A 57,671-nucleotide genomic window follows, 5' to 3' on the forward strand; every position below is an offset into this window, starting at 1 on the left:
TTCAAATGCTTTACAAAAATCATCTACATGGCAAAACAAAGCATCTAAACTAAACATAGGGCAGGTTGCTGGATTTAACGCTATTTTCAGCTTACTACCTGTCCCTTTCCTTATCCCGAACTCAGGTATGGTTAGCTTCTCCATTTGTGCATATTGATGATGAATTGGGAGTATCACTTCTGTTTAGAGTGAATCATTTCAGGGATGATCTCAAAGAAAAACGCGGTGAATATCATCGTTTTGCTGCGGAATTGGAACCTGTTCGAGAACAACTAATTCCACAAGATACTATTCAGGCATGGATTCCAGCGAAAATACCTTCCTCTACTACAGAATTATTGGATGGTAACTGTGTAGGGGAGGCTGTTAACGATCCTGCTGAAGTAAAAGAAGAACTACAAGAGGAGTTAAAAGATAAAACGCCCTATGAATTAAGGAGTGCAGCAGTAGAAGCTTTTTGGAAAAGAGATTATCTGCGGGCAATGACAATATTTGATGAACTAGCAAAAATTCATAACTCCAATGAATACAACCATGTCGCAATGTACCAGCATGGTGTTGCGATGTGGAATACATCTGAACAGCTCGGAGCCGAAGGCCACATATATGATTTGCATCAGCGAATTAGTTGGCTTAAAAATGCTGTCGAGTTACTCAAAGAAGCTTCACAGCACCGAAACTCCGATTACTCGGCTAAGGCACTCTACGAAAGATCAAAAGCATTATGTCGTCTATCACACCTTGTTACAGATGATAATGCCTTCTTCACGCAAGCTTGTGAGGATGCGGAAAAAGCAGCGAACTCTGTTTATGAGCGAGCTTACATAAGTTGGTATCAGCGATTGGTAGAGCGTGGTTGCTAGATTCTATTTTTATAGGATGCTCCTGTATTGAAGGGGAGAAGCAATCCTGCTTCTCCCTTCCACTTGTTCAACCACTGTAACAACTCTGACTTTGAAGGATGCAATCGCTCTTATGGTAACGGTAAAAGGGCGATCGCTATGGTTTACTAGTAATTTTTCTATCAAAGGTGTTTACAACCTCTAAATCATGAGGCTATCTGGTAAATGGCAGGTCGATATCTCGGTTCAGGAATTGGTTTTTCCTCCATTTTGGCAGCTTCTAACCATGCTTCTTTTGCTTTTAAAACTTCACGAAGTGCTTCTTCTTCAGTTGTACCAAATGCTGAACAGTATTTCAGATCAGGAATATCAGCAATGTAGCCATTATCTTCTTCACTGTAGAAGATATTAATGTGATATTGTTTCACACTTAATCCTCCAAAGTGAGTGCATATTTTGCAATCAAAATTAAAAATTGACGAACTTGATAGGGAACAACTTCGCCTTTTCGATTTTGCAAGTTAACAAGGTCAGGAATATCTTGGTGAGTAAAGATGTGGTGACTACCATTAACGCGTGATAGGAAAATCCAAATGCATCAACCAGTAACCAGTTCATTAAATTGAATATTCTTGGAACCAGAAAGAACTTTCTCTAGCAATTTACGCTTTTTCGACATTTTTACACCCTATCTTCGCCAAACTAGAAGCGTGTAGACGCAGAGTGGCTTGTCGTCAGACATCGCACCCTTCGCTACCTACTTAACAACCTCCGCCGCAAATTATCCAAAGCTGCATTTGCACTTACATGACGAATTAGAGCACGTCCCCGCGCTACACCAAACTGATATTCAAAACTTGCCACTTCATCCTTTGGCCCAGCTAAACCGATATAAACTAAACCTACTGGTTTAGTATCCGTTCCCCCACTTGGGCCAGCAATACCAGTGATACTTAATCCCCAAGTGGTAAAAAGACGAGTTTTCACCCCAAGTGCCATTTGCTTTGCAACAGTAGCACTGACCGCCCCAAATTTATCTAAGTCTTCCTGTTCAACCCCCAGTAGTCTAACTTTCACCGAATTGTCATAAGAAATTACTCCACCCCAAAAGTAATCAGAACTACCAGAAATCTCTGTTAACATTTGCCCCAGTCCACCGCCAGTGCAGGATTCTGCTACAGAAAGAGTTTCCCCCGATGCACGCAATAACTGCCCAACTACTGAAGCAAGTGTGGCATCATTAGCACCGTAGTAATCCAATCCGGCAATTTCTTTGATTTGTTTCTCAATAGGCGCGATAAAAGCTTCTGCCGCCGCTTCTGAAGTTGCTTTTGCAGAAACTCGTAGTCTTACTTCTCCCTTACCTGCATAAGGAGCTACTGTCGGGTTTGGCAAGTTCAAATAAGAAGCAACCTTTTCTGCTAAAACTGATTCACCAATGCCCCAAAACTTTAAACTTCGGCTGTAAATAATTTCCGTACCCCAACCTTGGCTTTTCAGAAAAGGGATAGCCGTTTCTTGCCACATGCAATGCATTTCACTGGGAACACCAGGAAAAGTAAAAATCGTTACATTAGGACGGGGTTGCCAGATGATACCGGGTGCTGTTCCAGTGGGGTTAGGTAAAATTTCTGCACCTTGGGGAATTAATGCTTGCTTGCGGTTGCTAGGAGACATAACCCTACCGCGTTGAGCAAATTTCTGAGTTATATCTTCGATAATTTCCGGGCGTTCTACCAAGGGAGCATTAAAGAAATCGGCAATGGTTTCACAGGTGAGGTCGTCAGGTGTCGGGCCAAGACCACCAGTGAAAATGAGAATTTGCGCTCTTGAGATAGCAACTTCCATAACTTGCTTGAGTCGCTCTGGATTATCTCCAACTACAGTTTGATAATAGTGGGGAATACCTAGCTGCGCTAATTGTTGCGCCAAAAATTGAGCATTGCTGTTGAGGATATCTCCCAGCAGCATTTCAGTACCAACACAAATAATTTCTGCACTCATGGAATTGGCGATTGGTGATTAGGTATTAGGAAACTCGTGGCCCTTCTGAGAATCAGAGGTAATGGGAATTATAGGATTAGGTATTGTGGATTAGAGGAATTCTTTGCTACTACCTAGTACCCAATCCCCAGTCCCCAGCCGCCAATCCTTAAGATTGTCGAGACAATTTCCAAACACGCCAAATAGCATAACTTAGCAGCGTGGTTGCACCCCAGGCGTAAGCAATGCCACTAGGTATACCAGCAATAGCTAATGCTAAACTCCCAACCCACAGCGTTAAAGAGTAAATGAATAAAACTGTCAGTCTGTGGGATAAACCAGCATTTAGCAGTCGGTGGTGCAAATGACGTTTATCTGCCACCCAAGGCGATTTACCACGGCGGAGTCGCGCCAAAATGACTGCTGACATATCGACAATTGGCACTGCCAAAATCAGATAAGGCAATAACACTGCGGTGAAAGCAGGAATTTTCACTAGACCAATTACACCCACAGCCGCTAGAGTGAATCCCATAAAATAAGCCCCGCCATCTCCCATAAAGATTTGTGCGGGGTTGAAATTATAGCGGAGAAATCCTAGCGCTGCACCAGCCAAAGCTGCGGCGATTAAAGCTGCTGCTGGTTGTCGCATAAACAGTGATACAACCAACATAACCACAGCTGCAATTCCAGACACACCAGCAGCTAATCCATCTAAACCATCAATCCAGTTAATAGCGTTGACCATCCCCACTAGCCAAATTACTGTGATCGGCAAACTTAGCCAATCCAAGTCAACTATCCCGACTGTGGGAATACTAATAAAATCTATACTTACGCCTGCTTTCCATGCACCGGATGCTACAACAACTTGCATCAGCAGGCGTGTCAAGGGGGACAGGTTTAATAAATCGTCGGCTAAACCGATGAGAAAGAAGCCAAGACCACCTAAAGTAACACCCCAAATTTGCCATTCTTTTTCAGCTGGCAGATTTCCAAATCCACCCAACCACCAAATCAGTACTAGGGAGGTTATCGTACCTGCGAAGATAGAAACTCCTCCCAGGCGTACCATTGGACGCTGATGGACTTTGCGATCGCCAGGTTGATCTACGCGCCCACTTTTTATGCCTATGTTTTTAACATCAGGCGTAGTCCAGAGAACGACTACTGCGGCAACAAGGAAGGCAATCAGATGATAAATCTGAGGAGTCATCAGTATCTTCAAATAAGTAGCTTGTAAGACAAAAATGTGCCGAGGAATATATCTACCTATATCTACTACATTTCAGACACTTTTCAGCATGAGAATTTTAGATTAGGGGCTGGGGACTGGAGGACAAGGTGAATAAATAATCAATACCCAATCCCCAATACCCTATGCTAGGGCTGGTACAGAAATTTGCTGATGAGGATATAAAGGGAAGCGATCGCACAATGTTGCTACTCTTTGCCGACAATCTTGGGCAATTACCTCCGAATCTGGGGAAAGCAGGCGATCGGCAATAATATTTCCAATTTCAGTAAATTCCTCTACTCCTAAGCCTCTAGTTGTCATTGCGGGAGAACCTAACCTCAGACCGCTAGTCACAAATGGCGACTGCGGATCAAAAGGAACTGTATTCTTATTAGCAGTAATATTCACGCCACTTACCAGCTGATCCGCTTGCTTACCTGTCAGACTGATAGACTGTAGATCAACTAGCATTAAATGATTATCAGTACCATTTGACACCAATTTTAAGCCCCGTTTTTGCAGTTGATCTGCCAAAGCACTAGCATTTTCTATCACTTGAGACGAATAGGCTTTAAACTCTGGCTTCAAGGCTTCTCCAAAAGCTACTGCCTTACCAGCAATCACGTGTTCTAATGGCCCACCCTGACTACCAGGGAAAACAGATTTATCTAGTTTTTTACCTAGTTCTGCGTCGCGGGTCAAGATTAAACCACCTCTGGGGCCGCGTAGAGTTTTATGGGTAGTTGTGGTGACAACATCACAATAAGGAATAGGGTCAGGGTGAAGACCACTAGCAACCAAACCAGCGATGTGGGCAATATCCGCCAGTAAGTAAGCACCGACTTCATCAGCAATGCTGCGAAACTTTTCAAAGTCAATGACACGGGGATAAGCTGAATAACCACAAATCAAAAGCTTAGGACGCTCCTTCAGCGCCAGTTCCCGAATTTGGTCATAGTCAAGTTGTTCTGTTTGTTGGCTAACACCATAATGGCGAACTTGGAACCATTTACCCGAAACATTCACAGGCGAACCGTGGGTAAGATGTCCTCCATGAGATAAATCCATCCCCATAATTATGTCTCCTGGTTCCAGTAAGGTCAGAAAGACTGCAAAATTAGCCTGTGCACCGGAATGGGGTTGTACATTCGCATGAGCAGCACCAAACAAGCTTTTAGCACGGTCGATCGCTAGCTGCTCGATTTTGTCTATAAACTCGCAACCGCCATAGTAGCGTTTCCCAGGCAATCCTTCAGCATATTTATTTGTCAGTACAGAACCTTGAGCCGCCAGTACAGCAGGGGAGGTAAAGTTTTCACTAGCAATCAACTCTAGGTGATCGCGTTGACGTTGTAGTTCTTGGTTAATTAGCTCCGCAATCGTAGGATCGGCGGAGGCAAGAAAGTCTGAGTTAGTCCTAGTCACTTCAAATATCCTTATGGAAAATTGCACAACAGTTAATTTTGGTCAAGCACAGCAGCTAAGTAACAGTCCACAGTCAAGGGTCTTATAGTTTAATATTTTTTGACTACTGTACAAACGCCATAAATCGCTTCTGTACTATTGACGTTTATTTAGTGCCCACTTATTTATTATTAGATACCAGCCCAATTAATGTGTTAATTATCATAAAACTCACTGGAGTGTAGAAATCTCGAAGTAGGATTCATAGGGATGCAATCGACACACTGACTGGTTTTTATAATATTTATGTATCATTTTTTCTGAAAATCTTAATCTTTAACACACACAACATACAATAAGTTAAGGTTCGCTTAGCAATTTTTTCTTAACTATCCACATTTTTGCTAAAAAGAGTGCATTAGGTTGCTCTTATGTGTCCTCTGCCATCGAAAATCCACTATACGACGACGCGCTCAACCAGCCTGAACCTGCTCTCTGGATTGCTACAAAGGGGGTTATTCCCGGAGGGAAATGTGGGTAACAATGAGGATTTACAGGAGGGATTCGATGCTAGTCATCTTAATGGAAGATCAGATCCTTGCCCCTGAAAAGGTTTGTCAGTCTTGTTTACTCGCCGATGGAAGTGGGCAACCTCGCTGGGGTGGGGGTCAACTGCGTTGCGGTCAAGCCATTCGCAAACTTATGGAACAGCAACCTGACCAGTATGAGTGTATGATGGGTTTCCGCATTGCGTATATAGAATAATCGCATTTGCCAGCAAGACTTAGTAACTGCGTTATCCTAGGCTCAAGTAACTGTTGAAATTTAACCACAGGAGAACGCATAATGTCTTGGCGCGGGTCTACAACGGTTTCAGATCGGATTTTTGCTTGCTTACCTTATTTGCTTCCCCTAATAGAAGTTTTTGTATTCGGGAGATTTTTGCTAGCAGAGTTCCCACCTCTGCAACTGCTTTTTCTGCCGCTTCTGCCGTTGCTAAGAATTTACTACGGCGTCCGCTACGCAGGATTGATTATTTTCTTTGCTTTATGGCTGTTGGTAGTAAGAAACGAAAAAATTAGCCATTTTATTCGTTTTAACACCATGCAAGCAATCCTTTTGGATATTATTATCTTTTTGTTTAGCATCTTGACTGATCTTGTCGGACTGGTTCCTAGCAGTGGTTTTGCTATCCAAACCCTCTACACAACTATTTTTATCGGCGTAGTGGCAGCGGTTGCATATTCTGTTATCCAGTCTCTAATCGGGCGTTATGCGGAAATTCCGGCTGTTTCTGATGCGGTTTATATGCAAGTGCGGTAGTTATTAACGGGCAGCCACAATGTTTTCTAGGCGACCAATACCTTCAATTTCTATGCGGACGCGATCGCCTACAAGCAACGGGCCCACCCCAAATGGCGTACCCGTTAATACCAAATCCCCTGGGAGCAGCGTCATTACCTGACTGATATAAGACACCAGAAAATCGGGGGGAAACACCATCTGATCAATACAAGCAGATTGTACTGGATTTGGCTCGTCATTCAAGAAAGTCTGCAATCTGGCTCCTGGATTTAATTCTCGTACAATCCAAGGGCCCAACGGACAAAATGTATCAAAACCTTTGGCTCGTGTCCATTGACCATCCCGTTTTTGTAAATCCCGCGCTGTCACATCATTGGCAATGGTATAACCCCAAATTTTGGTTTGGGCTTCCTCTGGAGTACAGTCAAAAGTGCGATCGCCAATCACCACTGCTAATTCTCCTTCGTAATCTACTCGTTGCGAATGAGGAGGACATTTAATTTCTGTCTCAGACGGAATAATAGAAGTAGGCGGTTTGAGAAAGATTAATGGCTCAGAAGGCACAGGAGTTCCCATCTCTGCCGCATGGTCTGCATAATTCTTGCCCACCGCCACAATTTTTGAAGGAGCACAGGGGGCCATAATTTGGTAATTTTCCGGTGTTAAAGTTAAATCAGTGGGTTGCCCTTGCAACCAGGGCGGAGCATCTAACACCTGCACATTCAGGGATAGTTGTAGTAACCCGTAGTAAATCTGTCCTTCTTGATTTTGAACTCGCACATAGCGCTGCGCCATAACCTTGATCAATATCCTTTTGTCTGCAATTAAAAGCTGTGAGCGATTACAATCCTCGGTTAGCTTTTTGATAAATCAGTTGAGCCGATAGTCAGCGATAGAGCCTTAAGCCTGAAACTGATTGTTATAGATGCTATTGGCTAAACTAATAGTCTGAGCAATTTGCTGCTGATCACCAAAAGCTAAATTCTTACTTAACTCAAGAAATTTGAGGGTCGGCTTGCAACCTATTTTTTATTAGAGATCCAAACTTCAGCGATTTGAGTTAATGATTCAAATTTAAAACTGGTAAGATTATAGTTCCTTGTTGCTTCAGATGTTGATTAATGCTCGTATTGACGATCACAGCCAATGTATAAATTAACGTCAGCAGCCATTTTGCCCATAAGGAGACTGAAAATTATGACAACCGTTTATGAAACAATGTACATCCTACGTCCTGACCTAGGAGAAGAACAGGTAGAGCAAGCAATTACGAAATACCAGAACTTGCTCCGCGAACAAGGGGCCGAGGATATCCAAATTCAAAATCGTGGGAAGCGTCGTCTCGCTTATGAAATCAAAAAGCACCGCGACGGCATCTACATTCAGTTCAACTACATAGCACCTGCAACTGTAGTGGCGCCCTTAGAACGTGCCATGCGTTTAAGTGAAGAAGTGATTCGCTACATGACAATTAAGCAGGAAGTTCAAGAAGCAAAACCCGCTAAAGTGGGAGCTGCAACTGAGTAAGTATGAGTGGCTAGGGATTGGGAAACCCCGAAATCCTTGAAATAGAAGGGGTAATCGGGAATAAAAACTAAATTCTTCCCGATACCCAATTCCTCATAACCAGCCGCTAATTCCAAGTAAACTAAAAAATTTTTTGCCTTTATACTTTTTCGTGACTCATCTGGGAATGCTAAATTAACAAATACTTGCCAAAGGCAGTACTACCGCAGTTATACCTAAAAGTGGACAAGATTCTGAATGGGAGCTGTAAGCCACTGTGAGTCAATCTGATACACCCAACATCCAAGCTCTCTCTACGGAAGCATCGCAGCTGCGCCAAGAGTTGCAACTTCGCGATCAGTTAGTACAACAGCTATCTCAAGAACTCTTCCGGCTGGTAAAGGGTAATACTAATTTTATGCCCCAGCGGACTGAGCCTGAGCGTGATCTGGCTCAGTTACAAGCTTTGCGAGAACAACTACAAGCTGTTGAGCAGCAGGTTGCGTTCTATCAAGAGCAAATTACATCTCGTGATGTCGAAATTTACCAATTGCGGCAATCAGTTCAAGAACTCACTGATCGCAGTCGGATGTTGGAGCAAGTAGTTCAGGAGTTGCCTCAAATTTATCGTCGTAAGTTTGAGGAGCGCATGACTCCAGTGAGAGAAAAGGTGGCAATGTTACAACGGGAAAACCGCCAACTTCAAGCAGAACTGCAAAGTGTGAGTTACCGTTTAGCACTCAAAACCCGCAATGCTAGTCATAGCGGCATTGATTTGCCGAATTTTCCCCGCCCAACATCGGGACAAAGTAACATTTCCACTCCCCAGAATGCTTAAAGTTTTGTTGGTAATGGGATAGAGAAGGCTATTTTATTTTTTCAAAGCTCCGCAGGCTGGAAGATTTTCCAGCATTTAGTCCGTGCACAGAGAAGTCTGAGCGGACTTGGTTTGCATAGGCGTACCCTTTAGGGTGTGGGGTTTATAGTAGAATGAAACAGCCCTGGTGAGACATGATTTCAATTCGTAATGGACTATGCCCCCTACGTTTCGCTAGGTTTATTCGGCGAAGTCTCTTGAAATTATCTAAGTAGTTCTGTTAGATGCAAAGTAAATAGTTCCGGGCAATCTGAAAAGGTTTTCCCTAAAAAGGTGGAGAGTGTCGCAAAGTATTGAATTTGATTTGACTTACTTGCTTTACTTCCCGCTTTACGTGCTTGATCTGGCATCAAAATCCAAAAGCAAAAGTCAGATTAATTCATCCGCCGTTAATAGCACCAAGTTACAAAGCCATTAGTTTATATCAACATTCTGCTCTAAATCAAGAGAAAATCAGACTGCTAGCACCAGACTATTATCTCCAAAAATAGTGAGAATGTATTTGTAAACATTACAAATTACAAACATTGCTTGACTCCGCCATCCATCTTTAGGTAGATTTTTAAGTTAGTCTGCTAGCACCAGACTTTTATCTTTGACGTTAGTGAGAATGTCGTCGTAAGCGTTGAAAATTTCAAACACTGAATCCAACTGGGTGAGTTCCAAAATCAATCGTACGGGGGCTTGCACATTACAAAGAACCAAACGACAACCACTTTGACGTGCAGCTTTGAGTCCTTGTACCAATGGGACTAACCCGGAACTATCCATGAAATCTACTTCCGCTAAGTCAATAACCCATAGTTGATCTGGCTGAGGAACTACTCTAGCCATCTGTTCACTTAAAGCCATCCCACCTTGCAAATCTATGCTTTGTTGGGGCTTGAATAAAATCACCTGAAGTTCTTGTGTGAGAGTCATAAATTTAACTGGAATGTAACTGGGTAGTTGAAACACTTTACAAGCAATCGAAAAGTGACATCAATACTGCTTCTGTCTCAACAGCAAAATGACTGTCTTGCCCATATGTCTGGGAACTTACAGCAATGCAGTTGAGTTGGTTTTTCAGTATTCATGCCGTATAATTTGTCTTAACTCTCCTCAATATAGGCATAAGCGCCTATGAATTTCAGTAGCAACCGTATCTTTTACGATATTTTTATAATTTACATGCATATTTATAAATTTTTTATAAATACTATACTACTTTTTATTAGTAAAGTATGTAGTTGTGATAATCGATGCTAAAAAGTCAATAGTCAATATTCAAAATCTAATAGTTACCATAGATTAGAAACTATGGACAATTAACTCATAGAGTATGAAATTAATAAATCTATGTAGCGGCTTGATTGACACCCTACCTCAAAACAAGCAAAGATATAGAGTAAAAGTAAAAATTTGTAAAGGTGGCGGTGCGGGATGTCTTTAGAGCTGATTTCACTAGAAAACATCCAAGAAGTTGCCCACAGGTATGGCTATTTAGCAATTTTTTTAGGAATTTTGCTAGAAAATTTAGGTATTCCACTTCCAGGTGAAACCGTGACTTTAGTGGGCGGATTTTTAGCTGGTAGTGACGAACTAAATTTCTGGCTGGTTCTCGGTGATGCAATTATGGGTGCTGTAATTGGCGGCACTTGTGGTTATTGGATTGGTAGAGTTAGCGGTTGGCCTTTTTTGGTACAAGTTGGTAAGATATTTCGGATTTCAGAAGTACGACTGCTGAACATTAAAGAACAATTTAGTCAAAATGCTGCTAAAGCTGTATTTTTTGGGCGTTTTTTCGCACTACTGCGAGTTTTTGCAGCGCCGCTAGCTGGTATAGCTGAAATGTCTTTCGGTAAGTTCTTTTTATACAACTTGTTAGGGGCAGTTACTTGGGCTAGCCTGATGGTGACATTAGCTTTCTTTGCTGGCAAAATTATTTCTTTAGAGCAATTGGTTGCCTGGGTGGGTCAATTCGCGATCGCAGCGTTACTAATCATGGTGGCGGTGATCGTTGTGCCCCTGTGGTTGGAATCTCGCCAAGTCAAGGAAGTTAGTGGTGAGAAGTAAGGAGTCAGGAGTTAGGAGTAAAGTAACAACTAATTTATTTTTAACTTTTAACTCCTAACTCCCAATTGTTAACTTCTAATTTGCTGTGACCAAATGCGAGTTGGTAGCCCCCAAACGTAGATGAAGCCTTCAGCGGCTTTGTGGTCAAATTGGTCTTCAGCGCCGTAAGTTGCTAAATCAGGACTATAAAGAGAATTATCACTCCAACGCCCGACTATCGTGGCGTTGCCCTTAAAAAACTTCACTCGCACAGTTCCCAATACTTGCTCTTGTGTTTTTTGAATAAAGGCATCTAGTGCGGCTTTGAGTGGACTGTACCATAGACCGTTGTAAACGATTTGGCTGTAAGTTTCTTCAATGCCACGCTTGTAATGGGTGACATCTGCTGTTAGTGTCAAGCTTTCTAAATCCCTATGTGCTTGAATTAGCACCAACATAGCGGGTGATTCGTAGATTTCCCGCGATTTGATGCCTACTAGGCGATTTTCGATCATATCGATCCGCCCAATGCCGTGATTTCCAGCCATCTGATTGAGTTGTTCAATTAGCTCAACTGGCTTTGTGGGTGTACCGTTGAGAGTTATGGGAATACCTTTGTTGAAACCAATTTCAATGTACTCTGGTTCGTTCGGGGTATTGGCTATCGCTTTAGTCATCTCATAAACTTCTTCTGGTGGTTCAACTGCTGGATCTTCCAACACACCAGTTTCAATACTACGACCGAGCAAATTCTTGTCAATGCTGTAAGGTGAAGATTTTTTAACTGGTGAGGGGATGCCAAATTTTTCACCATAGGCAATTGTTTCCTCACGGCTCATCCCCCATTCTCTTGCTGGTGCAAGTATCTTCAGATTAGGATTAAGGGCAGCAATCGAGATATCAAAGCGAACTTGATCATTACCCTTACCAGTGCAACCGTGAGCGATCGCATCAGCACCATATTTTTGGGCTGCTTCTACTAATATCTTGGCAATTAGTGGGCGAGCAAGAGCAGTTCCTAGGGGATAGCGATTTTCATAAAGGGCGTTGGCTTGAATCGCTCCAAAGGCGTAATCTTCAACAAAGCTGTCTTTGACATCCGCCACTAGGGATTCACTTGCACCCGATTTCAAAGCTTTTTCTCGGATTGGCTCTAATTCATCTCCCTGGCCTAAATCTGCTGCTAGCGTAATTACCTCTTCTACACCCCACTCCTGTTTAAGGTAAGGGATGCAAACTGATGTATCCACTCCCCCAGAATATGCCAGGACAACCTTTTTGGCGCGACCCATTGATTTCTCCAACTAGGAAAACAAAGAATGAGTCATTATTATATCTAACTAATCCATGTATATTTTATGCTTGAATAAACCTATTTGGAAATTCTCCTCAAACTCATACAGCACTATCCCTTTGAATGAATTTTTTGATGCTTTTAATCGTAAATTATTAGTATTTGTCAAATTTTGAACACAGGCGATCGCTTTTATTCATATAAAGCTTTTTTATATGGCTTTGAAAATATCAATGTTCAGCAGGCTGAATCCTAGCCGTTATACGCATTAGTTTTAAATGCTAGATATTGGTTGCAGGGTGGATAATTCCACCCTGTTTTAAGTAGATGCAAATCAATTGCCTAAAACTTTATTCTTGATAACCTAGTTCAAGCTTTTGTGCTTTATGGTCTAGAAGATGCTATTTTTTTACGCAGCAACAAACCTAACCCAAACATACACGATCCAAGCATAAAAGTTGGCTCAGGAACACTGGTATAAGTGACGAATTGAACACCCGTATCAGTCAGATCATTCCGATCAATAAAATTTTCACGGTAGACTTCAAAAGTGCCAGGTGTAAATTGCAATCCCAATCCTCCTTGGTTCCTAATTTTTCCTGAGAAGTCAGTTAAAACCGACGCTAAAGAATCATCCGCTTCAGTGTATGACTGGCCACCGTAGGTAGCAGAAAGCTTTAAGCCTTCTGAAATTGTTACTTCCTGATCGTCTGCTGCTGCTTGGTCGAATGAAAAAGTGCCTTTAAGACTTTTACTGGTATTAGAAAAATCATAAATGAGGATTGCAGCTTGGGCAGGCATAATTTCCCCTACCGCAAAAATCAGAGCAGTTCCGACCGTTGCAGCTGCTAATTTTTTGAAGATGGAGTCAGTCATTTTTTTCCTTTGATAAATAAACAGGTGCAAAAAAACCGAAATGGTTTGATGAGACAGAGACGTAGTAACACACGTCTCTGCAACACGAAGCTTTTCAGTCAGTGTTAAATGAAGCGGTGTATGAAGCTCACGGACTTGTGAGCGCAGTTTTCATAGCCTGAAAGATGTGACTCTGATCAACCACTCCTCGAACACCGGGCGCACTATATGTACCAGAGCTATCTGTGAACTTGACATCTTGCCCTAAGAATCGAGTCAGAGTTGATGAGTAAGCACCTTGATAGTAAACAGGTACAATCCGTCGGCTGTGACTACCCCAGAGGTACTTGTAATTTGGATCTGATCCCCAAAAGTGACCAGCATCTTTAGGATTGTGTTTGTTGAAGGTGATGTCTTTAGCGTTATATTTCAAACCTCTGGCTTGACTTGGCTCAGGATTAGCAGTCAGCTTCGAGGCAAAGTCATTATTGAGAGTCAGGTAGTGGTCATGGTCAGCAGTAACCAGTAGTAGGTTCTTACTCCAACCACCATGATTCTCGATCCAGGTCATAACTTCTTGAACTGATTTGTCAAAATCATTCATGGTACCAATTAGGTTATCCATGTTGTTATCATGAGCAGCCCAGTCGATGTCACCTCCTTCAACCATCAACCAGAAGCCATCTTTGTCCTTACCTAGAACGCTTAGAGCGGCTTTAGTCAAGTCAGCTAGAGTCGGATTTTCGTTAATTTCTCTAGCAATAAAGCTGGCGTCTGTTTCACCAGGCGCTAGAGGGCGGACAGTATCAGGTGTTGGCCCAGAGATCGGGTTCCCTGTTGCATCAATGACAGGAACACAATCTCCAGCTGTACCAGGAATTATCTGACTTGATGCACAAGGATTTTCTGGAGTTCCACTTCTGACAACGGAGCTATAGACTGAAAAGTTATCCAGACCTGTCAAGCTGTAGTCTCCCTTAGAAGAACTAGTAGGAATATTGCCATTTTGTCCACGAGCGCCGTATAGACCAAATAATTTTCCTCCCTTATTCGGGTCGATTTTAGCAGCCGTGTTTAGCAGTGTCTTTGTTGCATTAGAACCACGTTCCAAAAAGGTATAGCCGTAACGATTGGACGTAGGGTTATTCTTCAGATGCTCGTAAGTGTCTTGTGTGATGTACGTATATTTCTCGACTGGGCCCGTACTTTCTCTATTTTCAAAGTCCAGGGGATGACCGCCACCCAACAAAACATTAGGCTGAAAGTTTAGCAATGTCTGTTGCAAAATACTGTCTTGGTTGGACTTGGTGGGGTCGTAAACACTGTCGTACTTGCTACGACGATTTACGAAAGAAGCCGCAGCACCAGGTGTTGCGTGGCTCACAGGTACAGAAGTAACCAAACCTGTAGACTTACCTTTTTCTTTGGCAATTTCTAGGACGGTTTTTAACCTCTTCTCGTAAATATCTACGCCCATCGCGTTGTTAAAGCTCTTTACGCCCGTATAAAGAGTTGTGGCGGTGTTAGCAGAGTCGGGATAACTGTACTTGATATACTCTTTGTCGTATTTACCAGAAGTAGCAGGGGTCAGAGGAATCCAGGGAACAGGGCCGCCTTTACTTGCGTCATAGCCTGCCAAGTTACCATCTGCCAAGCTATTGCCATCAGTGCGATCGCCTGGATTAAATGGAGTAGGTCGGAATGTGAAGTTAGGACGAACAGGACTTACACCGGTGAGTATATTAGACCCATCCAAGGCAGAGTTACCTGTTAAGTGAGGCTGATCTGTTGGTGTTTCTGGTGTATTTCCCTGAATTGTTGTGCCGTAAGTTGTTACTAGTCCATATCCAGTCAGATTTTGAAAGCTTAGACCAGAGCCTTTCCCACTGGTGTAAAAGGGAGCACCTTTGGCAAGAGCAGCAGCCCGCGCCATCTCCCAACCCATACCATCGCCAATCATGATAATCACGTTAATCCCATTACCCGCGGCCAGGGTCGGCTGAAAAATAGAATTACCAAATATCAGCAGAACTGTACAGAGAAGGCTAGCCATAGCAAAGGCCAGCCATCGCCTGTACTTTCCTAAAAATGAAATCATTACGGTACGCCTTCTAGTTAATTGAGTAATTTTCAGCGGCTAACTATTGATAAAAGTTGGATTCAAGATGACTAGCAGCAAAATCTGGATACGCAGCGTTCGCCCTTGGTTGAGTCGAGTTCTTAACAATAGTTGGGTTATAAGCAGCAGCAGGTTGTTGATTTGTTGTGCCTAATGACAGCAGAACTGCAAGAACTAAACTGGATATGAACCAAGCCAATGAGCGTTTGTATTGTTTGAGTAATAGAATCATTTGGGATTTTTTAAGTAAAGCTATCATCAAGAAACCTCCTAATAAGTAAATGAGTGATACTCGGCGGGCAATAACTATGCTTGGACAAGTAAGAGAATGCCAATAAGCATCATTTTTAAACTTTAAATATAAGTAAGCAGCAAAATTAATCTTGCCGATAAACGTTTAGACGTTGCTCTTGCTTTAATGTGATTTTGTGGACAATATTAAAGCTATATCCTGGTTAAATAAAGGATGAATAGGCATTTTTGAAGGTTTTTTACAGCTTGTTATTTGCAAAGTTACTTCAGTAATATTGAAAGTTTCTTGCAAATGATTTTGTAATTTAATGAGTAAGCGATCGCGTTCCCAAATCGTTGCACATTCAACTGTTAAATTAGCGCAAAGCATTATCTTACTTGAGCTAATTGTCCAGATATGAAGTTTCTCTACTTGAATAACATCAGGAAATGATTTGAGAGATATTTCTACCTCAACTGGGTCAATTAATTCCGGTGCATACTCTAAAAAAATCTTCATACTTTCCTGGACTAAAGGCAAGGCACTCAAACCAGTAAAAGTTGCTACTACTAAACTGATTGCGATATCTGCCCACCACCAATCCCAAAAATGAATTGCTACAGCGGCAACTATTACACCAAGAGAACTAGCTGTATCTGCGATGACATGCAGCAAAGCCCCGCGTAAGTTTAAGTTGTTGTCAGTGTAAGGATGAAGCAAAGTAATGTTGAACAGATTCACGATTAAACCCAACACCGCGATTCCTAACATTGGTAAGCCCAAAATTGTTGCTGGATTTTGCCAGCGTTGAACAGCTTCCCAAGCAATAAAAGTTGCGATCGCAATCAAAATTAATCCATTTAACAAAGCTGCTAAAACTTCGATACGTTGATGTCCAAAGGTTGCCTTGTTCTTTGCTGGACGCTGTGCTAAAAAACTAGCAAATAGCGATATTGCTAAAGCACTTATATCCGATAAAATGTGCTCTGCATCAGCTTGCAAAGATAAACTTTTACTCCATAAACCTACACTCCATTCAGCAATAAAGAAACTAGTAAGTAAGGTTACTATTATCAACAGAATTTTTGTACTTAGCTGATTTTTAATTACTTTGTTGGAACTATTTGCACAAGCACATTCACACCATTGAAGTGAGAGCATTAATCAAAAACCTTTGTAAGCTATAGTATTGATTTAGTCTAAAAAATTTCCACTATTTGTCCTATAATCTTATTTTTTTAAGACTATTTAGTGACAAGTTAGGTTGGATACTTTATTTATGCTACATTTTTGATGTAATTGCTCACCAATTGATTTGGTATAAAGTTGTTAATACAGTATTTTTTAAACTTTAGAATATATATCAAGACTATATAAAACTTATATCGCTTAGTTTAAGACATGGTAATGCTTCTATTAAAAATAATAAATTAAAGCAGATTAACACTCATTATTGATGGCAGGTGAAGCAGCAAAAATTATATTAATATTTATCTTTGATTTAACTTGAGCAGAATAGTCAGTGCTGCTACTTTTACCAGTCGTTGGTAAGGCAGTAAACACTTCTTTGCTGTGTCGATGCACCTATCTAAATGTATTTAGTTAACAATAATAATCCTTCTCATTTAATTGAGAATAAGAATCTTTTTTAACAAATTTCATAATAGTCGAATCAAATATTAAAGGCCGTAAACTTGCGATTTATATACTAGCTTGCTCCACAATCTTGAACATGGAAATAACGTTGCGCGCATGAAAACATTGCTAGCTTAGGTAAAATTATTATCCACAAGTAATTTTCTAGCAGTTCTGAACAAAAGTTAAGGCACTAACCTGCTGGAAGCCACTACGTGCCTATGTACTGGATGCAAGGAAGCCAGCACAAAATAAATTTACACAAACTTTATATAAGATTGATAATTTTAAATATTTGATGAAAATAATGTTTTGTTTGATATTTCTTAACCTGCATACACAGTTTTAAAGCTTATTTAAGTGAAATTACAGAACTATTCATTTTTTAGCTTTGGAGTATTTTCTGATGAAATTAGCCAAAAATTTTGGCGTTGCGAGTGTTGCAATTGTCATGTCTGTTACTGCTGTTGGCAATAAACCGACACATGCTGCTGTGATTGAATACGATTTCACCGTGAATGCTATATCTGGCAACAATCCGGGTCAGTATTACGGTTCTTTTGAATATGATGACTCGTCCCTAACCGGCACGGGTCTTGAAAACTTGGGTGTTGGAAATGGATTAGCAGTTACATTCAATTACTTAAATACTATCTATACAGAGAAAAATGATGAACTTTATGACTCTTTTCCTGTAGTCAGCTTTAACAATGGCAAGCTTTCGGGATTAAGCTATTTTGTTGCAGATAAGTTTTTCATCGGCAGCGAGGTAGATACTCCACAAATAGGAGGTAACAAATTTTATAGCATATTGAGTGGAGAATCTTTAGCAGCAGCAGAAATAGGTACAGTTAGTTATTCCAAAGTACCGGAACCTTTTACTCTTGGTGGTACAGCGATCGCTGGTGCTATGGGATTGTGGATTAAACGCAAGAATAAAGCATCAAAAGTGGCAGACTAACTAATAGTAAATATCCACTAAAAAATCTTGAATAAAAAATCCCTACTTCGCAAGTGGGGATTTTATTTTTTTGTAAAACTTACACCGACGCAATTAAGAAAATCGCCTTATCCCTGCCTATATCTTAATTTAAGGATTAAGGCGATTAATTATTTTTAACCAATAAAAGTCTTTAAGATACTTTACTGGTGGAGGTGCGATCGCTAAATAAATCTGCTCCTATCTTCTGTAAAGAAGAACACCTTGGAATTAACCTTTCAGCTTTTAGAGTCCACCGATGATGCCGCCGTCATTGCGTGTAATCACCACTGTTGAAGAACGTGGACGTCCAGATGGGCCATAACCTTGACTGTGCGGCCAGTTACTAAATTCTGTAGGATTTGAAGGTTGCGATCCATCACCTGGGTGCTGGATATTGATAAACATCGCTTTGCCGTCAGGTGTGGTGACTACGCCAGTTACCTCACAGTTTGTTGGGCTGGTCAAGAAGCGCCTAATCTGTTTGGTATTGGGGTCGGCACACATCATCACGTTACTACCGATGTTTACCCAGTCACCTAGACCATCGCCAGCCTGATCAGTCTGAATCCAGAGGCGACCGAAGTCGTCGAACCAAAGACCATCCGGTGCTCCGAAGTCGTCGCCTTTAATGTTGCCGACAAGATTTGGTTCGGAGTTAGATTTATCGCCGCACTCAACGAAAATATCCCATCTGAAGGTAGTAGCTTTGACGCTGCGTCCATCCTCACGCCAGCGAACAATGTGACCATAACGGTTATCAGGACGTGGGTTAGCAGCATCGACAGGAGGACGCGCACTACCTGCGCCTGTTGTGCCGTCTGGCTCGTTCGAGGAAACTGGCTCTGTTCCACGGCGGCTATTATTTGTCAATGTGCAGTAAACCTCAATCTCCTTAAATCCGCCAATCCGAGGACGCACAGCAGTCCACTCTGGGCGATCCATCATCGTCGCACCAACTCGATCCGCAGCCTGTCGTGTCTTGACAAGCACTTCAGCTTGGCTTCTGAAACCGTTTTCAGGTGTTAGACCGCGTTGTCCGTAGACTAAAGGAAGCCACTCGCCAGTACCGTTGTCCTTGAACTTAGCGACATAAAGAATACCGTTGTCAAGCAAGTCGCGGTTAGCATCACGATTTTGCGGATTTAGGGGTTTGGCGCAAACGAACTTGTAGATGTACTCGTTGCGCTCGTCATCGCCCATGTAGAAAGCAACATAGTAGTTGTCATCAACCACGTACTGAGCGCTCTCATGCTTGAATCTGCCCAGTGCAGTGCGCTTTACTGGTTTACTTTGCGGATTGTATGGATCGATTTCAACCACCCAGCCGAACAAATGGGGTTCGAGCGGATTTGTGCTGGCATCAAAACGTGGATCAACCTCATGCCAGCGATAGCCAAACCCTGATGTTGAAACGCCGTAACGATTCTGTCCTGCCAAGATATCGGACTTTTCGATCCCTGGAATTGAAACTACATCTTCCGTAGGGTTGGCAAAGTAGCCGTTCCAGTTCTCCTCACAGGTCAAGTAAGTGCCCCAAGGTGTATGACCGTTGGCGCAGTTATTGAGCGTACCGTATGCAGTATGGCCATCGTTAAGCGTCCCGCTGTCAACCGAGCCATTCGGCGTAATTGAAAACTTCTTCGACTTCAAAAGCGCGCTGCCTGCCGCAGGCCCCGAAATCCGTATCTCGGTATTGCCAGTAATGCGACGACCATAAGATGAATTGCGATTGAAACTCCATTTATTGCCGTTCTTGAATATCTCTACAACAGAAACGCCGTGAGCAGCTTGAGACTTCCGTACCTTTTCAATCGTGACTTGTGAGCCTGGCTGTCCAACTGCGGGTGTAGTTTCTGTTGCTGGAGTGAAGGTCAGACCGTCAGGATGAAGAATCTCTTCTTGGGTATACTCATGGTTCACACACAGCAGCCCGCGATTGAGTGGCTGGTTTAAAAAACTCCTTGCTGACCTTCTTAATGAACTTAAGGTCTGGCCGATAAAACGCTCTTGTGGGAGAGGGAAGTAGTACATACCATCCGCGTGCATACCAAACTGCTTTTCCTGCGCCGCAGCATTCTGCGAGGCATTTGATAGCCAGTCTGGCGCACCAGGCATGATCGGATCACCCCAAGCAACAAGTACTTCGGCCTTATAACCAGCAGGAACACTGACAAGATCCTTTTCGAGGAGTCCTGTCGCTGGGTTGTTCAAATTTGGTGGGATGCTCTTGAAACCAATACCACCAAATCCGGTTCCTTCTGGAATCGGAGTTGCCTCGACACTTTGAAGAAAACCACTGATGGAAACATCGCCTAGAACGGTAAGCACTGACGTACCTACGGCAGTCAGTATAAAGCGCCGACGCTTCATGCTAACGCGCTCAATCACATCACGAATTGACTCGTTACCGGATGGGTTGATCGTCTGATTGTTCTTGGGGTGAAGCGAACCTTTCATTCTGTGCTCTCCGTTTAAGAGTTATAAAATTGCTATTCAGATCATTTCTTGATGACATGAGCAATTCAGTAAAGAAAAACTCTCTAGATTTACATAAATCGCTCAAATATTTATTGAGTTTTCCTTCACTTTTAACAGCCACTAACCCGCAGTTAATATCAAGTTAAAACTGGCTGATGCTGCTCATACGTATAAAAATGATCAATTTTGTATTAATTTAGGTAAAAACCATTAACATCAGGTTATGTATTGATTAATTGGAATTTATTAACATTTATTTTTTAATAAAGAATATTTTCTTTGCAGTACAAATACTGCTTTTATCTTGAATATATATCTATATGTTTAAGACATAATTTCAGCAAATTTTGTGGTATCTCCGAGCGTGCCACATCTATAAACAGAGTCAGGCAAGGAACAGCGTCGGTGTCGCAGCTGTCCTATCCTGGAGATGGATAACAGTGTTTTGTGGGTGAGACTGTGTTTTTCAGCGTTGTGATACCGACTTACAATCGCCAACCGATTTTGTCAAAGTGTCTTCGCGCCTTGGAGGTGCAGGAGTTGAGTGCTGTAAGTTCAGTTACTAATTACGAAATTGTCTTAGTAGATGATGGTTCTACTGATGGCACATTAGAGTGGTTGGCAGCACATAAAGAAGAATTTCCGCATGTACGATGGTTTGAGCAAGACCACGCCGGGCCAGCTGCGGCTCGAAATTTAGGGGTAAAACAAGCGCTGGGAGACATAATTATCTTTATTGATAGTGATTTAGTAGTGCTGTCGAATTTCCTGCAAGCTCATGCAGATGCACTAGTGCAAGGAAAGGAGAAATTAAGAAGCGATCGCTTTTTCACTTATGGTGCAGTTATTAATACTTGCAATTTCGACAACCCAACTGCTGAACCCTATAAAATCACAGATTTTTCCGCAGCTTTTTTTGCTACAGGAAATGTAGCAATTCCTAAACATTGGCTAGAAAAAGCTGGACTTTTTGATACCAGATTTCAACTCTACGGCTGGGAAGATTTAGAATTAGGTGTAAGGCTTAAAGAACTAGGTTTAATACTAATGAAATGTCCAGCAGCCGTTGGCTATCACTGGCATCCACCATTTAATTTAGAGCAAATTCCCCGTTTGATTGACCAAGAAATTCAGCGCGGACGCATGGGAGTTTTATTTTATCAAAAGCATCCTACTTGGGAAGTACGGATGATGATTCAGATGACTTGGTTGCATCGTCTACTTTGGGGCATTCTGTCACTCAATGGCGTACTCAATGAAAGGACGATGGCTCCATTTTTGCGATGGCTAATTAATTTAGGTAAACCCCAATTAGCTTTAGAAATTGCCAGAGTTTTCCTCAACTGGTATAACGTTAAGGGCGTGTATGAAGCTTATGCACAGATGAAGTGAGGAGATAGGAGTTGGCAGATAGGAGTTGGGAGATGGCAGACAAGGGGGTAGGGGAGCAGGGGAGTAGAGAGGCAGGGAAGCAGGAGAGCAGGGGAGTAGAAGTGCAGGAGGGCAGGAGGGCACAAAAGCAATAAATATTGACTTAGGACTCAAGACTCAGGACTCAGGACTCAGGACTCAAGACTCAGGACTCAGGACTCAGGACTCAGGACTCAGGACTCAGGACTCAGAACTCAGGACTCAGGACTCAGGACTCAGAACTCAGGACTCATTACTCAGGAATCAGGACTCAGGAGTTAAAGCTCTGGCAAATATGCTAGCCTAGTATGGTTAACTAATCTCGCACATCCAGGAATTCGGGTGTTTCCTAGTTGGGAACTACGCCTGGGTGGAGGTTTAACCCGAATAGGAGTTCAAAAATACATGCCAGTCGTTTCATTGGCTCAAATGATGGAGTCTGGGGTTCACTTTGGGCATCAAACCCGCCGTTGGAACCCGAAAATGTCTCCTTACATTTACACCTCCCGCAATGGTGTACACATCATCGATTTGGTGCAGACAGCCCAGTTGATGGACAATGCCTATAACTACATGCGATCGCACGCTGAGCAAGGAAAGAAATTTCTTTTTGTCGGCACTAAGCGACAAGCAGCCGGAATTATCGCTCAAGAAGCCAGTCGTTGTGGTTCGCATTACATTAACCAGCGTTGGTTAGGTGGAATGCTGACCAACTGGGCAACCATTAAAACGCGGGTTGACCGCTTGAAAGATTTGGAACGCCGGGAAGAAACCGGGGCACTAGATCTGTTGCCGAAAAAAGAAGCTTCTATGCTGCGTCGAGAAATGGCGAAGCTTCAGAAATACTTGGGCGGTATTAAAACCATGCGGAAAGTGCCCGATATTGTCGTGATTGTAGACCAACGGCGGGAGTATAACGCAGTTCAGGAATGCCAAAAACTGAATATTCCTATTGTTTCTATGTTGGATACAAACTGTGACCCGGATGTAGTAGATATACCCATTCCGGCAAACGACGACGCCATTAGGTCGATTAAGCTGATAGTAGGAAAATTGGCGGACGCTATTTATGAAGGTCGTCACGGTCAGCTGGATGCAGAAGAGGATTACGAAGATTACGACGGTGGCGAGTATGACGAAGACTACGACGAAACCGAGTATACTGACACCGTGATTCCCGACGAAGAGGAAGAATAATAATAGTGCTGAGTGGAGACGCGATTAATCGCGTCTCCACAAGTGGGTGCTGAGTGCTGAGTAAGATAGATATACTCAGCAGTTTAGATAGTTCTTAGTCCTGATTTCTCAGTTGCAAGTTATGAGGTTTGAATCAAGAATTTTCTTCAAATCAAAACTGATAACTGAACACTCAAAACTCAGGACTCAGGACTCAGGACTGATTAACTTTATATTTGTTTGTGAGTGATTACAACTCAAGTTCAAGTTAGGAATTGAGGCAACATGGCGGAAATATCTGCAAAACTCGTCCAAGAGCTACGCCAAAAAACTGGTGCAGGCATGATGGACTGCAAGAAAGCGCTGAAAGAAACTGATGGCGACATAGAACAAGCCGCAGACTGGTTAAGAAAAAAGGGCATCGCTTCAGCGGGGAAAAAAAGCGATCGCATTGCAGCAGAAGGTTTAGTAGACACTTATATTCAGCCTGGTGGCCGGGTGGGTGTACTCATAGAAGTCAACTGCCAAACTGATTTTGTTGCCCGTAACGAAGCTTTTAAAGCTCTAGTTAAGAATCTAGCAAAGCAAGCAGCAACCGTTGATAGCGTTGAATCTTTATTGACTCAACCCTATATTGAAGATGAAAATGTGACTGTAGAGGAATTCATTAAGCAAACCATCGCTACGCTGGGTGAAAATATCCAAGTGCGTCGCTTTATTAATTATGCTCTACCAGAAGGTACACAAGGTAGAGTAGACAGCTACATTCACACTGGCGGTAGAGTTGGTGTTTTGGTTGAACTGAACTCCCAAACTGAGTCCGTGGCCAGTAAAGAAGAGTTCCAAGCCTTGGCACGAAATACCGCTATGCAAGTTGCGGCTTGCCCGAATGTCGAGTTTGTGAACGTAGACCAAATCCCCGCCGAAATTGCCCAAAGAGAGAAAGACATTGAAATGGGGCGGGATGATTTGGCGAACAAGCCACAGAACATCAAAGAAAAGATTGTTCAAGGACGGATTGAAAAACGCCTGAAAGAATTGACTTTGCTGGATCAGCCTTACATTCGCGATCAAAGTATTTCTGTAGAAGACTTAGTGAAGCAAGTGAAGGCTCAATTAGGCGAAGACATCCAAGTGCATCGCTTTGTCCGTTACATTCTAGGCGAAGGCATCGAAAAGCAAGAAAGTAACTTTGCTGAGGAAGTTGCTGCACAAATGGGTAGTAAGTAATTTTGGTCATTAGTGATTAGTCATTAGTCATTTGTTCTTAGTTCAAATGACTAATGACTTTTTTAAGCACAGGTCAAGCAAATTATGCTGACCTGTATTTTATGATTTTGTATCTAAGCTCGACTTGATCCAAAATGAATAACTCGGCTTTTCTTATCCGGCAAAAACTCTGGTTTTTTGGCAAATACTTTTCCCATATTCTTGATTCACGATCAAGTATAAAAACTCAAACTACACTCCCGCGATGCTTTCAGCGTCGAGTTTTGGGTTTCGTAAAAATGGATAAAGTCGAGCTTAGAGGGTGTTTGAAAAGTGTTTCGCTGTGACTTTAGGCACTTTTAGATCCCCCCTAACCCACGCCAGTCGCTCATGGGGAGCCACCCCCTTGCGGAGGTTCCCGACGCTCGTTCGCGTAGCGTGTCGCAGACAAGACTCGCTCTAAGCGAAGCCATGCCGAAGGCTTTACGCTGCGCTATCCGTTGTGGGGAGTGGCGTGGAAACCCCCTTGGCGCAGCCTCAAAGTAGAGAAGACCGCGCTGGCTCCCCTTAAAAAGGGGGAACCGGAATCAAAGTCCCCCTTGTCAAGGGGAGCCACTGTGTTGGGGAGACAGCGCCGTGGGCGGGTTTCCCGACTTGAGGCGACTGTCGTCGGGTTTCCCGACTTGTAGCAAGTGGCGTGGATTTAGAGGGATCTAGAACTTTTGATACCGACAAGATGACTTTTCAAACATCCTCTAAAATCTAAAAACCTCTGGATGATTACTTTGTAATAAATTTGTACATTTGTACCATGTAATGGTTCATCTGGACAAGAACGAGAAGATATGGCAAGAGCGATTGAGCGAATTGAGCAGGATATTGCAGGGTTGAAAGAGGCGATCAGCGCGATCGCAGTAGAACTACAAAACGCTTATGCTAGTTATTTAACGACTTTGGGGCAAGCTGTACGGCAACAGCTAATTCTGGCCATTTATCACCTCTGTACTCAAGGGTATCCTGAAAACTTCCTAAGTTTATCATTAAGTCAGCGGCAACAATTACAACAAGTTATACGCAAATTGAGTCAACAGGCGGCTGAGCAGTTACTCGCTTATATTAAGAGTGAGGGAAATGAGAGAGATGAGGGAGCAGGGGAAGTAGGAGAAGTAGGGGAAGCAGACGAAAGTAATTCTTTGCCACCTTCATTCCATCCCCCCTTATCCTCCTCTGCTCCTGACCTTTCTAACCCTGTAGAACTGGCAGAATGGCAACAGAATTTAGAGGAAGCTACGCAAGAGATACTGAAAAATCTTTCGCATAATGCTAACCTTTTATTACAAAAAGCTGAGATACTACCTAAAAAATTACCGGAACCAATTTTAGCAGCTGCGGCTGCTGCTGCATCAGAAGCATCTGCCGAGGTCATGCCAGGGCCGCCCAACCTATTAAATTTAGTAATTGAAATTGAAAATGAGCAGCAATCAGAAGACTCTAGCCTGACACAGATAATGGCTATTAACCTCCGGCTAGGAGAAATTGAATTTGCTGATGCGACACTCTCGTCTGAGCGCAGGCATATCCGCAATATTTTGGGTCAGCTAAACAAGCTAGGACGGGAGTATCAAAAAAGGCAGCGTGAAAAATCAGTTGCCGAAGCTGAAGCCGCATGGCGTGCTAGTTGGTTTGAAGATTAATCAATAGTCTATAGTCCATAGTCCAAATATTGACTCTTGACTCTTGACTCTTGACTCTTGACTCTTGACTCTTGACCAATGACTAATGAAAAACCAGACTGGATAAGATTGCAAAAAGCCTTGGCAATAGAGGCAGAACATGGCTTTACAGACTTGTTGGGCAAACAATACCGTTTCAGTGAATTTCTCAGCCTAACTTTTGGTAAATTTCCAATAGTCTTGGCTGCAACTGAACGTCGCCGTTGGCATGAACTAGCGGCGCAATTTGCTAATTATCCAAATCTGGGACTGGAAGATAGACAACATTTAGTAGCAGAAACTCGTAGGTATCTGTACCAACTACAGCAAGAGGAGGGGGAACAGGGGAGCAGAGGAGTAGAGGAGCAGGAGATAGTTTATAAATCCAAAATCCGTCTTGAAAAGTTTGCTACGGGGGGAAACCCTCCTTACAACTTTTCGCAAAATCCAAAATCTAAAATCATAGCCGAGGTGAGTCGGAGACTTGCCCCGAAAATAGATCAAAAACTTAGCGATTTACCAGAAATAGGCATCAGAAAAGCTGATAATTTGGCGCGTCTTGGTTTGTATACCGTGCGCGACCTGCTTTTCTACTATCCCCGCGACTACATTGACTATGCACGTCAGGTGAATATCCGCGAGTTACAGGGGGGTGAGACGGTGACAATAGTGGCTACAGTAAAGCGTTGCAACTGTTTTACTAGCCCAAAGAATAAGAAATTATCAATTTTAGAACTGATACTGAAAGATAATACTGGTCAAATTAAAATTGGTCGTTTTTACGCAGGTGCGCGCTTTAGCAGTCGTGCTTGGCAGGAAAGTTTAAAACGTCGATATCCAGTAGGTAGTATTGTAGCGGCATGTGGGTTGGTGAAAGAAAGTAAATACGGCTTGACGCTGGATAATCCAGAATTAGAAGTTTTAGCAAATCCAGGAGATACAATTGAGTCGCTAAATATTGGGCGAATAGTACCAATTTATACATTAACAGAGGGTATAGTAGCGAATATGGTGCGACAGGCGGTAATAGCCGTTTTACCCGCTGCGTCTCATCTAAAAGATCCTCTGCCAAGTGGTTTGCGACAGAAGTATGATTTGATGGAATTGAAAGATGCGATCGCTAATATCCACTTTCCCAACGATAGCGCTAGTCTGCAAGTTGCCCGTCGTCGCCTAGTCTTTGATGAATTTTTCTACCTGCAACTCGGTTTACTGCAACGTCAGCAGCAAGCAAGGGCGATCCAAACCAGTGCTATTCTCGCGCCAAAAGGTCAACTGTTAGAGAAATTTCACGAAATTCTGCCTTTTCAACTGACTGGCGCACAACAACGAGTCATCAACGACATCCTCAACGACTTACAAAAACCTGTGCCGATGAATCGTCTGGTGCAAGGCGATGTCGGTTCTGGTAAAACTGTCGTCGCCGTGCTGGCGATTTTGGCGGCGATTCAATCTGGCTACCAAGCGGCGCTAATGGCTCCTACAGAAGTTTTGGCAGAACAGCATTACCGCAAGTTAGTTAGCTGGTTTAACCTGCTGCATTTGCCAGTGGAATTACTGACAGGTTCAACAAAAACTAGCAAACGGCGACAAATTCACGCTCAGCTAGGAACAGGTGAATTACCCCTGTTAGTGGGAACTCACGCCTTGATTCAAGATCCTGTGAACTTCCACCAATTGGGTTTGGTGGTAATTGATGAGCAGCATCGCTTTGGGGTGGAACAGCGAGCGCGTTTGCAACAAAAGGGTGAGCAGCCGCATGTATTAACTATGACAGCTACGCCTATTCCCCGAACCTTGGCACTAACGATACACGGGGATTTGGATGTGAGCCAAATTGATGAGTTACCACCAGGACGGCAAAAGATTCAGACAACAGTGCTATCAGGTCAGGAACGCACCCATGCTTATGACTTGATCCGCCGGGAAATTGTCCAAGGAAGACAAGTTTATGTGATTTTACCACTGGTAGAAGAATCAGAAAAATTAGATTTGCGATCGGCAGTGGACGAGCATCAAAAGTTACAAGAAAGCATTTTTCCTGACTTTCAAGTGGGGCTGTTGCATGGTCGCATGAGTTCTGTTGAGAAGGATGATGCAATTACCAAATTCCGTGACAACCAGACGCAAATTCTGGTTTCGACTACTGTTGTTGAAGTTGGTGTAGACGTACCGAATGCAACAGTAATGCTCATTGAAAATGCGGAACGGTTTGGCTTATCGCAACTGCATCAACTACGGGGACGCGTCGGCCGTGGCGCGGCTCAGTCTTACTGTTTGCTGATGAGCAGTTCTAGAAGTCCCGATGCTCAACAAAGACTGAAGGTATTAGAGCAATCTCAAGATGGCTTTTTCATATCTGAGATGGATATGCGTTTTCGCGGCCCTGGGCAAGTGTTGGGAACTCGTCAATCGGGAGTGCCAGATTTTACCTTAGCAAGTTTAGTTGAAGATGAGGAAGTGTTACTTTTAGCGCGGCAAGCAGCAGAAAAAGTGATAGAGATAGATGCAACTTTAGAGCGTTGGTATTTGATGAAAGAAGAGTTGAAGTATCGGTATGAGCGATTGATGGGTGGGGCGATTTTGACGTGATTGATGTAAGCGATCGCTTTAACCAAACATTAGCCTTTTCAAGGTGGATAAATTTCTCGAATTTATGGCTTTTTACCTTCGTATCTTAGTGCCTTGGTGGTTCAAAAATTGACTTTTTAACCACTAAGGCACGTTCGCAAAGCGTCTCGCAGAGAAGTCACCAAGAAAAATATACTATACCTTGCAAGGGCTAGATGAAATATTTAATATCTGATTTTTGTTCAGACCGAGATTTTGAGATTAAGTGAACTCTATAGTCTCAACAAACTCTAAAATATTGTCTTTGATATTCTCAGCTTCTTCTTCAAAAGAACCGGGAGTTTCGCCGTTAAAAAAGCTGCGCTGGCTGCTAACTATGTACAAAAATTCACCACTGATAAAGGTGAGAAGCCCTCGGTATGCATCTAATCTGATTGCAGTTCCGTTATTTTCTTGCTTGGAAATTGTTGAACCTTTTGGCATATTGACCAATACATAGTAAGCTCCCTCTAAAGTGTCTTCTAGATATTCAGTAAACTCCACTTTAGCATCTGGAATATTAGCAAAAATCGCTTGAGGTACATACTTGTCTACTAAAATTGATTGGAAATATTCTTCCTGTCCAACAGATTCGATTTCCTCTATTTGATCTGGGGGAAGAGGATAATAATCGATTCTCAGCAATGTGCCAAAGTCATCGGAAAAGCCAACTACCCCTTCTTGACTTTGAATTTTACCCCCCTGATGAGAGTCAACTGGAATGGGGACTGTAAAGTTACCTAAGGGTGACTTATACGCTTGTTGGTTATAGCTTTCTACTGCTATTGTTTCATCTTCGTCATCTGCATATTCTTCATCTTCTGCTTCTTGAAAAGCTGCAATTACTTCCTTGATGATTTCCTCGGCTTCTTCATCCTCAAGTTCCAAAGCTTCTTGAAGTTTTTTGAGGTACGGTTGTTTTTGGTTAGAGATAGTGAGTTCTTCTTCGTCCAAAAGTACTATTACCCCAGCAGCAAAACCATCCAGTACTAGTTCATCTGAGAGAGATGCTTTGGCGGCATTAAACAAAGGGCCGAGTCCTTCGTCTTCTACAATGCCTATGAGCCTATCGACTATTTCTGTAGTTTCATCTTCTGAGTATTCCTCAAAGACCTCGAACTCCCAGAGGATACCTGCTAAACTTTCTGCATCTACATCTTCAATGGATGAATCAGCGATCGCGGTGACAACTGCGATCGCTGCTACTGCTTCTTCTGGACTCAGTGACTCTTGTGATGTCTTTTGTGATTTAAAAATCTTATCATATTTGGTCATAATTGCTACCTTAGCCAATGGCTTTCTAGTAATAATAAATTGAAAGTGTCAATGAGTAGTTTAGTTTAGTAATGCAGCGAAGTTCCTGTATCAGAGGTAGCGAGGCTTACTTAATATCGCACAGGTGTGAATAAACTGTGTTGAAAGTGTATCTCCAGCGTTAATTAAGCCTTGGTGTAATCTACTTGCGGTAAAAACTCCTGATTTCCCCCATCTTTATTTGAGTTATACAGGAAGCGATCGGCGATGTTTTCGTAGAAATTTGGATCGATCCAGTAACAAAGGTGTCCTTGAACACCCCAGGATGCCTGATATTTCATTTCAACGTTATCTAGGTTCTCATAGTAATCCAGATGACCGCTGATTGGGTCTTTCAAATGGTAGTAATTGACCCAACGGACTTGCTCAAGTTTGCATTCTACCGGGTTATTGGTCAAGTACAAACTTTGCAACACAAATTCTGGTTTCACGCGGAAGGAGTTGAGGTGCTCTAACATCCGCTGTCGAATATATTGTCCCTCCTGTGCTACTTCTCGGAAGAAAAAAGCGATTTTGTCTAGTGGTGAACCAAAGGTAATCAGTCCTTGAATTTTATTCAGCAAGAGACTTTTTGTCTTATCTTGGGAAAGACTGGTTTCAATACAGAGAAGGTTCAATGTATCGTATGCAATACAACTACCGAGAGAATGTCCAGTCAGTATGACTTGGTCATAATTTGCTTGCTTATCCTTGAGAATTGCTTTTAGTAATGTTAAGGATTCTGTAACTATTTGTTGGCGAATCTTTTGGTAAGGTGATTTCCGGTCAGTAATGCTGTAAATGGCTATATCACCAACCAAATTAACTAAGGGTGGGGTAACAATTTGTTTACTTAGCTTCCAGGCTGATTGCAGAAAACGACCTCTGAGAAATGGGCCTACAAATGAAAGAATTAACCAAAGTCCCAGTCGCAATCCTGGATAAACAAAATTAAATAGGCGTAGGAATATGGTGAGCCAACGTAGGCGATATGTAAATAAGCTTTTCCTATTTTTATTAGCGAGAAGCGCATTTAATAAACCTTGGTTTTCCTTCCGACTATAAAATTCAATTGTTCCATCAAGCGTCCGTTCTGCCCATTGCAACATCTCCGGTACACTAATTTTATTTTCTGTATTATGTGCCCAGTAGTACTCATGAACATCAATTAACCAGTCTTGAGCGGTATCTGTTGAACTCAATCTCACAAAGCTTTCTGTCCAAATAGAGCCATTGGATAGTCTGCGCTTAGCAATTAAGTGTTCTAGCTTGAAGGGTAAATTCTGCTTATCAAAGTATTTGAGCAAGTTCTGAGCGAAATAGTCCACAGTTTCAAAAGGATTTTGTTCGCCGACACCGTGAATCAGGAAAAATGCTGTGCGACCTTTGGGAAATCTCATAATATTTTGATTGGTCATATATGATTACCTTTTTTAGAGAAAATATCTTGGTCTTAATAGTTAACTCTGAGGTTCGAGTCGCCACTACTCTTTTTTATTCACAGCCTTTTTTAAAAAAACAAATGTTACTTGTAGTTACGCTAGTCTGAAGATCAATTACTGAATATCATAAAAAATCTGATTATAAATTGTTTTAACACTTTTATAAGTTCTCACCTGCTCCAAGGGCAAGAACATATAGTTAAAATTACTTTTTGATAAAATTTGTATCAATTAAATATTGACAATTAACCAGATTTATAGTTTTAAAATGGCTAAATAGTAAAAGTTGCGCTCGCTATAAATAATTGATCTACTTTAATTAAGACACAAGTTAGCCTCAGTATTTTCCTCATGTTACTTTGGCAAGATACTATAAATTTTTATTAAAAATCAAATTCTTCTAATATCTGCTATATTTCTCCATTTTTATCCTCTAGCTCGTGAATTATGTCTATGGACAGAACTATAAACTAGCTAGCGATAGATAGCTACACCGTGGGAAGGATGGCATAATACCGAAGTTTGTAGTTACACAAACTCGAAAACGCTGTACTGTTGGCTCTGCTTTACAGACTTGAATTATAGGAAATTCTGAGTTTTTTATGGTCAAAACCCCTCCATCCCAGTTTTCACCAGATCAATACAAAGTTGATTCTGCAACAGAAAAAGTAGAAGCTCTTATAGAAACCCCACCATCAGACACGGAAATCGCTCTAGAGTTTCTTTACACTAGGGATATTGAGTTTCGTCAGGAAACAATTTACTTTCTTGTAGTGGATCGCTTTCATGACGGCGATCCAAATAACAGCGAAGGTGAAAACTCAGAACTTTACGATCCAACTGGACAAGATTGGGGTAAGTACTGGGGTGGTGACTTGCAAGGTGTCATCGATAAATTGGACTATCTACAAAACATGGGAGTGACTGCTGTTTGGTTAACTCCTCTGTTTGAGCAGGTTGAAGAGTTATTTGTTGGCAATGCAGCGCTACATGGCTATTGGACAAAAGACTTTAAGCGGCTCAATCCTCGCTACATTGGTGAAGGAGAGAACCCTTCTTTAAATGCGACTCAGGAAGAAAAAAATACAACGTTTGATCGATTAATTGCAGAACTCCATAAGCGCAATATGAAGTTGGTGCTGGATATAGTCTGCAACCATAGCAGCCCTGATACCAGCGGTAGTAAGGGTGAATTGTATGACGATGGCGTTAAAATTGCTGACTTCAACGATGATGTCAATCACTGGTATCACCACTATGGCGAAGTGCAAAATTGGGAAGATGATTGGCAAGTGCAGAACTGTGAATTAGCCGGTCTAGCAACTTTCAACGAAAATAATACTGAATATCGTGAGTATATTAAATCCGCAATTAAACAATGGCTAGATCGGGGTGTAGATGCACTGCGGGTGGATACCGTCAAGCATATGCCCATCTGGTTTTGGCAAGAATTTACTGGTGATATGAGCAATCACAAGCCAGATGTATTTATTTTTGGCGAGTGGATTTACAGTAATCCTAGTGATGATCGCTCTGTTGAATTTGCTAATCACTCTGGCATGACCATGCTAGACTTTGGGCTGTGCGTAGCGATTCGAGCAGCATTGGCACAAGGTTCAGAAAACGGCTTTCATACAATTCAATACATCTTTGACCAAGACTTTCGCTACAGTGGGGCTACAGAGTTAGTCACATTCATCGACAACCATGATATGCCTCGCTTCCAATCGCTGAACCCCGATCCAGCGATGCTTAAGGTAGCGATCGCCCTAATTATGACATCTCGTGGCATTCCCTGTATTTATTACGGTACAGAACAATATCTGCACAATGATACTGATGGCGGGAATGATCCTTACAACCGCCCGATGATGGAAAATTGGGACAAGGATAGTGAAGTTTATCGCTGCATTAGATTACTGTCTGGATTACGGCGACTAAATCCCGCTGTGTCGATGGGTAGCCACTGGCAAAAATACTTAACACCGGATATTTATTGTTACGTACGTCGCTATCGTGACTCTGTGTGTTTTGTCGCACTCAATCGGGGAGGAGAAGTCACTCTACCAGAAGTAGCAACAGAATTGCCCGATGGAGAACATACCTGTGTTGTGACTCGCAACAAGTACGAGGTTAAAGACGGTAAGATTTATAACTTGCCACTTGAAGAACGGGGAGTAATTGTTTTCAGCCACGTTGGGGAGCGAATCAAAGGGCAAACTATAGTGCGCGTGCAACTCAATGGGGTGAATACCCAACCCGGCGAAACTATTGTCGTGACTGGAGACTGTCCAGAGTTAGGCAACTGGGATATCAGCAAAGCGTACCCTCTAGAGTACATCAACTCAAATACCTGGTTTGCCGAAATTCCTTTTGATGAGAGTGCTGGTAAGCTGATTGCTTACAAATATGCCATGTGGCGGGAAGGGCGATCGCCTCTGCGCGAAAATCTCGTTAACCGCCGCTGGGTGATTGCTAAAGAAGGCACTGTCAAATGGCGTGATACTTGGGCATCGGGACGAGAATCGTAGAATTTATAAGCTAGCTCCCCAACTTTTTGAAGAAGTCGGGGAGCTAACTACACGCAGCTTATTTCTTCAAAAAACGCTGACGCAGACGAGATATAAAACTATTCACCTCTGGTATTCTCATCCATGAAGCGATCGCTGCAAACACAGCGATCCCCACGAAGCCAGATATACATAACTGCAACAGCAGAATTAGTAAACCTTCTTTACCTAGTAACTGCTGACAAATAACAAGAGTGAGAAAACTTGCTAACCCAGCGACGACGCTACCCGCAGTTAAACCCAAAATTGGCACACTCCATTCACGCCAGGGTAAACCGTTGAGTTTGCGATCGAGTAAAAATAACAGCATCAACATTGAACTACAATTTACGCCTACCGTTGCCAGCACCAAACCGGGAGCGCCAAAAGGCCCAACTAAAGCCCAATCTAGTGCGGCGTTAAGAAAGATATTAAAAGTACTAATGCGAAAAGGTGTTTGTCCATCACCCAAAGCATAAAACACCCGAACCAAAACATCACGCCCCAAATAGGCAAACATCCCAATTCCGTAAGCGACTAGCAGGGATGAAACTAACTGTGTGGCGTCTTGTGTGAAAGCACCCCGCTCATATACTATTTTCACAATGGGTACAGCTAGCACCACCATCAGCGCTCCCAGAGGCAACATAGTAAAAGCAGTCAGCAGTAATCCTTGGCGAATACGTAGTTTGAGATCAGGCCAATGTTCTGGAGCGGCAAGTTGGGCAAATATCGGTAATAAAGGCAACAAAATGATGTTAGAAATAATGCCTAGGGGAGTTTGCACAAGCAAATTGGCATAGTTAAAGCCCGCAGCAGCACCAGGAATAGGACTGGCAAAATAAAGGACGGTAGCAAAGTTAATCGGCATCATGCCTGAAGAAATAGTCGCCGGGGTCATAATTTTAATAGCTTCTTGGACACCGGGAGATCTAAAATCAAACCGCAGACGTAATGTCCCAAGTCCCAACCGCCACTGCACAACTAGCTGCACCAACCACTGAAGGATTGCCCCAGCTAAGGTTCCCCAAGCCAATACCATGCCACCAATAAAAGCGTATTCCGGCTTGATGATATCTTTGCCATGTTGCATAGACAAGATAACAATGCCGATAACAACAGTAATACTTGATAATAGAGGACTAATGGAGAGCAACCAATACTGATTAGCTGCATTGAGAGTACCGAAGCCAATGCCAATTAAGCCAGAAAATAGTGCCATTGGGGCCATAATCTGGATTTGTTGGACAGCGATCGCTCTGGTTGTCGCATCCAACCCATGACCGACAATATCAATGATCGCATCTGCCAAAAAAATCTGAGCAACTGTCACTAGCAACAGCAATCCAGCCACCAGCGTTGTGACTGTTTCTACAAGGGAAGCGGCTTCTTCTCGCTTACGCTTAGCTAATACGCTAACGATCGCACTGTGAATTGGCCCATTCACACCACCTAAGATTGTAAATAGAAAGCCAGGGATAACGTAGGCATAACTATAAGCAGTAGCAGCAGCACCAACACCAAAAGCGGCAGCGATCGCTTGCTGCCGTACTAAACCAAAGATTTTACTAATTAATGTGGCTGCGGCAACAATACCAGCAATTCCAGCGAATGAACGAGAAGGTTTTTGTTCTTGATTAGTCACGAATAATACCCGACAACTCTTGCAGAGTGCATATCTTAAAACATTTAACTTTAAATCCCGCAGTCTGTCAGGCAAATTTTGACAAATTAGTCATAGTAATCATTTTAAGTGCGATCGCTCAAAATTGAATTCCTGAGATTGTTATAATGATATGCGTTTTAGCTCTCAATCTCTTTTTTAAAATTAATACTGAATAACCAGCCTCTCTTCGGATATTTTAGTGAAACGTGACTCCATTTATTACCAAATTTTTAAGCGTTTTCCTGGGTTAATTTTTGAAATCGTTGATTACCGTCCTGAACAGTCGCACTGCCAAGAAACGAAATAATAGATATTATTACCACAATTGCTGTTTACAAGTTTTCGTCTTTGAGTAGAGAGGAAGTGGAAGCTGTGCTGGGACTTACTTTAGAGCAAACCAGGGTTTATCAGGAAGCAAAAGCTGAGGGTCGGGAAGAACGAGAAGCTGAAATGTTGAAAGTTACCGTCCCCCTGTTGCTAAAAACGGGAATGAGTGTAGAACAGATTGCTCAACAGCTCAATGTTGATGTAGAAGCTGTCCATCTGGCTATACAGCAGAGTGCGTAGAAGAACACGCACGCGATCGCCGTTTACTGCCACCAACTTTTTGGGTGCAATTTATTTAGCTGCTTCTGTTATCTGGTTGAATTGATAACACGCCCTAGCGACATCCCAAACTCTCCCGCGTGGAAACACCTGTCACTGGATTTATCCCATCAGCTTGTTTGCACATTAACGAAACTTGATAGCGGTCAATCAAAGCGTCTGTAAAATCAGCGCCAGTGATATCAGCATCGAAAAAGCGGCTGCGGGTTAAAGTTGCTTCTGTAAAAATGGCATTTTTCAGGTTTGCACCGTCCATAGTGACGCGATCGACCAAAGCACCTGTCAGGTTCGCGCTTTCCAAATTTGCTTTTAATAAAACTCCCTTAGTGAGAATTGCGTTTGTTAAATTCGCTCCTTGGAAATTTGTACCCCGCATTTCCGCCGCTACAAAGGTTACGCCTGCCAAATCAGCGTTAGAAAAGTCACGATTCTCTAAATTGATATTGTTATAGTTAATTGTGTTGATTTGAGCAAGAGCTGGTTTTGAACTAAGTAATATCCACAACCAAGCCAGCATAAAAATTACAATCAAACTGAAGCATCGAAGTAAAATCTTTTTCATAACTTTATTTTTTGAGTCAAAAGTCCAGAGTAATTAATTTTGACCCTTGACCCTTGACTCTTAATTATTTCCAATCTTTCCCAATACGGATTGTCAGGTCAGATTCTAAATCGCCGATCGCTGACACTTCTATTTGACCCAAGCCTAAGACTTTTTGCAAGTCAACTCCTACTCGTCGGTTCCCTTTTTGAACAACAATTTGAGTTTGACGTTGGGTATCAGGCCAATCGGGTGCTTTGTAAATATTAGTAAAGCCTTTCTGTTTGAGATAAGCAATAACTTGTTCAGTTAGCTGAGGTTGATTAGAAGCATTTTGAATAGCAATTTTGAGGTTAGGAACCCGGCGCATATCTGGCTTTAGACCAGGTACATTCACCCCAACATAATCATTCAATAGGCTCTGTTGTCCAGTCATGTTCAGCCAATAGCTATTAGGGTCTTTGCTAAAACGGCTAAATGCACCAGGCAACACGGTCATTTGAAAATTATCTCGTTCTAGGTTGAGGCCAAAGTTCACCAACGCCATCATTTCTTCCATCTTCAGGTTGGTGTCAAAGTATTTTCGCATTAAGCGAGTTAATTGAGGCAACCTAGGTAAGACAGTAGGACTGTTGAGACGTTGCAGCAAAGCTGCTATTAGTGCTTGCTGTCGCTGCACTCTTGGTAAATCTCCTAACCCTGTTTCGCGGAACCGGGCAAACTGTTCTGCCTGTTCACCGTTAAGGGTTTGCCAGCCACTAACTAAATCAATCGACAGCCGACTGGCGGTGTCTTTATATTCCATTGATTTGGGAACAAACACCTCTACCCCGCCTAACTGATCGACTAACTGCCGTAAACCGCTGGTGGAGATCCGGATATAGCGATCAATGGGCGCATTATTTAAAGTACGGCTGACTACCCGCGCTGCCAAGACTGGGCCGCCTTGGGCATTGGCATCCGATACTTTAGTTAATCCTTGCTCTCCCTTTTCTGGGATTGCGATCATCGTGTCTTTGGGGATCGAAAGCACACGTACAGATTTATCGCCGGGGTTTAGCCGGACAAGCAGCATAGTATCACTTTTACCAGCAAAGCTTTCTGGTGAACCATCAACAGTACCGTTAACTGGTTCAATTCCCATAATTAAAATATTCATCGGTCGTGATAGCTGGTACTGAGAGAGTTTGCTCCATAACTCCCCAGGTAGTGGCATTTTTTGCTCATCTTTCCCAGCGGTTCCTAAATCTTCATCTGTTCGATCTAAGTTGCTCCATAACGGAGTCCACAGCGCTAAAGTCGAAACTAGTAACCCCGATAAGATGATTCCTAAGACAACCGTCAATATCCACAACAGCCATTGAGGCATGGTCAAGCCCAGTCTCTCATAAAGCTGGTTGGGAATCGCGCCCACAGATTCGACGACGCTACGAGAATTATTGACTTGTGGTATTACCTCGGCCTCTGAATCGGACGCTGGTGCAGGCGTTACCTGATTTTCCGTTGTTTGAACTTGTTGCGATCGCACCTCATTTTCAAATTCTGCTATTTGCTGAGATGTGACCGGATTTTCCGACCATTTGACTTGTTTGATCACGATTATCTCCCCACTCAACCACTCACTAAAAGTATGTTAATGCAAGCTACAAATATTGCCAGTGCAAAAGCTCACTGTAAACTTGTAATGTTCTTCGGTACGTGTGTATGACAACATGAATACTTTATTGTTCCCTGTAATACTTGCTGGTGGTAAAGGTGAACGTTTTTGGCCCCTAAGCCGCAAAGACCGACCCAAGCAATTTTTAAGTCTCGATGGTAGTTCTAGAAGCCTATTACAAGCAACCGCCGATCGATTGATAGATCTCGTGGGCAGTTGTGATTCCTTGTGGGTGATAACTTCTAATCAGATAGCTGAAGGGGTAAGACAACAACTACCCGAACTACCGTCTCAAAACTTGCTGATTGAATCAGAAGGAAGGGACACTGCCGCAGCTGTTGCTTGGACAAGTTTAGAAATCAAACAACGCTATGGAGAAGACGCTGTTATTGGCTTTTTCCCTGCTGACCACTGGATTGCCGACCAAAAGGCGTTTGCACACACATTAAGTGCAGCTACACAACTGGCGGCAAGCACAGAAGCGATTGTCACATTGGGGATCAAGCCTACTTTTCCATCAACCGGCTACGGTTACATTGAACAAGGTGAAAAAATAGGTAGCTTTAATGAGTTGCCAGCCTATCACGTCAACCGCTTTACTGAAAAGCCCAACCGTGAAACGGCAGAAACTTTTCTATCTTCGGGACGTTTTAGCTGGAATAGTGGCATGTTCGTTTTTCGGGCTGGGGTTGTTCTCAAGGAACTACATACCCATGCTCCAGAAATTATCGAACCTTTAGAACAACACGGTGCTGATATCTATCCCCAGTTGCCTAAGAAGAGTATAGACTATGCGCTAATGGAAAAGACCACTCTAGCATACGTTTTACCAGTGGAGTTTGGTTGGGATGATTTAGGAGATTGGAATGCGATCGAACGCTTACTTAAAAAAGAAGAGACTCCCAATGTGGAACTCGCTACCCATGTGGGATTAGATACGCAGGGGGCTATTGTCTATGCCTCAAATCCAGAAGATGTGGTTGTTACTATTGGTTTAGAGGATGTGGTGATTGTGCGCGATCGCAATGTTACCCTTGTGGTTAAAAAAGACCGCACGCAAGAAATTAAGCAGATCCTCAAAACTCTCCAAAACGATCCCCGATTTACCGACCTGCTGTAGATGTAAAAGTTAAAACCCTTGGCAGAGGCGAAAAAGTCTGTTTTTCTATTATAACTTGACTGTCTGTTGTTTTATCTGAAAGTTATGGAAATCATCAGCTTTGAGCCTCTGGCTAAAACAATGGCCATTAATTCTATTGCTGCTGATCAAAAGTATATTTCTCCGGTCAAAGGATTCTTTTGTCCTCATCGCCTCTGACACGGCGGTGATTCTTGCTCAAATTAGGTTAAACCAATGCTGAGTCAACAGAAGCTCCACGAAGCCGTACAATCTCCATACAAAGATTCAAAGACTGTGCCATATCTAGTAAAACCTTAACAACCGCCGAAACTAGATTCACCGCTGTATTGTCGTCCCCTGCTGTTTACCCCTTTAACTCCTCTGCATCTTGGCACCTTATAACAATGTTCCTCACACAAACTGTTCCCCGTCAACGAGAAATCATTGAAGTATTCCTTCGCAATGGCTGGGACTATATGCGAAGGCTACTGACTGGTGGCAAAGCTGATGAACCCCAGCTACCCACACCTGCTGTTTTAAAAAACATTCTGGTGGATTTGGGGCCAGTCTATGTCAAACTCGGTCAGCTACTCTCTACCCGCCCAGATTTACTTAGCGCCGCCTACATTGAGGAACTATCAACCCTACAAGATGAAGTGCCGGCAGTTCCCTGGTCAGATGTAGAAGTAGTCATTCGCAAACAACTAAAGCGATCGCTAGAAGAAACTTTTAGTACGATTAATCCCATCCCAGTAGCGGCGGGATCAATTGCCCAGACACATCGAGCCACACTTGCAGACGGTCGAGAAGTTGCGCTGAAGGTACAGCGTCCGGGAATTGATATTACTGTTGCCCAAGATATTGCCTTAATTCAAGGGATTGCTGATTTAGTAGCGCGTACAGATTTTGGACAAACCTACGAAATCAAATCTATTGCTGAAGAATTTACCAAAGCCCTAGAAGCCGAGTTAGATTTCACGCGGGAAGCTGGTTTTACAGACCAATTGCGGCGCAATTTATCCCGTAGTCGCTGGTTTGATCCTACCCAAATAGTAGTTGCCGAAATCTATTGGGATTTGACTACAGAAAAATTACTGGTAATGGAGTGGCTGGACGGAGTGCCTTTTCTGTTGGCAGATTTGAACAGCAGTAATAACGGTAAAGACCCCGCAGTAGAACGTCAAGAAATCACTACTCTGCTATTTCGCGCTTTTTTTCAACAACTATATATAGATGGCTTTTTTCACGCTGATCCCCATCCAGGAAATTTATTTTATCTTAAAGATGGTCGCGTAGCGCTTTTAGACTGTGGCATGGTGGGACGACTTGATCCCCGTACACAGCAGATATTGACAGAAATGTTGTTGGCGATCGTGGATTTAGATGCTCAAAGGTGCGCTCAGTTAACTTTGCAGCTATCAGATTCCGGTCAGCCAGTAATTTTGTCACGCTTAGAAAATGATTACGATCGCATGTTGCGAAAGTATCACAATGTCAGCCTCACGGAAATAAACTTCAGTCAGATAATTTATGAAGTTTTACAGGTTGCTCGCAATAATAAAATTCGCTTACCCAGCAACATGGGTTTGTATGCCAAAACCCTGGCTAACTTAGAGGGGGTGGCGCGTACCTTTAACCCGGAGCTGAATTTTTTTGATGAAGTCAAGCCATTAATCACAGACTTGTTTCGCCGTCAGTTACTCGGCGATAATCCAGTGCGATCGCTTCTTAGAGCAGCGTTGGATATTAAAAGTCTCTCTCTACAATCTCCCCGTCAGGTTGAATTGTTACTAGACCGAGTTACCTCGGAAACCTTACAGTGGAATTTATCACTCAGAGGGTTAGATGGCGTACGTCGCACTATGGACGATGCAGCCAATAGACTCTCATTTAGCATTTTAGTGGGTTCGCTGATTATGGGGGCGGCAATTATTTCTACGAAAGCACAGACAACTCAGCTATCTTTTTTAAGCACCATCCTATTTACAGTCGCTAGTCTGTTGGGGTTGTGGTTAATTATTAGTACTTTGCGATCAGGACGTTTACGGTAAACCTATGTTTTATAACTGAGCAATACTCACCATAGGAAATCATGATAGCTGTTGCTTGCAAAAATCTGTGTTTGAGTGTTTGGAATCACAGATGAACGCTGATAAATACAGATAAATTATCAGTGTTTATAGCAATTCTTACTTGAGTCAGGTACAGAAGAAGTAATTAACTACAGATAAACAACGGACACTTGCTACGGGGAACCCTCCGAAGTTCTGATGCCTTCTCTCTCTACGAGAGGCTTGTCTGCGACACGCTGCGCGATCGCCAACGGATAGCGCAGCGCAAAGCCTTCTCTACGAGAGGCTGCGCCAACGCGAACCGCTCAGACTTCTCTTTGCAACGCAGTGTCCTCCCGATAAACACCGATAGATTTGTACCTCAACCGGCTAGGAAACGCTATATCTGTGGTTTTAATATAAAATATATGCCAATTATCGTTGCAGAAAAGCTAAGTAAATTTTATCCGGTGGCGGTCAAAGAGCCAGGAATTAAAGGTACGATTACCCACTTTTTCCGCCGCACCTACCGTTCAATTAAAGCAGTTGAGGATGTTTCCTTTGAAATTGCTCCGGGTGAAGTTGTAGGGTTTTTGGGGCCAAATGGTGCTGGTAAAACCACTACACTCAAAATGTTGACGGGTCTGATTCATCCTTCTGGCGGTACAGTCAGAGTAGCTGGACACGTTCCGTTTCGTCGTGACGAAGCATTTTTGCAAAAAATCACTTTGGTGATGGGACAAAAGCAGCAGTTAATTTGGGATTTACCAGCGTTAGATTCTTTAAAAATCAACGCCGCTGTATACAACATTTCTGATAAAGAGTTTCAGCGGCGGGTGGGAGAATTAACAGAGATGCTTTCCTTAGAAGGGAAGCTTACCCAACCAGTACGGAAGCTGTCTTTAGGTGAACGAATGAAGGCCGAACTATTGGCAGCACTTTTGCATCGTCCCCATGTATTATTTCTGGATGAACCGACTCTAGGACTAGATGTCAATGCTCAGGTAGGAGTACGCAATTTTTTGCGAGAGTACAACCAGCAATATCAGGCAACAGTGCTGTTGACAAGTCATTACATGGCTGACATCACAGCTTTGTGTCAACGAGTGCTGTTGATTCACCAGGGTAAATTAATGTATGACGGTAACTTAGATGGACTGCTAGAACGTTTTGCTCCTTACCGAGAAGTTTATGTCGAGTTAGCCCAACCACTATCGGTGGAAAAACTCATGTCTTACGGTGATGTACAGTTCTTAGAAGGGCGATCGGTGCGTTATATGGTGCCGCGAGAGGCGCTCACTCGTACTGTATCTCAGATTTTGGCAGATTTAGAGGTAGTTGATCTAACCGTCACTGAACCGCCTGTAGAAGAAGTGATTGGACGAGTTTTTCAGGCGGGTGTTGTGTATTAACAGGGAATAAGTAAATCCCCATAATTAAAATTAGGGAGCCAGTGCTACCTTAGCGCTTTGCGCCGGAATCTTCTGACGTGGATTTGAATCGAAAGAATTCAGGAGTGGATTAGCATTAAAAATTGCATATTAATTAGTAATGTTTTAGGGACATAAATGTTTTATTTAATGCACAAATTTGCCATAATTCTTTTATTTATTTAGATGCAAAAGCTGGCAAATATGATTAAATAATTTTACTATTTCCTCTAATTAACAGCTAATTCATACGTTCAAAGTTTATGACATTTAGCCTAAATCATCATAATGTTTTTGATTATTTAGTTGAACAGGGGTTATGTAATCAGTCCGAGCAATCTCCCAGTAAGATAGAACCAGTTATAGCCAAAAACTTTAATTTACTACTGACTTTGACAAATGGTCGTAAACTGCTTGTCAAGCAAGAACGGCTTAATCAGGAAGGGAAAGCGGCTGGTGAATTTTTAAGTGAGTGGCGAATTCAAGAGTTTTTACAACAATTTCCAAACCTGGGCAACTACCGCTCATTCTTACCAGAGGTACTGCATTTTGATAGAGAAAATTCCATTATTGTCTTTAGATATTTAGATGATTATCGGGATTTAATGGATTTCTACACCAAGGAAAATAGCTTTACAACAGAAATCGCTACAGCAATTGGGAATATTTTAGGGACTATCCATCGTGATACTTTCAACCACCAAGAATATCAGGAATTCTTTTCTAAAAATTCAGATAATTTAATGGCTGATCAAGTATCACATTTAGTTCGGAGGTTAGAACGGGTTGAACCGGAAATTTTTGGACTAGTTCCTGGCGATGGGTTAAAGTTTTTTGCTCTATATCAACGTTATGATAGCTTGGGGCAGGCGATCGCCCAATTGGCTAATGCTGTAACGCCCTCTTGTCTCACCCACAATGATTTAAAACTAAATAATATTCTCCTGTACAAAGATTGGCAGGATTCCAGTAACAATATTGTCCGGCTAATTGATTGGGAACGCTCAACTTGGGGAGATCCAGCTTTTGATTTAGGAACACTTATTGGCAGCTATGTACAAATCTGGCTGGGTAGCTTAGTTATTAGTAATTCTTTGAGTATTGAAGAGTCTCTTCGCTTGGCAATAACACCTTTAGAACTACTTCAGCCTTCAATTAGTACATTAACCCAAGCTTATTTAAACACTTTTCCAGAAATTCTCAAACACCGCCCTGATTTCTTACAACGGGTGGTACAATTTACAGGTTTTGCTTTGATTCAACAGATTCAGGCGATGATTCAATATCAAAAATCTTTTGGCAATATGGGAATTGCTATGCTTCAGGTTGCTAAGACGTTATTAAGCCGTCCTGTACAATCAATGCCAACAATTTTTGGTGCTGCTGTTGAATTAAATTACCTGACTAATTCTGCTGTTTAAATCATTTTGTTATTACTAAATAAATAGTTATGCAATTATTAAATTCTCCTCAAACTCAGCTAGAGGCTGGTTTAACTGGGCAATTACTGGATGTTCTGCAAGATATTGTTCGGAAAATTGAGATAAAATCTGATTTCTCAATCCACCATCCAGATTACAAACCTTTGGAATTACCATCTGAGGCAGTTGAACGTTTTCAGAAGATGCCAACCCAGATGCAACAGAAATATTTGAGTCTGCAATTGCGAAGTTTTCTTTACGGTATCTATTACAACGGTTCTATGCAAAGTACGTTGGCACTAGATGGCGAGGGAAATGGATTGCCCCTAGATTTGGAGAATAATACTGTTTTAGGGGTAGATGTGGGGTTTTATAAGCAATTGCATGAAAGTAATTTTGGAGACGGCTACTTTGACCCTGGTTGGTCTATTTTGAGAGAAGAAATAGACGGTAGTTTAGCCGTTACTAAAGGCGGTTTGAGACTGCATATTGAACGCAATAAGCATCTTCAAACTGTTGAACAAGCAGCTGTGGTAGGTGATTCTGTGGCTATCAAGATGCCGAAGAATCTGGTGCAAAATGGCTTTTACATGGCAGCTAGCAATATCACATCTGAAAGTCATAAAAATCTGGTAAGGGTGTACTTTAACTTCAGCCCTGAAGGTGCAGTGGCAGTTATGGGTAGCCTGACACGGCGGCTGAATGCCATTCCCATTTTCTTCCACTTTAAGGTGCTGTATAACCCAGATGACTACAAGCGTTACGATTCAGGGGTGCTGTACTTTGAAAAAGGTAACTATAAAGCTGTCCGGCAAGTCCTTGAGGCTGTCTATACAGAAAACCAATCGCATTTTCAGCCGGAAGTGCCGCTATTCACTATGCAACTTGCACCAGGGTTAGGGTTGGCAGAAGAACCAAACCAAAAGTTTGGTGTTCAGGAGAGCTTTGGGATGAATCGTTGTCAGATTGTGGCGAATGGGTTACTGGAGGCTTGGTATCAAGGGGACGACTCGCTAGAGGGGAGGATGAAGGCTATTGCTGGGCAATTTTCTCTTTTGGGGGTTGACTTGCAGCGCCCTTATGTCAATGCTAATTCAGAGGATATTTATTAGTAGTTCCATTAAGTAACAATTAAATTAATGGAGCGCAGGATTGTTTCTTTGGTATTAGGTAGCTGCGATCGCATCACGTAGCCAGTTGAGCTTTGCTTCTTATTCTGGAGTAATGTTGAAGTTCTGCCGCTTGGTTTCTACCGTTTCTGGATTAGATGATATCGGCGTAGTCATGTTACCTCATAACTATGAATTAGCCTGGTAAGTACAATATGAGTATGTCAGACTCATTGAATTTACAGAATTGAGGCGATGTCTACGACGGGCTTCTCTACGAGAGGCTACGCCAACGCCTACGCATTTTTGGCAATGCAACCATTTAATATCTGTTGAGCAGCCTAGAGTTTGGATATCAACGCTGAGTGTTTGCGACTCTCAGGGATTGACGAGAGAGCTGATTTAAGAGTGAGTATGGAAAGCGATCGCGCAGTTTGCAGCACGTCTCACCTGAGTGAGACAGATTGTAGCGAATAGAATAGGGTTTGCTGCTACTACCAGAATGAAATAGCTCTAAATTTTTATCGTTCAGTCTAAGAGACTTCTTGGGCTGATTTTTTGTGGCTTTTGGCTAGTTCAAAATCTATGGAGACATAACTGTTTTAATTTTGTTTTTCCTCAAGCTCATCTACTTCTACAATCGTTTAAAAAAATAGATTTTTACCATAAATAGCCGACTAGTTTTATCTAAATCTGTAACTTTTATGGTCTTTTAACTCTGTTGAAATGTCTAGGCATCTTCAAGTCTTTTTAATAGGATGTAATCAGGAAGTAAATAAGATTATTTGATTCCTAATCACTAACACAATTGTATTGGAGACTAAACTCAAATGGCTGATATTAAGATTAATGACATTGAACCTGCTGGCGCTGAATTGTTCGCAGATTCGGAAGATTTACTGAATGAATTAAACGACGATGAACTTAGTAATATACTTGGCGGTCTTGAAGCGGCGAGAGGTTTCGCTCTCAGTAGCCTTCTAAGTATTGCGTGCCATTGTAATCATGATGTGCAAGCAGTCTCTGAGGTATAATTGGTTTAGGATAGCTGAGTTAATATGGTTTGGTTAACGTTTTAATCTTTTAAAGATCCCTCCTTAAAAAGGCTTGCTCATAACTTTCTTTTACCTCCTTTTTAAGCAGGGCTAACTCAAACTTGCAGTCAAATGATTTTTTCAATTATTTTTGTGGCTTTGGAGACAACTCCAAGCCACTTTTACCCTGGCTTGATTATCGTGACCAGCTCACTAAATGGATGAGAATCACACTTCGGTAAAATCATCAGCAGCGGTTTCAGGCTTTAAAAGGAAAAGTTAGCGTTCATACGGATATACCACATGAGTCCAATAAGAAAACTGAAAGGAGACTATCTGTGACCATTAGACTGAACTATCAAAACTTATTTAATTATTTAATAGAGGCTGATATATGCCAACAAAGTGACCTAGAAGTTATTACAATTGATGATAAACATAGTAAAAACTTACACTGGACACTTAATGTAGCAGATGACAGCAAGCTAGTTGTTAAGCAAGAGTCTTATCACCAAATTCATAACTTTAGTAATGAAATTTATAATGAGCATGATATCTTCTCATTTATGCATTTATGTCCCAATTTAGTTTACGCTTCATCGTTGCTTCCAAAAATGGTTCATTTTGATGAGAGCAACTTGATTCTAATCTACAAACACTCTGCTGATTATATTAATTTAGATAGTTATTACGATAATGCTAGAACTTTTCCAACGTCCATCGCTGAGGCAATTGGAACTAACTTAGCAAAACTGCATCTTGAAACTATGAATTCTCAAGATTGCTACAATTTTATCACGAAGGTAAAAGAAGGTAAGTTTTGCTATCAGCTTCCCTATTCTAACTATCTTTTAGACCAGATTGATCCTGAGAGTTTACTTAAATTCCCAGCAGAGGGATTCAAGTTTATTGCTTTTTATCAACGCTTTGAAAACCTTAAAAAAGCAGTTACAGAGCTTGTAGTTCATCATCGCCACTGCTGCCTAACCCACAATAACCTTCTGTTAAATAAGATTCTGATATATAGACAGTGGGAGAGGCTATTATTGGCAACTGAGTGTTGTGATGAAAGCCTAATTAAGTTTATTGACTGGGAAAAGTGTAGCTGGGGCGACCCGGCTTGTGATTTAGGAACAGTGATTGCTGGCTATTTGCTGGTATGGCTCAACAGTATAACTGTACATCCTGCCATTGAACTGAAGCAATCTCTACAGTTAGCTACAATCCCTTTGGAAGTAGTTCGCCCATCAACTATAGCTATAACCAAAGCTTACATCAAGACTTACCCCAAAGTTTTAGAAGACCGTCCTGACTTTCTTAGGCGAGTTATTCAATTCGCTGGTCTTGCTTTAATTTCTGAAATTATGGGGAGAATTCAGTCTCATAAAGGCTTTGATAATCAAGGTATTTGTATGCTTCAAGTAGCAAAGAGCTTACTATGCCAACCAGACGAATCCTTTAGCTTTGTTCTTAATACAACAGAATTAGAACTCATTAACTCAAGACTACCCTCTATCAATTAGCATTAAGAGCAACTATATGCAGTTACTACAAATTTTGGTGGAAATTGCTAACAAGATTAGACTAGAATCTTCCAACTTTCGTATCAGTTATTCTGGCTTTCCTCCTCTAGAAATTCCTATTGGCACGGTAACACATCTGCAAAAAATGCCTCAAGATATTCAAGACAAGTCTTTAAAGTTACTATTAACAAAGTTGATATATGAAATTCACTACGAAGGTTCACTTGTGGAAGAAGTAAGTCAAAGACTTCAGACAAATGACCAAACTTTAAAGAAGATAGCTTCAACAGAAGTAGATTGGCAATTCTACGAACAGCTAGAAATAAATAATAATAGTAAAGGTTGTTTTCATCCAGACTTTCACGTTCTGAGACAAGAAACTGATGGTAGTCTTGCTGTGGAATACGACAGAGTTACTCTTCACATTCAACGAAACCGCCATCTTAAGTTAGAAGATCAGTCAGCTACAGTTAATGATTCTGTCTCAGTATTAATGCCATCTAGCAATATCGAAAGGGATTTATATACAGTAATTGGAGAGGACGAACCTGATGCTACCACTTGGAAAGATCCTTCCAACCAAGTAGTGTTTACTTACTTCAACTTTGCTCCAGAAGCGGCAATTATAGCTATGAAGCATATAACAACAATATTGAATAAAATAAAAGTACCTTTCGTTTTTAAAACATTACATAATCCTTTAAATTACAAACGTTATGATTCAGGATTTATCCAATTTCATCGGAGTAATTACGAAGTAATTCGTCAAGTTTTACAAATTATTTATTCAGAAACAAAATCCCACTTTCAGGAGGATGTTCCCATATTTACTAAGGTACTTGCGCCTGGAATTGGATTAGCCGAACATCCTCATCCTAAATTACTGTCTAAATACTCGGAAACTTTCGGATGGAACCGCTGCCAAATTGTTGCCAATGCTTTACTAGAAGCTCATAAGAATGGTAATGAATCACAAGAAGCTCGGATGAAATATATACTCAAACATTTCGACTACTTTAAGATTGACCTAGAGCGTCCATATCTCAATCCTGACTCTGAAGACATCTACACACCGTTAAACTAAGCCAACAGAGTAGGACTTAAGGTTAGGATTCGGAATTAGAGCTTAAACAATAAGAGTCTAACTGCTTAACAACATCAACTTGAGCAATTTGTTGCTTTAGCCATTCAGAAAACAAATTTGAAGCAATTTTTTGGTATAGGGCATTATCTAATTCCGGTTGAATAATCTCCTCCACCAAAATCAGGTGTATTCCCTTAGAAGTAACAATCGGTTTGAGATGCTGCGGCGGTTTAGCTGCAAAAACAGCAGCAGAAATCTCTGGCTTCAAATCTTGACGATACACTATCCCCCGATACCCACCTTTTCGACGTAACTCTATATCCTGGATGTATTTGTGAGCAACATCATAGAAACTCAACTCACCCTCCTGGATGGCATAGAAAAGCTCTATCGCTAAATCTTCGTCATCTAAGATAACCTCATATAACACTACACGGGCATAGTCTAGTTGATGTTGAAAGAAATAGGGTTTAACTTTATCTGCAAATAGATGCCGAAATAATTTATTACTAATTAAGTTGCTGTAATTCAGTTTTTCAAAATCATCTAGAGACAGACCTTGTTTTTCTAGCCACGCCCAAGTATCATCAGCACTTTGAAGTTGATTCACTAATCGCAATTGATCTGCTGCTTTCTGAATTTCCTCAGTCTCTACTTTGATACCCGCCTTATCTGCGGCGTTTTCTACAACCTTGCGGGTGACAATCTCTTCAATTATCTCAGGAATTTTGCCAGATATCTTGACTTGCTCAAGAATGTCTTCGTTGGTAATCGTGATAGTTTGAGACATGATGTTTCTTCTAAGTAGATAGACGAAATAAAACGTGAAATGCTGACCTTTCTCCAACCCCTCTCTTAATAAGAAAGGGGCTTTTTTCTTCCCCTTCACTAGGAAACAAGGGGGGGTTAGGTTTATAAATGCATAAGTACTGTGAAATACCTACAATTTCACCCCACCCTGCTGCAACTGCTTAAATGGATCAAGTAGAAAATCAATAATCCGGCGCTGGCGGACAATTACCTCAGCTGTCGCCGTATCCCCAGGACGCAAGGCAATACACTTATTTGCCGAGGGAATACAATTTTGTTTTAGGGCAATTTCCAAGTCATAAGCTGCCATCTTTCCATTAGGTGTTTCCACGTCTACGGTAGTAGGAGAAATCTCTAACAATTCTCCTTCCATCACGCCATAATCCTGAAACGGATAAGCATCAAACTTTACCTTAACTGGCAATCCTTTTCGTAAAGAACCACTCTCAGTTGTCGCCATTTGCGCCCGAATTATTAAAGGCGAACCTTGGGGTGCAATCTCCGCAATCATTGCCCCAGGCTGTACTACAGACCCAGCCCGTTGTATTGGTAACTGAAACACTCTACCATTCACGGTGGCTCTTAACTCTCGTTGTCCTAACTGAAATTTTAATGAGACAATCTGACTCTTACTTTGAGCAATTTCTGCCTGAAGCGTAGTAATTTCTGTCTCCAAATTCTTCTGTTGTTCGTCGATTTTTAACACAGCTAGCTTACTGGAACGAGTCAAAGTCTGATAACTCCTTTCCTGTTCTTCCAATCGTAATTGTGCCTGCTCAATATCTGCATTTGCTTGCCGAATAGTCCGCTCATAACTACTTTGTTGTTCTATCAAACGTAGTTTAGCCTGCTGAATATCGGACTGATTTTGTTCGTATAACTGTTGCTTGTCTTTAGCTATATCTTGCTTCTCCACAACATTAATTTCTGGAACAACCCCTGACTGCCAAAGACTGCGATAGCGTTCAACTTCTCGCTCGGTACTCGTCAAACTACTGTTTACTAATTTATTAGCTGTTTGACTGTGCTCAAGAGTTTGCCGTGCCTGATTGACTTGAGCTAATTTTTCATCTTTTTGTAAGTCATAGGAATTCCTAAGAGCGTTCATATTCTGTCGCGCTTGATCAATTTGAGCCTGCTTTTCTAACTGTTGAGATTGATTTTGTTGCTGTTGCGTTGTCAAAGATACAACTAACTGACTTTTAGATGAATTTAACTGAGAAAGTCGATTTAATTGTCCCTCCAATTTATCCAGTGCCTGCCGCATTTCCGTTTTAACTAATTCTGATTCCAACACCAATAAAGTCTGCCCAGCTTTAACTGAATCACCTTCCTTTACGCGAATTTCGGCAACAGTACCCGCCACAGCAGCATCCAGCCTAACTGTCTTTCCCTTTGGCTCAAGTCGCCCTCTTGCCGTACCCGTCTCATCCACCTTAGATAGCATCGCCCAAGGTAAAATGATCGAGACAAACACCACCAAAAAATACAGTAATCCCCTTGTCCAAACCTGGGGCAAACTATCAAGTAAATCCTTGGTTGCGTAAGCCCAATCATCAATTGAGCTAGCTGGTGTTTGCTCTTTTAAAATTTCTTCGCACTGTTCTACCTCATGGATTTGGGTTTGAACCCTTCCATTCAACGTGTTTGGCATGATTTTTCCTGATATCAATTTGGGATTTTGGGAGTGGGGACATCGGAGATCCCCCCAACCCCCCTTAAAAAGGGGGGCTTTCTCTCCTATTTACCCCCTTGTTAAGGGGGTCGCCGCAGCCGGGGGGATCAAGTCTTATCCGAACTGTCTTCTTCTTTCACCCTGCAACATCCATCTGCTGATGATTGAGATAAAAATAATGTCCCCGCTTCGCCATCAACTCTTGGTGAGTCCCACTCTCAATCAACACGCCGCGATCTAGCACTAAAATCAAATCTGCATTCCGCACAGTTGAAAGACGATGGGCGATTACTAAAGTGGTTCTGTCTTTGAGAATTGTGTTTAAATTCGTCTGAATAATCCTTTCTGACTCAGCATCTAGATGGGAAGTCGCTTCATCCAAAACCAGTAGCTTAGGATTGCCTAATAACGCCTTTGCGATCGCAATTCTTTGTCGCTGTCCTCCAGATAACATCCCACCTCCTTCACCAATCTGGGTTTCATAACCCATAGGTAACTTTTTAATAAACTCATCAGCACCCGCCAATCGCGCCGCCTCAATAATCTCTGCTAAAGTTGCCCCAGGATGTGCCAAGCTAATATTTTCCCGAATCGTTCCGCCAAACAAAAAGGTATCTTGATCGACTACCCCAATCTGCTCGCGTAGAGAACGCAATGAAATACTGGTAATATCCTGTCCATCAATCAAGACTTTGCCATCTGTGGGGGGATATAACCCTAAAACCAGCTTAGAAATCGTGGTTTTCCCTGAACCACTTCGTCCCACTAGAGCTACCATTTGACCACTCTGTACTTCAAAACTGAGATTTTCTAAAACATTGATATCGCTTTCGGGATGATAGCGAAATGTCACATTGTCAAAGCGAATGTTACCTTGAATGGGTGGTAAAGATTGCCGTACTTGGTGCTGCAAATCCTCTTCTGGTTCCGCATCCAACACATCATTAATGCGTTCCACGGCAATCACAACTTCTTGCAATTGATTCCACAAAACTGTTAATCGTTGGAAGGGTCTAATAATATTTCCTAGCAACATATTAAATGCCACCAATTGCCCAATGGTTAACTCGTTGTGAATCACTTGGTATGCCCCAAACCACAGTAATACGGTAGTTATCACTGCTTCAATTGTGTTGCTGAATATTTGCAGGCGATTGCTAATAATTTGCCCGGAAAAGTTAGTTTTTACTTCCTTACTTAATAACTCTTCCCAATGCCAACGCACTGTCTGTTCCACTGCGGTGGATTTAACCGTTCGCACACCAGAAAGGGCTTCAATTAGATAGCTACTTTCATTAGCAACAGCATTAAATATTTCCCTAGAAATCTTTTGTAAAAAAGGTGTAGCAATCAATGCCAGTAGGAAAAAAGGCGGTACAATCACTAACACCAACAACGCCATTTTCCAACTGTACCAAAACATTAATCCTAAATAGATAAAGACAGTGACTAAATCCAGGAGGATGGACAACGCCTCACCGGAAAGGAAGCGTTGAATTTTGCGGTTTTCCTGTACACGAGAGATAATATCCCCCACATAACGCGACTCAAAGTAACTCAACGGTAGCCGCAGGGTATGGCGAATAAATCCGACAATCAGCGCTAAATCGAGCTTATTCGCCGTGTGGTCTAACAGATATTGCCGCAACCCTGTCATCGCCACCCGGAATAAACTAAAAATTAGTAACCCTAACCCCACCGCTGTTAAGGTTAGTTCAGAACGCTGCACCACTACACGGTCTAAAATTAACTGAGTAAATAGAGGGGTAACAAGTCCAAATATCTGGATAAACACCGAAGCAATTAATACCTCTAGCATCACTAAAGAGTGAGGCTTCATCAACTCAAAGAATTGCCAAAAAGGAGTAGAAGTCTCTTTGGTATCCTTTAGCATGGCTGTTGGTTGCAGCAGCAATGTGTAACCAGTCCAGTTAGCTTTAAATCCGGCGTGGCTGACGCTGCGTTGCCCGATCGCAGGGTCGGCTATAATGACGTGTTTGCGAGTAATTTCGTAGACGACGATGTAATGCTTGCCTTCCCAGTGGGCGATCGCAGGCAATTTTTGCTTTGCCAATTGGTCAAGACTCGCTTTCACAGGTCGCGTAGTAAACCCAATACTTTCCGCCGCCGCTGATAATCCCCGCAGCGACGAGCCATTGCGGTCAACATTGGCGATATCCCGCAGGCGATTTACACTAAAGTTTTTCCCCCAATAACGAGACACCATCACTAAACAAGCTGCACCACAATCCGATCCACTCTGTTGGGCAAAAAACGGATAGCGCCGCATCACACGCTGTAATAAATGCCCCACTCGCTGTGTGGAGTTGGGAAAATAGGCTTTGCTAATCTTTTTCTGGCGTCGCTCTACTGCTGGGGTTGACAAAATGTTTGTTTCATGCGGCAGTTTTGAGTCAGATGGCAGTAGTGGCGGGTTATGTGAGTCTTCTTGGGGATTGCGAGATAGCGCCTTAGCCCACAAATGCTCACGAATTTGGGGATATTTAGCCATTAATGGCCAAAGCACTTCACCAGGAACAAAGCATAGTTGCAAATTTACTGAAGCTCTTGCAGCATAGGGTCTGAAGTCAACTTCGTTAAACAAGGTAAATTCCCCAAAAGATTCTCCCGCCTCTAAGGTGGTGATTAACTCATCGGTACTATCTAGCAGCCTGACTTTACCAGCGATCGCAATACATACGCCTGGTTGAACATCAGTTCCTTGCCAGAATTTGCCGACTTTTGGGTTAATAAATTTAACTTGTTTAAGACAATGTTGAAATTCCTCTGTCGAAAGAGAATGTCCCAGAGTATTGTTTAACTGTTGCAGAGAAAGCAATGGAGCGGATATATCTTGCGCCATGAATATCTGAATCTTTTCCTAATTTTGCGAAGTTTATCGGTAAAAATTCGGAACTATCTGGAATATTTACTGACTTGAGGTCACTAATTAAAATATTTGCTCTGTGAGTTTGCTGAATACTGTTTTCTTCAGGATTGCTGGTTTTTGGTCGTGTGGATAACCCCAGCTGTTTGAGCAGTCGTTTAAGGTGGCGATCGCTCACTTCAATCCCAAGTTCTTTCGCCAAATGTTTCCCAAGCCAGTTGGCTGTCCAGCGGCGAAAAGAATAGCCATAATTGCGGGGACTACTGTTAACCAATTCTTTCAAACGCTCTAAATACTGATCATTTACAGCTTTAGGACGACCAATGGGACAATCTTGCCATTGATGCGCCATCCCCGTCCGCGCTATGTGCATCCAATGTCGTGCTGTTGCTGCACAACACCCCAAGGTTTGGCAAATTTCCGTTTGCGTTTTTCCCTCATCTGCCAACAACATGATTTCAAGTCGTTGGCGATAGGATTCAGGTAAACTCTTATGCAAACTTTCTAGCAGTAGTTTCCGCTGAAATGGTGTTAAACATTTACCACCAGCTGCACTTGGATACATGACTTCGGGTTTCGCTTGGTAGTCAAACATATAAGTAGAATTTACTAGTTTTGCATACACACGAATGTTTTCTGCTTGAGACATCATTGATCAAGCACCTCAAAATTAGTCTTTCAGGTGCTAGTTCTTACCCTAACAGTAGATGTTGCTCTTTGCAGGCATATATCAAGCTACACATCGTATTTGTAAATTCCGAAGAAGAATCGCTAAATTTTCAATATTAAAATATTTGTTTAAAAGTTACATTCTCTGTATAACCACTGTATATTATAACTTATTAGTATAAAAAGTATTTTATAAATAATTATGAAGGAATAAATTGAGACGAGAGTGAGCCGTTTCAATATTCAATGAATTTCTGATTTACCTTGCCTACCTGATTAACTATGACTGGCGATCGCCTTGCTTCATCTTGACTAAATTTAAGAATTGCTACAAAAGATAGCCATATTTTACATAAAATAAATTATGTAAAAATTAACACATTGTAAATATTTGAATCTCAAGACTTAATCTAAGTGATATTGCTGTAACGTTAGCTGCTTTAGCTACAAATAGAGAAAAAATGACTCTGATTCCACCTCGTCGTTGACGATGACAAAGATTTGGTATTTACGTGGGAGGATTAGCAGGAATTATGAATTGAATTTAGCTCGGATTGCTGCCTAACAACTTAATCTTCAATTAAAGGGAGGGTGACTGTAAAAGTTGTGCCTATTCCAACTTGACTATTAACTACAATCTCGCCTCCGTGTGCGTCAACACACTTTTTAACAATTGCTAGCCCCAAGCCAGTGCCGGGAATGGTTCCGACATTGTCAGCACGCTGGAAAGGGTGAAACAGTCGCCTTTGGTCTTCTTGAGGAATGCCAATTCCCCAATCTTGAATTCGGAAAATTACTGCTTTTTCCTGACCAATTAGTTCAAAACGTACTATGCCGCCTGGTAGTGAATACTTAATAGCATTGCTTAGCAAATTGCCTAAAATATGCCGCAACAGGCTTTCATCCCATACAGACTCGCCCAATTCACCAAGACTAGCAAACTCCAGAGTTAGATGCTTCTCTGCGGCTATCAATTGAGCTTCTTTGACCAGTTGACGGCAGAAAGCTTCCAAATCCATAGAGATGAGTTCACACCAGAGTTTACCGGAATCGGCTTTACCTATAAATGAAACCTCATCCAAAAGCTGCGCCATGTTTTTGATCGCTGCACGAATCATTTGCAAATGATCCAGCTTTTTCTCTTTGGTCAATTTTTCGTCGTGGTTTTGTAGCAATCCAGCAGCTAAAAGAATAGTATTTAGGGGATTACGGATGTCATGAGAGAGCATTGAGACAAATTCAGATTTAAACTGGTTAAGTTCATTAGCTTTCACCAGTTCAGCAGTTCGTTCTTCAACCCGGACTTGTAAAGTCTCATTGACCGTGCGTAATGTTTCCAAAACCTGCTTGCGCTCAATTGCATAACGCAAGGAGCGAACCAAGGCATCTACACTTACCTGCCTTTTGACTAGATAATCCTGTGCCCCTTGCCGCACTGCTTCAATTGCCAGTTCCTCGTCGTTTGTATTTGTTAGTACAACAATCGGGATACCTGGAGCTTGGCTAATCAGAGGGGGCAGAGATGACAGTCCTTGGCTGTCAGGAAGGGTTAAATCTAATAAAATAACATCGTACGTACATTCACTTAGTTCCTTGAGTGCTTCCCCCAATCGCTTCACATGAAGCAAAGTAAACTCTTGGGACTGGGCTTGCTTCAGAAACTCTTTTAACAATCTAGCTTCTGCTAAACTGTCCTCAATTAATAGGATTTTTACTGAGTAGCTCACAACCATAATCTTCGGGTTTCACCCCCTATTGCCCCTCTATCTTGAAAGTGCTGAGTAGTGAGTGTTGAGTAGTGAGTGCTGAGTGAGGAGTACTGTTAGCGGATAGCTATGGTTTAGCCCGTGCTGAGTCAGTATATGTTTTCCCCCTGCTCCTGTGCTCCCCTGACCTCTGCTCTCACTCCGATGGCAGCGTTACAGTACAGAGCCAAAAATCTTCAATACTCTTGACAATTTGGAATAGTTGGTTGAGGTTACGAGACTTAGTAATGTAGCAATTCACATGCAAATTATAGCTGTGAAAAATGTCATCCTCGTTTTTTGAGGTTGTTAGCACTACTACTGGAATGCGTTTTAGTACTGGGTCGGCTTTGATTTCCGCAAGTACCTCTCGCCCGTCCTTCTTGGGCAAGTTCAAATCCAGTAGGATGAGGTCAGGGCGTGGTGCATCGGCGTATTCACCTTCTTGGCGTAAATAAG

Annotated in this window: 44 protein-coding genes and 1 pseudogene (1 of these 45 running past the window's edge); 22 read left to right on the plus strand and 23 right to left on the minus strand. The window is 42.1% G+C overall.

Annotated elements, in window-relative coordinates:
• Positions 1 to 188: 188 nt before the first annotated feature.
• Complete coding sequence (locus FNW02_RS27625; protein ID WP_225225932.1) at positions 189 to 863, plus strand: hypothetical protein; 675 nt, start codon at positions 189 to 191, stop codon at positions 861 to 863.
• A 185-nt stretch (positions 864 to 1,048) separates the two neighbouring features.
• Here FNW02_RS27625 and FNW02_RS27630 read toward each other — a convergent pair whose 3' ends face one another.
• The 4 genes from FNW02_RS27630 to glyA form a co-directional block, all read right to left on the minus strand.
• A complete protein-coding gene (locus FNW02_RS27630; RefSeq protein ID WP_191760679.1) occupies positions 1,049 to 1,270 on the minus strand; it encodes a type II toxin-antitoxin system HicB family antitoxin in 222 nt (73 codons plus the stop codon).
• 325 nt (positions 1,271 to 1,595) lie between these two features.
• Entirely contained in the window at positions 1,596 to 2,846 is a 1,251-nt protein-coding gene (locus FNW02_RS27635) for a competence/damage-inducible protein A (protein WP_191760680.1), read from the minus strand.
• 148 nt (positions 2,847 to 2,994) lie between these two features.
• Complete coding sequence (locus FNW02_RS27640) at positions 2,995 to 4,041, minus strand: glycosyltransferase family 4 protein (RefSeq protein ID WP_191760681.1); 1,047 nt, start codon at positions 4,039 to 4,041, stop codon at positions 2,995 to 2,997.
• A 162-nt stretch (positions 4,042 to 4,203) separates the two neighbouring features.
• The gene (gene glyA / locus FNW02_RS27645; RefSeq protein WP_191760682.1) at positions 4,204 to 5,487 is read right to left on the minus strand and encodes a serine hydroxymethyltransferase; all 1,284 of its coding nucleotides are present in this window, start codon (positions 5,485 to 5,487) and stop codon (positions 4,204 to 4,206) included.
• Between the two features lie 546 nt (positions 5,488 to 6,033).
• On the opposite strand from glyA, the gene FNW02_RS27650 reads away from it, so the two are divergent.
• Both FNW02_RS27650 and FNW02_RS27655 read left to right on the plus strand, forming a co-directional pair.
• Entirely contained in the window at positions 6,034 to 6,231 is a 198-nt protein-coding gene (locus tag FNW02_RS27650) for a hypothetical protein (protein ID WP_191760683.1), read from the plus strand.
• 81 nt (positions 6,232 to 6,312) lie between these two features.
• Positions 6,313 to 6,789, plus strand: coding sequence for a Tic20 family protein (locus FNW02_RS27655; RefSeq protein ID WP_191760684.1), 477 nt, complete (start codon positions 6,313 to 6,315; stop codon positions 6,787 to 6,789).
• A gap of 3 nt (positions 6,790 to 6,792) precedes the next feature.
• Here the strand turns inward: FNW02_RS27655 and FNW02_RS27660 are convergent, their stop codons facing one another.
• Positions 6,793 to 7,566: a fumarylacetoacetate hydrolase family protein gene (locus FNW02_RS27660; protein ID WP_191760685.1), complete on the minus strand. Its 774-nt coding sequence runs from the start codon at positions 7,564 to 7,566 to the stop codon at positions 6,793 to 6,795.
• 402 nt (positions 7,567 to 7,968) lie between these two features.
• Here FNW02_RS27660 and rpsF point away from each other — a divergent pair, with 402 nt between their 5' ends.
• Entirely contained in the window at positions 7,969 to 8,298 is a 330-nt protein-coding gene (gene rpsF / locus FNW02_RS27665; RefSeq protein WP_162398427.1) for a 30S ribosomal protein S6, read from the plus strand.
• A gap of 256 nt (positions 8,299 to 8,554) precedes the next feature.
• Positions 8,555 to 9,115, plus strand: a complete 561-nt coding sequence (locus FNW02_RS27670) for an Npun_F5560 family protein (protein WP_191760686.1) — start codon at positions 8,555 to 8,557, stop codon at positions 9,113 to 9,115.
• A gap of 606 nt (positions 9,116 to 9,721) precedes the next feature.
• Here the strand turns inward: FNW02_RS27670 and FNW02_RS27675 are convergent.
• On the minus strand, positions 9,722 to 10,075 hold the full coding sequence (locus FNW02_RS27675) for an STAS domain-containing protein (RefSeq protein ID WP_191760687.1): 354 nt from the start codon (positions 10,073 to 10,075) through the stop codon (positions 9,722 to 9,724).
• A gap of 501 nt (positions 10,076 to 10,576) precedes the next feature.
• Between FNW02_RS27675 and FNW02_RS27680 the strand changes: the two genes are divergently transcribed.
• Positions 10,577 to 11,209, plus strand: a complete 633-nt coding sequence (locus FNW02_RS27680; RefSeq protein ID WP_191760688.1) for a DedA family protein — start codon at positions 10,577 to 10,579, stop codon at positions 11,207 to 11,209.
• Positions 11,210 to 11,277: 68 nt separating this feature from the next.
• Here the strand turns inward: FNW02_RS27680 and FNW02_RS27685 are convergent, their stop codons facing one another.
• From FNW02_RS27685 to FNW02_RS27705, 5 genes are all read right to left on the minus strand, one after another.
• Positions 11,278 to 12,480: an argininosuccinate synthase gene (locus FNW02_RS27685; RefSeq protein ID WP_191760689.1), complete on the minus strand. Its 1,203-nt coding sequence runs from the start codon at positions 12,478 to 12,480 to the stop codon at positions 11,278 to 11,280.
• A gap of 386 nt (positions 12,481 to 12,866) precedes the next feature.
• Complete coding sequence (locus FNW02_RS27690; protein WP_191760690.1) at positions 12,867 to 13,358, minus strand: PEP-CTERM sorting domain-containing protein; 492 nt, start codon at positions 13,356 to 13,358, stop codon at positions 12,867 to 12,869.
• Between the two features lie 127 nt (positions 13,359 to 13,485).
• The gene (locus FNW02_RS27695; RefSeq protein WP_225225933.1) at positions 13,486 to 15,390 is read right to left on the minus strand and encodes an alkaline phosphatase; all 1,905 of its coding nucleotides are present in this window, start codon (positions 15,388 to 15,390) and stop codon (positions 13,486 to 13,488) included.
• Between the two features lie 88 nt (positions 15,391 to 15,478).
• On the minus strand, positions 15,479 to 15,715 hold the full coding sequence (locus tag FNW02_RS27700) for a hypothetical protein (protein WP_225225934.1): 237 nt from the start codon (positions 15,713 to 15,715) through the stop codon (positions 15,479 to 15,481).
• A 156-nt stretch (positions 15,716 to 15,871) separates the two neighbouring features.
• Positions 15,872 to 16,849: a cation diffusion facilitator family transporter gene (locus tag FNW02_RS27705; RefSeq protein ID WP_191760692.1), complete on the minus strand. Its 978-nt coding sequence runs from the start codon at positions 16,847 to 16,849 to the stop codon at positions 15,872 to 15,874.
• Positions 16,850 to 17,729: 880 nt separating this feature from the next.
• Here FNW02_RS27705 and FNW02_RS27710 point away from each other — a divergent pair.
• Positions 17,730 to 18,284: a PEP-CTERM sorting domain-containing protein gene (locus FNW02_RS27710; protein ID WP_191760693.1), complete on the plus strand. Its 555-nt coding sequence runs from the start codon at positions 17,730 to 17,732 to the stop codon at positions 18,282 to 18,284.
• 264 nt (positions 18,285 to 18,548) lie between these two features.
• Here the strand turns inward: FNW02_RS27710 and FNW02_RS27715 are convergent, their stop codons facing one another.
• Positions 18,549 to 20,762 carry a PhoX family protein gene (locus FNW02_RS27715; RefSeq protein ID WP_191760694.1) on the minus strand — a complete coding sequence of 738 codons (2,214 nt, stop codon included), beginning with the start codon at positions 20,760 to 20,762 and terminating at the stop codon, positions 18,549 to 18,551.
• 468 nt (positions 20,763 to 21,230) lie between these two features.
• On the opposite strand from FNW02_RS27715, the gene FNW02_RS27720 reads away from it, so the two are divergent.
• The 5 genes from FNW02_RS27720 to recG all read left to right on the plus strand — a co-directional run bounded on the left by FNW02_RS27720 (position 21,231) and on the right by recG (position 28,882).
• Positions 21,231 to 22,175: a glycosyltransferase family 2 protein gene (locus FNW02_RS27720; protein WP_348535453.1), complete on the plus strand. Its 945-nt coding sequence runs from the start codon at positions 21,231 to 21,233 to the stop codon at positions 22,173 to 22,175.
• A 423-nt stretch (positions 22,176 to 22,598) separates the two neighbouring features.
• A complete protein-coding gene (gene rpsB / locus FNW02_RS27725) occupies positions 22,599 to 23,390 on the plus strand; it encodes a 30S ribosomal protein S2 (protein WP_191760695.1) in 792 nt (263 codons plus the stop codon).
• 264 nt (positions 23,391 to 23,654) lie between these two features.
• Positions 23,655 to 24,599: a translation elongation factor Ts gene (gene tsf, locus FNW02_RS27730; RefSeq protein WP_191760696.1), complete on the plus strand. Its 945-nt coding sequence runs from the start codon at positions 23,655 to 23,657 to the stop codon at positions 24,597 to 24,599.
• Between the two features lie 824 nt (positions 24,600 to 25,423).
• The gene (locus FNW02_RS27740; RefSeq protein ID WP_191760697.1) at positions 25,424 to 26,272 is read left to right on the plus strand and encodes a hypothetical protein; all 849 of its coding nucleotides are present in this window, start codon (positions 25,424 to 25,426) and stop codon (positions 26,270 to 26,272) included.
• Between the two features lie 78 nt (positions 26,273 to 26,350).
• Positions 26,351 to 28,882, plus strand: coding sequence for an ATP-dependent DNA helicase RecG (gene recG, locus FNW02_RS27745; RefSeq protein ID WP_191760698.1), 2,532 nt, complete (start codon positions 26,351 to 26,353; stop codon positions 28,880 to 28,882).
• 240 nt (positions 28,883 to 29,122) lie between these two features.
• Here recG and FNW02_RS27750 read toward each other — a convergent pair whose 3' ends face one another.
• Positions 29,123 to 30,175, minus strand: a complete 1,053-nt coding sequence (locus FNW02_RS27750) for a tellurite resistance TerB family protein (protein ID WP_191760699.1) — start codon at positions 30,173 to 30,175, stop codon at positions 29,123 to 29,125.
• 164 nt (positions 30,176 to 30,339) lie between these two features.
• Positions 30,340 to 31,611, minus strand: a complete 1,272-nt coding sequence (locus tag FNW02_RS27755; RefSeq protein ID WP_191760700.1) for an alpha/beta hydrolase family protein — start codon at positions 31,609 to 31,611, stop codon at positions 30,340 to 30,342.
• Between the two features lie 626 nt (positions 31,612 to 32,237).
• On the opposite strand from FNW02_RS27755, the gene FNW02_RS27760 reads away from it, so the two are divergent.
• Positions 32,238 to 34,166 (plus strand): alpha-amylase family glycosyl hydrolase, encoded by a 1,929-nt coding sequence (locus FNW02_RS27760; RefSeq protein ID WP_191760701.1) that lies wholly within the window; start codon positions 32,238 to 32,240, stop codon positions 34,164 to 34,166.
• A 58-nt stretch (positions 34,167 to 34,224) separates the two neighbouring features.
• Here FNW02_RS27760 and murJ read toward each other — a convergent pair whose 3' ends face one another.
• Positions 34,225 to 35,829 carry a murein biosynthesis integral membrane protein MurJ gene (gene murJ / locus FNW02_RS27765; RefSeq protein WP_191760702.1) on the minus strand — a complete coding sequence of 535 codons (1,605 nt, stop codon included), beginning with the start codon at positions 35,827 to 35,829 and terminating at the stop codon, positions 34,225 to 34,227.
• 300 nt (positions 35,830 to 36,129) lie between these two features.
• On the opposite strand from murJ, the pseudogene FNW02_RS27770 reads away from it, so the two are divergent.
• A pseudogene (locus FNW02_RS27770) lies at positions 36,130 to 36,417 on the plus strand (hypothetical protein); the annotation flags it as partial.
• Positions 36,418 to 36,511: 94 nt separating this feature from the next.
• Here the strand turns inward: FNW02_RS27770 and FNW02_RS27775 are convergent.
• Positions 36,512 to 37,018: a pentapeptide repeat-containing protein gene (locus FNW02_RS27775; RefSeq protein WP_191760703.1), complete on the minus strand. Its 507-nt coding sequence runs from the start codon at positions 37,016 to 37,018 to the stop codon at positions 36,512 to 36,514.
• Between the two features lie 64 nt (positions 37,019 to 37,082).
• Positions 37,083 to 38,594 carry an LCP family glycopolymer transferase gene (locus FNW02_RS27780; protein ID WP_191760704.1) on the minus strand — a complete coding sequence of 504 codons (1,512 nt, stop codon included), beginning with the start codon at positions 38,592 to 38,594 and terminating at the stop codon, positions 37,083 to 37,085.
• Positions 38,595 to 38,709: 115 nt separating this feature from the next.
• Between FNW02_RS27780 and FNW02_RS27785 the strand changes: the two genes are divergently transcribed.
• From FNW02_RS27785 to FNW02_RS27820, 8 genes are all read left to right on the plus strand, one after another.
• Positions 38,710 to 39,774, plus strand: a complete 1,065-nt coding sequence (locus tag FNW02_RS27785) for a mannose-1-phosphate guanylyltransferase (RefSeq protein ID WP_191760705.1) — start codon at positions 38,710 to 38,712, stop codon at positions 39,772 to 39,774.
• A gap of 404 nt (positions 39,775 to 40,178) precedes the next feature.
• Positions 40,179 to 41,825, plus strand: a complete 1,647-nt coding sequence (locus FNW02_RS27790; protein WP_191760706.1) for an ABC1 kinase family protein — start codon at positions 40,179 to 40,181, stop codon at positions 41,823 to 41,825.
• 428 nt (positions 41,826 to 42,253) lie between these two features.
• Complete coding sequence (locus FNW02_RS27795; protein WP_191760728.1) at positions 42,254 to 43,237, plus strand: ABC transporter ATP-binding protein; 984 nt, start codon at positions 42,254 to 42,256, stop codon at positions 43,235 to 43,237.
• Between the two features lie 281 nt (positions 43,238 to 43,518).
• Positions 43,519 to 44,676: a phosphotransferase family protein gene (locus FNW02_RS27800; RefSeq protein WP_191760707.1), complete on the plus strand. Its 1,158-nt coding sequence runs from the start codon at positions 43,519 to 43,521 to the stop codon at positions 44,674 to 44,676.
• A 29-nt stretch (positions 44,677 to 44,705) separates the two neighbouring features.
• Positions 44,706 to 45,788, plus strand: a complete 1,083-nt coding sequence (locus FNW02_RS27805; protein WP_191760708.1) for a T3SS effector HopA1 family protein — start codon at positions 44,706 to 44,708, stop codon at positions 45,786 to 45,788.
• A gap of 827 nt (positions 45,789 to 46,615) precedes the next feature.
• Positions 46,616 to 46,819 (plus strand): bacteriocin, encoded by a 204-nt coding sequence (locus FNW02_RS27810; RefSeq protein WP_191760709.1) that lies wholly within the window; start codon positions 46,616 to 46,618, stop codon positions 46,817 to 46,819.
• A 338-nt stretch (positions 46,820 to 47,157) separates the two neighbouring features.
• A complete protein-coding gene (locus FNW02_RS27815) occupies positions 47,158 to 48,342 on the plus strand; it encodes an aminoglycoside phosphotransferase family protein (protein WP_191760710.1) in 1,185 nt (394 codons plus the stop codon).
• Positions 48,343 to 48,358: 16 nt separating this feature from the next.
• Positions 48,359 to 49,426, plus strand: a complete 1,068-nt coding sequence (locus tag FNW02_RS27820; protein ID WP_191760711.1) for a T3SS effector HopA1 family protein — start codon at positions 48,359 to 48,361, stop codon at positions 49,424 to 49,426.
• A gap of 22 nt (positions 49,427 to 49,448) precedes the next feature.
• Here FNW02_RS27820 and FNW02_RS27825 read toward each other — a convergent pair whose 3' ends face one another.
• The 6 genes from FNW02_RS27825 to FNW02_RS27850 all read right to left on the minus strand — a co-directional run.
• On the minus strand, positions 49,449 to 50,216 hold the full coding sequence (locus FNW02_RS27825) for a peptidylprolyl isomerase (RefSeq protein ID WP_191760712.1): 768 nt from the start codon (positions 50,214 to 50,216) through the stop codon (positions 49,449 to 49,451).
• A gap of 150 nt (positions 50,217 to 50,366) precedes the next feature.
• On the minus strand, positions 50,367 to 51,890 hold the full coding sequence (locus FNW02_RS27830; protein ID WP_191760713.1) for an HlyD family efflux transporter periplasmic adaptor subunit: 1,524 nt from the start codon (positions 51,888 to 51,890) through the stop codon (positions 50,367 to 50,369).
• A gap of 157 nt (positions 51,891 to 52,047) precedes the next feature.
• On the minus strand, positions 52,048 to 54,774 hold the full coding sequence (locus tag FNW02_RS27835) for a peptidase domain-containing ABC transporter (RefSeq protein ID WP_191760714.1): 2,727 nt from the start codon (positions 54,772 to 54,774) through the stop codon (positions 52,048 to 52,050).
• Positions 54,677 to 55,450 (minus strand): helix-turn-helix domain-containing protein, encoded by a 774-nt coding sequence (locus FNW02_RS27840; RefSeq protein ID WP_225225936.1) that lies wholly within the window; start codon positions 55,448 to 55,450, stop codon positions 54,677 to 54,679. The genes FNW02_RS27835 and FNW02_RS27840 overlap by 98 nt, the downstream gene beginning before the upstream one ends.
• Before the next feature lie 586 nt (positions 55,451 to 56,036).
• On the minus strand, positions 56,037 to 57,200 hold the full coding sequence (locus FNW02_RS27845; protein ID WP_191760715.1) for an ATP-binding response regulator: 1,164 nt from the start codon (positions 57,198 to 57,200) through the stop codon (positions 56,037 to 56,039).
• A 169-nt stretch (positions 57,201 to 57,369) separates the two neighbouring features.
• Positions 57,370 to 57,671, minus strand: partial view of a response regulator gene (locus tag FNW02_RS27850; protein WP_191760716.1) — the 3' portion only. 145 nt of this gene lie beyond the right edge of the window; only the last 302 of its 447 coding nucleotides appear in the window; its start codon lies beyond the right edge, outside the window; the stop codon is at positions 57,370 to 57,372.

Source organism: Komarekiella delphini-convector SJRDD-AB1, from assembly GCF_014831675.1.
In the GTDB taxonomy this organism is placed as follows: Bacteria; Cyanobacteriota; Cyanobacteriia; order Cyanobacteriales; family Nostocaceae; genus Komarekiella.

Bases quoted from the DNA above. Each gene is read 5' to 3' on its own strand.
- FNW02_RS27680 (WP_191760688.1), top strand. From the start codon at position 10,577: ATGTCTTTAGAGCTGATTTCACTAGAAAACATCCAAGAAGTTGCCCAC.
- FNW02_RS27825 (WP_191760712.1), bottom strand. From the start codon at position 50,216: ATGTCTCAAACTATCACGATTACCAACGAAGACATTCTTGAGCAAGTC.
- FNW02_RS27790 (WP_191760706.1), top strand. From the start codon at position 40,179: ATGTTCCTCACACAAACTGTTCCCCGTCAACGAGAAATCATTGAAGTA.
- FNW02_RS27710 (WP_191760693.1), top strand. From the start codon at position 17,730: ATGAAATTAGCCAAAAATTTTGGCGTTGCGAGTGTTGCAATTGTCATG.
- FNW02_RS27715 (WP_191760694.1), bottom strand. From the start codon at position 20,762: ATGAAAGGTTCGCTTCACCCCAAGAACAATCAGACGATCAACCCATCC.
- FNW02_RS27695 (WP_225225933.1), bottom strand. From the start codon at position 15,390: ATGGCTAGCCTTCTCTGTACAGTTCTGCTGATATTTGGTAATTCTATT.
- FNW02_RS27820 (WP_191760711.1), top strand. From the start codon at position 48,359: ATGCAGTTACTACAAATTTTGGTGGAAATTGCTAACAAGATTAGACTA.
- FNW02_RS27740 (WP_191760697.1), top strand. From the start codon at position 25,424: ATGGCAAGAGCGATTGAGCGAATTGAGCAGGATATTGCAGGGTTGAAA.
- FNW02_RS27800 (WP_191760707.1), top strand. From the start codon at position 43,519: ATGACATTTAGCCTAAATCATCATAATGTTTTTGATTATTTAGTTGAA.
- FNW02_RS27700 (WP_225225934.1), bottom strand. From the start codon at position 15,715: ATGATAGCTTTACTTAAAAAATCCCAAATGATTCTATTACTCAAACAA.
- FNW02_RS27755 (WP_191760700.1), bottom strand. From the start codon at position 31,611: ATGACCAATCAAAATATTATGAGATTTCCCAAAGGTCGCACAGCATTT.
- FNW02_RS27830 (WP_191760713.1), bottom strand. From the start codon at position 51,890: ATGCCAAACACGTTGAATGGAAGGGTTCAAACCCAAATCCATGAGGTA.
- FNW02_RS27810 (WP_191760709.1), top strand. From the start codon at position 46,616: ATGGCTGATATTAAGATTAATGACATTGAACCTGCTGGCGCTGAATTG.
- FNW02_RS27675 (WP_191760687.1), bottom strand. From the start codon at position 10,075: ATGACTCTCACACAAGAACTTCAGGTGATTTTATTCAAGCCCCAACAA.
- recG (WP_191760698.1), top strand. From the start codon at position 26,351: ATGACTAATGAAAAACCAGACTGGATAAGATTGCAAAAAGCCTTGGCA.
- FNW02_RS27840 (WP_225225936.1), bottom strand. From the start codon at position 55,450: ATGATGTCTCAAGCAGAAAACATTCGTGTGTATGCAAAACTAGTAAAT.
- FNW02_RS27795 (WP_191760728.1), top strand. From the start codon at position 42,254: ATGCCAATTATCGTTGCAGAAAAGCTAAGTAAATTTTATCCGGTGGCG.
- FNW02_RS27635 (WP_191760680.1), bottom strand. From the start codon at position 2,846: ATGAGTGCAGAAATTATTTGTGTTGGTACTGAAATGCTGCTGGGAGAT.
- tsf (WP_191760696.1), top strand. From the start codon at position 23,655: ATGGCGGAAATATCTGCAAAACTCGTCCAAGAGCTACGCCAAAAAACT.
- FNW02_RS27845 (WP_191760715.1), bottom strand. From the start codon at position 57,200: ATGGTTGTGAGCTACTCAGTAAAAATCCTATTAATTGAGGACAGTTTA.
- FNW02_RS27685 (WP_191760689.1), bottom strand. From the start codon at position 12,480: ATGGGTCGCGCCAAAAAGGTTGTCCTGGCATATTCTGGGGGAGTGGAT.
- FNW02_RS27750 (WP_191760699.1), bottom strand. From the start codon at position 30,175: ATGACCAAATATGATAAGATTTTTAAATCACAAAAGACATCACAAGAG.
- FNW02_RS27805 (WP_191760708.1), top strand. From the start codon at position 44,706: ATGCAATTATTAAATTCTCCTCAAACTCAGCTAGAGGCTGGTTTAACT.
- FNW02_RS27655 (WP_191760684.1), top strand. From the start codon at position 6,313: ATGTCTTGGCGCGGGTCTACAACGGTTTCAGATCGGATTTTTGCTTGC.
- FNW02_RS27660 (WP_191760685.1), bottom strand. From the start codon at position 7,566: ATGGCGCAGCGCTATGTGCGAGTTCAAAATCAAGAAGGACAGATTTAC.
- FNW02_RS27640 (WP_191760681.1), bottom strand. From the start codon at position 4,041: ATGACTCCTCAGATTTATCATCTGATTGCCTTCCTTGTTGCCGCAGTA.
- FNW02_RS27775 (WP_191760703.1), bottom strand. From the start codon at position 37,018: ATGAAAAAGATTTTACTTCGATGCTTCAGTTTGATTGTAATTTTTATG.
- FNW02_RS27650 (WP_191760683.1), top strand. From the start codon at position 6,034: ATGCTAGTCATCTTAATGGAAGATCAGATCCTTGCCCCTGAAAAGGTT.
- FNW02_RS27785 (WP_191760705.1), top strand. From the start codon at position 38,710: ATGAATACTTTATTGTTCCCTGTAATACTTGCTGGTGGTAAAGGTGAA.
- FNW02_RS27835 (WP_191760714.1), bottom strand. From the start codon at position 54,774: ATGGCGCAAGATATATCCGCTCCATTGCTTTCTCTGCAACAGTTAAAC.
- rpsB (WP_191760695.1), top strand. From the start codon at position 22,599: ATGCCAGTCGTTTCATTGGCTCAAATGATGGAGTCTGGGGTTCACTTT.
- FNW02_RS27760 (WP_191760701.1), top strand. From the start codon at position 32,238: ATGGTCAAAACCCCTCCATCCCAGTTTTCACCAGATCAATACAAAGTT.
- rpsF (WP_162398427.1), top strand. From the start codon at position 7,969: ATGACAACCGTTTATGAAACAATGTACATCCTACGTCCTGACCTAGGA.
- FNW02_RS27690 (WP_191760690.1), bottom strand. From the start codon at position 13,358: ATGACTGACTCCATCTTCAAAAAATTAGCAGCTGCAACGGTCGGAACT.
- FNW02_RS27705 (WP_191760692.1), bottom strand. From the start codon at position 16,849: ATGCTCTCACTTCAATGGTGTGAATGTGCTTGTGCAAATAGTTCCAAC.